Source organism: Microbacterium rhizosphaerae (assembly GCF_034120055.1).
In the GTDB taxonomy this organism is placed as follows: Bacteria; Actinomycetota; Actinomycetes; order Actinomycetales; family Microbacteriaceae; genus Microbacterium; species Microbacterium rhizosphaerae.
Map to the genome: position 1 here is coordinate 1,143,155 of NZ_CP139368.1, position 56,172 is coordinate 1,199,326.

52 protein-coding genes and 1 riboswitch (1 of these 53 running past the window's edge) are annotated in these 56,172 nt (G+C 71.0%); of the genes, 24 read left to right on the forward strand and 28 right to left on the reverse strand.

Translation table 11 applies throughout. The features are described 5' to 3' along the window. The 4 genes in view from SM116_RS05025 to SM116_RS05040 are tightly spaced (at most 43 nt apart) and all read left to right on the forward strand, a layout consistent with a single transcriptional unit that may run on beyond the window. On the forward strand, positions 1–284 hold the final stretch of the coding sequence (locus tag SM116_RS05025; protein ID WP_320943360.1) for a carbohydrate ABC transporter permease. It extends 700 nt beyond the left edge of the window; only the last 284 of its 984 coding nucleotides appear in the window; the start codon falls outside the window, past its left edge; the stop codon is at positions 282–284. Continuing rightward, on the forward strand, positions 281–1,189 hold the full coding sequence (locus SM116_RS05030; protein WP_320943361.1) for a carbohydrate ABC transporter permease: 909 nt from the start codon (positions 281–283) through the stop codon (positions 1,187–1,189). The genes SM116_RS05025 and SM116_RS05030 overlap by 4 nt, the downstream gene beginning before the upstream one ends. 43 nt (positions 1,190–1,232) lie before the next feature. Then, positions 1,233–2,159 carry an ROK family protein gene (locus SM116_RS05035; RefSeq protein WP_320943362.1) on the forward strand — a complete coding sequence of 309 codons (927 nt, stop codon included), beginning with the start codon at positions 1,233–1,235 and terminating at the stop codon, positions 2,157–2,159. After that, complete coding sequence (locus tag SM116_RS05040) at positions 2,152–2,931, forward strand: glucosamine-6-phosphate deaminase (protein ID WP_320943363.1); 780 nt, start codon at positions 2,152–2,154, stop codon at positions 2,929–2,931. The genes SM116_RS05035 and SM116_RS05040 overlap by 8 nt, the downstream gene beginning before the upstream one ends. Before the next feature lie 157 nt (positions 2,932–3,088). Here SM116_RS05040 and SM116_RS05045 read toward each other — a convergent pair whose 3' ends face one another. The 7 genes from SM116_RS05045 to SM116_RS05075 all read right to left on the reverse strand — a co-directional run bounded on the left by SM116_RS05045 (position 3,089) and on the right by SM116_RS05075 (position 9,402). After that, complete coding sequence (locus SM116_RS05045; RefSeq protein ID WP_320943364.1) at positions 3,089–3,502, reverse strand: NUDIX hydrolase; 414 nt, start codon at positions 3,500–3,502, stop codon at positions 3,089–3,091. Next, positions 3,499–4,869: an FAD-binding oxidoreductase gene (locus SM116_RS05050; RefSeq protein WP_320943365.1), complete on the reverse strand. Its 1,371-nt coding sequence runs from the start codon at positions 4,867–4,869 to the stop codon at positions 3,499–3,501. Before SM116_RS05050 ends, SM116_RS05045 begins: the two co-directional genes overlap by 4 nt. A gap of 121 nt (positions 4,870–4,990) precedes the next feature. Continuing rightward, complete coding sequence (locus SM116_RS05055; RefSeq protein ID WP_320943366.1) at positions 4,991–5,779, reverse strand: DeoR/GlpR family DNA-binding transcription regulator; 789 nt, start codon at positions 5,777–5,779, stop codon at positions 4,991–4,993. Beyond that, positions 5,776–6,636 carry a class II fructose-bisphosphate aldolase gene (locus SM116_RS05060; RefSeq protein ID WP_320943367.1) on the reverse strand — a complete coding sequence of 287 codons (861 nt, stop codon included), beginning with the start codon at positions 6,634–6,636 and terminating at the stop codon, positions 5,776–5,778. Before SM116_RS05060 ends, SM116_RS05055 begins: the two co-directional genes overlap by 4 nt. Then, positions 6,633–7,601: a 1-phosphofructokinase family hexose kinase gene (locus SM116_RS05065; RefSeq protein ID WP_320943368.1), complete on the reverse strand. Its 969-nt coding sequence runs from the start codon at positions 7,599–7,601 to the stop codon at positions 6,633–6,635. The genes SM116_RS05060 and SM116_RS05065 overlap by 4 nt, the downstream gene beginning before the upstream one ends. Further along, on the reverse strand, positions 7,598–8,533 hold the full coding sequence (locus tag SM116_RS05070; RefSeq protein WP_320943369.1) for an ROK family protein: 936 nt from the start codon (positions 8,531–8,533) through the stop codon (positions 7,598–7,600). The genes SM116_RS05065 and SM116_RS05070 overlap by 4 nt, the downstream gene beginning before the upstream one ends. Further along, a complete protein-coding gene (locus SM116_RS05075; RefSeq protein ID WP_320944102.1) occupies positions 8,530–9,402 on the reverse strand; it encodes an SIS domain-containing protein in 873 nt (290 codons plus the stop codon). Before SM116_RS05075 ends, SM116_RS05070 begins: the two co-directional genes overlap by 4 nt. Positions 9,403–9,680: 278 nt before the next feature. Between SM116_RS05075 and SM116_RS05080 the strand changes: the two genes are divergently transcribed. Genes SM116_RS05080 through SM116_RS05090 form a run of 3 tightly spaced genes read left to right on the forward strand, consistent with a single transcriptional unit; the run spans position 9,681 to position 12,849 of the window. Beyond that, a complete protein-coding gene (locus SM116_RS05080; RefSeq protein ID WP_320943370.1) occupies positions 9,681–10,925 on the forward strand; it encodes an extracellular solute-binding protein in 1,245 nt (414 codons plus the stop codon). Positions 10,926–10,953: 28 nt separating this feature from the next. Next, positions 10,954–11,940, forward strand: coding sequence for a carbohydrate ABC transporter permease (locus SM116_RS05085; RefSeq protein ID WP_320943371.1), 987 nt, complete (start codon positions 10,954–10,956; stop codon positions 11,938–11,940). 3 nt (positions 11,941–11,943) lie between these two features. Further along, on the forward strand, positions 11,944–12,849 hold the full coding sequence (locus tag SM116_RS05090) for a carbohydrate ABC transporter permease (protein ID WP_320943372.1): 906 nt from the start codon (positions 11,944–11,946) through the stop codon (positions 12,847–12,849). A 64-nt stretch (positions 12,850–12,913) separates the two neighbouring features. Here the strand turns inward: SM116_RS05090 and SM116_RS05095 are convergent, their stop codons facing one another. From SM116_RS05095 to SM116_RS05110, 4 genes are all read right to left on the reverse strand, one after another. After that, on the reverse strand, positions 12,914–13,291 hold the full coding sequence (locus SM116_RS05095; RefSeq protein WP_320943373.1) for a YrdB family protein: 378 nt from the start codon (positions 13,289–13,291) through the stop codon (positions 12,914–12,916). 85 nt (positions 13,292–13,376) lie between these two features. After that, positions 13,377–14,957: a sigma-70 family RNA polymerase sigma factor gene (locus SM116_RS05100; protein ID WP_320943374.1), complete on the reverse strand. Its 1,581-nt coding sequence runs from the start codon at positions 14,955–14,957 to the stop codon at positions 13,377–13,379. Positions 14,958–15,315: 358 nt separating this feature from the next. Next, a complete protein-coding gene (locus tag SM116_RS05105) occupies positions 15,316–16,479 on the reverse strand; it encodes an N-acetylglucosamine-6-phosphate deacetylase (protein ID WP_320943375.1) in 1,164 nt (387 codons plus the stop codon). After that, positions 16,476–18,128 (reverse strand): beta-N-acetylhexosaminidase, encoded by a 1,653-nt coding sequence (locus tag SM116_RS05110; protein ID WP_320943376.1) that lies wholly within the window; start codon positions 18,126–18,128, stop codon positions 16,476–16,478. The genes SM116_RS05105 and SM116_RS05110 overlap by 4 nt, the downstream gene beginning before the upstream one ends. A 55-nt stretch (positions 18,129–18,183) precedes the next feature. Further along, a riboswitch (ZMP/ZTP riboswitch) is annotated at positions 18,184–18,266 on the forward strand. Positions 18,267–18,299: 33 nt separating this feature from the next. On the opposite strand from SM116_RS05110, the gene glyA reads away from it, so the two are divergent. Both glyA and SM116_RS05120 read left to right on the forward strand, forming a co-directional pair. Beyond that, entirely contained in the window at positions 18,300–19,574 is a 1,275-nt protein-coding gene (glyA, locus tag SM116_RS05115) for a serine hydroxymethyltransferase (protein WP_320943377.1), read from the forward strand. Continuing rightward, positions 19,574–20,455, forward strand: a complete 882-nt coding sequence (locus SM116_RS05120) for a bifunctional methylenetetrahydrofolate dehydrogenase/methenyltetrahydrofolate cyclohydrolase (protein WP_320943378.1) — start codon at positions 19,574–19,576, stop codon at positions 20,453–20,455. Before glyA ends, SM116_RS05120 begins: the two co-directional genes overlap by 1 nt. Before the next feature lie 142 nt (positions 20,456–20,597). Here SM116_RS05120 and SM116_RS05125 read toward each other — a convergent pair whose 3' ends face one another. Continuing rightward, positions 20,598–21,146, reverse strand: coding sequence for a TetR/AcrR family transcriptional regulator (locus SM116_RS05125; RefSeq protein WP_320943379.1), 549 nt, complete (start codon positions 21,144–21,146; stop codon positions 20,598–20,600). Between the two features lie 67 nt (positions 21,147–21,213). Here SM116_RS05125 and SM116_RS05130 point away from each other — a divergent pair, with 67 nt between their 5' ends. After that, positions 21,214–21,690 carry a DUF4188 domain-containing protein gene (locus SM116_RS05130; RefSeq protein WP_320943380.1) on the forward strand — a complete coding sequence of 159 codons (477 nt, stop codon included), beginning with the start codon at positions 21,214–21,216 and terminating at the stop codon, positions 21,688–21,690. A 23-nt stretch (positions 21,691–21,713) separates the two neighbouring features. Here SM116_RS05130 and SM116_RS05135 read toward each other — a convergent pair whose 3' ends face one another. The 3 genes from SM116_RS05135 to SM116_RS05145 all read right to left on the reverse strand — a co-directional run bounded on the left by SM116_RS05135 (position 21,714) and on the right by SM116_RS05145 (position 27,151). Then, positions 21,714–22,751, reverse strand: a complete 1,038-nt coding sequence (locus SM116_RS05135) for an RNA polymerase sigma factor (RefSeq protein WP_320943381.1) — start codon at positions 22,749–22,751, stop codon at positions 21,714–21,716. 5 nt (positions 22,752–22,756) lie between these two features. Next, a complete protein-coding gene (locus SM116_RS05140) occupies positions 22,757–23,143 on the reverse strand; it encodes a YciI family protein (RefSeq protein ID WP_320943382.1) in 387 nt (128 codons plus the stop codon). A gap of 153 nt (positions 23,144–23,296) precedes the next feature. Beyond that, positions 23,297–27,151 (reverse strand): S8 family peptidase, encoded by a 3,855-nt coding sequence (locus SM116_RS05145; protein ID WP_320943383.1) that lies wholly within the window; start codon positions 27,149–27,151, stop codon positions 23,297–23,299. Between the two features lie 116 nt (positions 27,152–27,267). Between SM116_RS05145 and SM116_RS05150 the strand changes: the two genes are divergently transcribed. Then, the gene (locus SM116_RS05150) at positions 27,268–28,236 is read left to right on the forward strand and encodes a TrmB family transcriptional regulator (protein WP_320943384.1); all 969 of its coding nucleotides are present in this window, start codon (positions 27,268–27,270) and stop codon (positions 28,234–28,236) included. A gap of 78 nt (positions 28,237–28,314) precedes the next feature. Here SM116_RS05150 and SM116_RS05155 read toward each other — a convergent pair whose 3' ends face one another. The 6 genes from SM116_RS05155 to SM116_RS05180 are packed head-to-tail and all read right to left on the reverse strand — an operon-like array spanning position 28,315 to position 34,765. Beyond that, positions 28,315–29,118: an HpcH/HpaI aldolase family protein gene (locus SM116_RS05155; protein WP_320943385.1), complete on the reverse strand. Its 804-nt coding sequence runs from the start codon at positions 29,116–29,118 to the stop codon at positions 28,315–28,317. Continuing rightward, positions 29,103–29,888 (reverse strand): 2-keto-4-pentenoate hydratase, encoded by a 786-nt coding sequence (locus SM116_RS05160; RefSeq protein WP_320943386.1) that lies wholly within the window; start codon positions 29,886–29,888, stop codon positions 29,103–29,105. Before SM116_RS05160 ends, SM116_RS05155 begins: the two co-directional genes overlap by 16 nt. A gap of 11 nt (positions 29,889–29,899) precedes the next feature. After that, entirely contained in the window at positions 29,900–31,066 is a 1,167-nt protein-coding gene (gene hpaD / locus SM116_RS05165; protein WP_320943387.1) for a 3,4-dihydroxyphenylacetate 2,3-dioxygenase, read from the reverse strand. A 29-nt stretch (positions 31,067–31,095) separates the two neighbouring features. Next, positions 31,096–32,601, reverse strand: a complete 1,506-nt coding sequence (hpaE, locus tag SM116_RS05170) for a 5-carboxymethyl-2-hydroxymuconate semialdehyde dehydrogenase (protein ID WP_320943388.1) — start codon at positions 32,599–32,601, stop codon at positions 31,096–31,098. A gap of 17 nt (positions 32,602–32,618) precedes the next feature. Further along, positions 32,619–33,281, reverse strand: coding sequence for a GntR family transcriptional regulator (locus tag SM116_RS05175; protein ID WP_320943389.1), 663 nt, complete (start codon positions 33,279–33,281; stop codon positions 32,619–32,621). After that, positions 33,278–34,765 (reverse strand): fumarylacetoacetate hydrolase family protein, encoded by a 1,488-nt coding sequence (locus SM116_RS05180; protein ID WP_320943390.1) that lies wholly within the window; start codon positions 34,763–34,765, stop codon positions 33,278–33,280. Before SM116_RS05180 ends, SM116_RS05175 begins: the two co-directional genes overlap by 4 nt. Before the next feature lie 120 nt (positions 34,766–34,885). Between SM116_RS05180 and SM116_RS05185 the strand changes: the two genes are divergently transcribed. Then, positions 34,886–36,271, forward strand: coding sequence for an MFS transporter (locus tag SM116_RS05185; protein WP_320943391.1), 1,386 nt, complete (start codon positions 34,886–34,888; stop codon positions 36,269–36,271). On the opposite strand, the gene SM116_RS05190 is transcribed toward SM116_RS05185, so the two are convergent. Then, a complete protein-coding gene (locus SM116_RS05190; protein WP_425563299.1) occupies positions 36,272–36,967 on the reverse strand; it encodes an IclR family transcriptional regulator in 696 nt (231 codons plus the stop codon). A gap of 167 nt (positions 36,968–37,134) precedes the next feature. Between SM116_RS05190 and SM116_RS05195 the strand changes: the two genes are divergently transcribed. Next, entirely contained in the window at positions 37,135–38,994 is a 1,860-nt protein-coding gene (locus SM116_RS05195; protein ID WP_320943393.1) for an FAD-dependent monooxygenase, read from the forward strand. Positions 38,995–39,157: 163 nt separating this feature from the next. Continuing rightward, the gene (locus SM116_RS05200; protein ID WP_320943394.1) at positions 39,158–40,693 is read left to right on the forward strand and encodes an HNH endonuclease signature motif containing protein; all 1,536 of its coding nucleotides are present in this window, start codon (positions 39,158–39,160) and stop codon (positions 40,691–40,693) included. Positions 40,694–40,723: 30 nt separating this feature from the next. On the opposite strand, the gene SM116_RS05205 is transcribed toward SM116_RS05200, so the two are convergent. The 3 genes from SM116_RS05205 to paaI are packed head-to-tail and all read right to left on the reverse strand — an operon-like array spanning position 40,724 to position 42,913. Beyond that, entirely contained in the window at positions 40,724–41,143 is a 420-nt protein-coding gene (locus tag SM116_RS05205; protein ID WP_320943395.1) for a hypothetical protein, read from the reverse strand. Between the two features lie 34 nt (positions 41,144–41,177). Then, a complete protein-coding gene (paaK, locus tag SM116_RS05210; RefSeq protein WP_320943396.1) occupies positions 41,178–42,467 on the reverse strand; it encodes a phenylacetate--CoA ligase PaaK in 1,290 nt (429 codons plus the stop codon). Continuing rightward, positions 42,464–42,913, reverse strand: coding sequence for a hydroxyphenylacetyl-CoA thioesterase PaaI (gene paaI / locus SM116_RS05215; protein WP_320943397.1), 450 nt, complete (start codon positions 42,911–42,913; stop codon positions 42,464–42,466). The genes paaK and paaI overlap by 4 nt, the downstream gene beginning before the upstream one ends. 83 nt (positions 42,914–42,996) lie before the next feature. Here paaI and SM116_RS05220 point away from each other — a divergent pair, with 83 nt between their 5' ends. Genes SM116_RS05220 through paaZ form a run of 3 tightly spaced genes read left to right on the forward strand, consistent with a single transcriptional unit; the run spans position 42,997 to position 46,627 of the window. Beyond that, positions 42,997–43,734, forward strand: coding sequence for an enoyl-CoA hydratase/isomerase family protein (locus SM116_RS05220; protein WP_320943398.1), 738 nt, complete (start codon positions 42,997–42,999; stop codon positions 43,732–43,734). Continuing rightward, a complete protein-coding gene (locus tag SM116_RS05225; protein ID WP_320943399.1) occupies positions 43,731–44,564 on the forward strand; it encodes a 3-hydroxyacyl-CoA dehydrogenase family protein in 834 nt (277 codons plus the stop codon). Before SM116_RS05220 ends, SM116_RS05225 begins: the two co-directional genes overlap by 4 nt. After that, the gene (gene paaZ, locus SM116_RS05230; protein WP_320943400.1) at positions 44,561–46,627 is read left to right on the forward strand and encodes a phenylacetic acid degradation bifunctional protein PaaZ; all 2,067 of its coding nucleotides are present in this window, start codon (positions 44,561–44,563) and stop codon (positions 46,625–46,627) included. The genes SM116_RS05225 and paaZ overlap by 4 nt, the downstream gene beginning before the upstream one ends. Positions 46,628–46,741: 114 nt before the next feature. Here paaZ and SM116_RS05235 read toward each other — a convergent pair whose 3' ends face one another. Further along, on the reverse strand, positions 46,742–47,383 hold the full coding sequence (locus tag SM116_RS05235; RefSeq protein ID WP_320943401.1) for a TetR/AcrR family transcriptional regulator: 642 nt from the start codon (positions 47,381–47,383) through the stop codon (positions 46,742–46,744). 69 nt (positions 47,384–47,452) lie between these two features. On the opposite strand from SM116_RS05235, the gene paaA reads away from it, so the two are divergent. From paaA to SM116_RS05265, 6 genes are read left to right on the forward strand one after another with little or no spacing between them, the layout of a single operon-like run. Next, positions 47,453–48,424 (forward strand): 1,2-phenylacetyl-CoA epoxidase subunit PaaA, encoded by a 972-nt coding sequence (gene paaA / locus SM116_RS05240; RefSeq protein ID WP_320943402.1) that lies wholly within the window; start codon positions 47,453–47,455, stop codon positions 48,422–48,424. After that, positions 48,424–48,729, forward strand: a complete 306-nt coding sequence (gene paaB / locus SM116_RS05245; RefSeq protein ID WP_320943403.1) for a 1,2-phenylacetyl-CoA epoxidase subunit PaaB — start codon at positions 48,424–48,426, stop codon at positions 48,727–48,729. The genes paaA and paaB overlap by 1 nt, the downstream gene beginning before the upstream one ends. Next, positions 48,726–49,514 (forward strand): 1,2-phenylacetyl-CoA epoxidase subunit PaaC, encoded by a 789-nt coding sequence (gene paaC, locus SM116_RS05250; RefSeq protein WP_320943404.1) that lies wholly within the window; start codon positions 48,726–48,728, stop codon positions 49,512–49,514. The genes paaB and paaC overlap by 4 nt, the downstream gene beginning before the upstream one ends. Further along, the gene (paaD, locus tag SM116_RS05255; protein ID WP_320943405.1) at positions 49,511–49,978 is read left to right on the forward strand and encodes a 1,2-phenylacetyl-CoA epoxidase subunit PaaD; all 468 of its coding nucleotides are present in this window, start codon (positions 49,511–49,513) and stop codon (positions 49,976–49,978) included. The genes paaC and paaD overlap by 4 nt, the downstream gene beginning before the upstream one ends. Further along, complete coding sequence (gene paaE / locus SM116_RS05260) at positions 49,975–51,114, forward strand: 1,2-phenylacetyl-CoA epoxidase subunit PaaE (protein ID WP_425563292.1); 1,140 nt, start codon at positions 49,975–49,977, stop codon at positions 51,112–51,114. The genes paaD and paaE overlap by 4 nt, the downstream gene beginning before the upstream one ends. Beyond that, complete coding sequence (locus SM116_RS05265; RefSeq protein ID WP_320943406.1) at positions 51,111–51,866, forward strand: enoyl-CoA hydratase/isomerase family protein; 756 nt, start codon at positions 51,111–51,113, stop codon at positions 51,864–51,866. The genes paaE and SM116_RS05265 overlap by 4 nt, the downstream gene beginning before the upstream one ends. A gap of 99 nt (positions 51,867–51,965) precedes the next feature. On the opposite strand, the gene SM116_RS05270 is transcribed toward SM116_RS05265, so the two are convergent. Continuing rightward, a complete protein-coding gene (locus SM116_RS05270; RefSeq protein WP_320943407.1) occupies positions 51,966–52,781 on the reverse strand; it encodes an LLM class flavin-dependent oxidoreductase in 816 nt (271 codons plus the stop codon). 315 nt (positions 52,782–53,096) lie between these two features. Here SM116_RS05270 and SM116_RS05275 point away from each other — a divergent pair, with 315 nt between their 5' ends. Next, entirely contained in the window at positions 53,097–54,503 is a 1,407-nt protein-coding gene (locus tag SM116_RS05275; protein ID WP_425563298.1) for a glyceraldehyde-3-phosphate dehydrogenase, read from the forward strand. Here SM116_RS05275 and SM116_RS05280 read toward each other — a convergent pair. Then, the gene (locus tag SM116_RS05280) at positions 54,500–56,152 is read right to left on the reverse strand and encodes a thiamine pyrophosphate-binding protein (protein WP_320943409.1); all 1,653 of its coding nucleotides are present in this window, start codon (positions 56,150–56,152) and stop codon (positions 54,500–54,502) included. The two genes, SM116_RS05275 and SM116_RS05280, sit on opposite strands and share 4 nt — an antisense overlap. Positions 56,153–56,172 lie beyond the last annotated feature (20 nt).

Genomic DNA, 56,172 nt, shown 5'->3' on the forward strand with positions numbered 1-56,172 from the left:
GCATCTACTTCACGCTCGTCCTCAGCTACCTGAAGCCGACGATCCTGCTCGTCACGGTGCTCTCGATCATCTGGGACTTCAACGTCTTCAACCAGATCTGGCTCGTCACCCAGGGCGGGCCCAACAACACGACGGCGACGCTCGGCATCTGGACCTACCTGACCGCCTTCAACACCTTCAAGATCGGAACGGGCGCCGCGATCTCCGTGATCACCACGATCATGCTCATGATCATCAGCGGCTTCTACATCCGCAGCCTGCTTCGCTCGGGGGAGGACTTGTGAGCACCATCACCACCGCGTCGTCGACGTCCACGGCCGCGGCGACGCGCACGGGAGCGCGGCCCACGCGGCCCCGGCGGCGGCGCCGCCAGCGTCACGGCTGGGCGACCGCCATCGCGATCGTCTTCAGCGTCGTCTGGATCTTCCCCGTGTACTGGATGGTCAACACGGCGTTCAAACCGCGGCCCGAGGTCATGACCTCGACACCCCACTTCCTGCCGCTGAACCCGACGCTCGAGAACTTCATCGTCGCGATCACGCAGACGTCGTTCCTGACGAACCTCCAGAACAGCATCATCGTCGTCGTGAGCGCCGTGGTCTTCGCGCTCGCGCTCTCGCTGTTCGCCGCGGCGGCACTCAGCCGGTTCCGCTTCCGCGGGCGCCGCACGATCATGGTGCTGATCCTCGCGGTCCAGATGCTGCCCGGCACGGCGCTGCTCATCCCGCAGTTCCTGATGTTCAACAACCTGGGTCTGCTGAACTCGTTCTTCGGCCTCTCGCTCGCGTACGTCGCGGCTGTGCTGCCGTTCGCGATCTGGACCCTGCGGGGGTTCTTCATCACGATCCCGGTCGAGCTCGAAGAGGCCGCGATGATGGACGGTGCGGGCACATGGCGCATCCTGCGCAGCATCCTGTTCCCGCTCGTCGTCCCGGGTGTGATCTCGACGAGCATCTTCGCCTTCATCTCCGCCTGGAACGAGTACATCCTCGCCTACACCTTCATGAAGGAGCAGGCGATGTACACCCTGCCGATCTGGCTGGTGTCGTTCTCCTCGCCCGTCACGGGCACGGACTATGGCGGGCAGATGGCGGCCTCGGTGCTGTTCGCGCTCCCCGTCGTCGTCTTCTTCCTCATCATCCAGCGCCACCTCGTGGTCGGGATGTCGGCCGGGGCGGTCAAGGGCTGATGCGGGCGCAGGCTGCAGCCGCCTCCCGTCGGGAGAGCGGCTCATGAGAGCGGGCTTGGACATCGGCGGGACCAAGACGGACGCCGTCGCGATCGACGGGGCGGGGACGGTGCGGGCTCGGGTGCGGCTCGCGACGGGATGGGGATCGGATGCGGTCGTCCGCACCGTGGTCGACGCCGTCTCGGCGCTCGCTGCCGAGCTCGGGCTGCCCGTCGCCGCCTTCGCCTCGGTGGGCATCGGCATCCCGGGACGCATCGAGCCGGGCTCCACGCGCGTGCGGCACGCCGTGAACCTCGGCATTGACGAGCTCGACCTCGCCGCCGCCGTCGGTCCCGAGCTCGGGCTGCCCGTGGCCGTGCAGAACGACGTGAAAGCGGCCGCTCTCGGCGCCGCGGCGCTCGTCGGCGCGACGGGAACCCTCGCCTACCTCAACGTCGGCACCGGCGTCGCTGCGGGCATCGTCGTGGACGGGCGGCTGTGGGCCGGAGCATCCGGCACGGCCGGTGAGGTCGGCCACCTGTCGATCGATGCGGACGGGCCACTGTGCACGTGCGGCCAGCACGGCTGCGTCGAGGCGTTCTCGGGCGGCGGCGCGGTCGCGCGCCGCTGGGATCGCCCGGGCGAGCTGCCGATCCGCGACGTCTTCGACGCCGCCGATGCAGGTGACGCGTTCGCGATCGAGCTGCGCGACGGCATCGGCTATGGCGTGAGCGCCGCGATCCGCGCCCTGGTGCTGACGGTGGATGCCGGTACCGTCGTCCTCGGGGGTGGCATAACGATGCTGGGCGATCGGCTGATGGCCGTCGTGGGTGCTGAGCTCGAGCGCAGCGCCGACGCATCCCCGTTCATCCGCTCGCTCCGCCTCGACCAGCGCGTGCGCGTGCTTCCGGCGGGCTCGCCGGTCGCCGCGATCGGTGCGGCGCTCGTCGGCGCCGACCGCGATACCGAGGAGGTCCTTGCCCATGGCTGAAGTGGTCATCGTCGAGAACGCCGCTGCGGCGGGGGCTCTCGTCGCCGACGAGATCGTGCGGCTGATCCGCGCAGACCCGTCCGTCGTGCTGGGACTCGCGACCGGCTCGACGCCGCTGCCCGTCTACGAGGCGCTGCGCTCGCGCGTCGCCGACGTTGACGTGTCGCAGGTGCGCGGCTTCGCCCTCGACGAGTACGTCGGCATCGATCCGGCGCATCCCGAGAGCTACCGCTCCGTCATCACTCGCGAGGTCGTCGAGCCGCTGGGACTCGACCCGGCGCGCATCCGCGTGCCCGACGGGCGCACAGACGGCATCGAGCACGCCGGCGCCGACTACGAGGCCGCGATCGATGCGGCCGGGGGAGTGGCCCTCCAGCTGCTCGGCATCGGCACCGACGGGCACATCGGCTTCAACGAGCCGGGGTCGTCGTTCGCGTCGATCACCCGTGTGAAGACCCTGACCGAGCAGACGCGCGAGGACAACGCGCGCTTCTTCCCGAGCATCGACGACGTGCCGATGCACTGCATCACGCAGGGGCTCGGAACGATCCTTCGCGCGAAGCACCTCGTGCTCCTCGCCTTCGGCGACGGCAAGGCGGAGGCCGTGGCCGGCGCTGTCGAGGGTCCGGTGACGGCGTCGCTGCCCGGCTCCGCGATCCAGCTGCATCCGCACGCGACCGTGGTCGTCGACGAGGCCGCGGCATCGCACCTGCGCTTCGCGGACTACTACCGCTACACGTACGCGAACAAGCCCGCCTGGCAGGGCCTGTAGATCCGTCGCGCGCGCCATTACTCTGACGACATGACGAATGGCTCTGCGCAGGTGCTCACGGAGACCGGGCGCGACGCCCGCCTGACGTGGGCGATCGGCGGCGGACTGCTCGTCGCGTACGCCGTTCGATGACTTCACGAGCTAGCTGTACCGCGTCTCAGCGCCAGGCGAGGGGCAGCAGCTGATTGCGGCTGAGCGGGGCGAGGGGAGTCGCATCCACGTCGCCCTCGCCGATCCAGCGCAGCTCGTCGATCTCCGCACCGGCGAGCGCCTCGGGTCCGGGCAGCGTCAGCGCGAACGCGTCCGCGACGACGGTGTGACCGGGCTCGTCGGCCGCGGCATCCCGGAACATCCCGAGCGGCGTGAACGAGGCGGGATCCGCGACGATCCCCGTCTCTTCGAGCAGTTCACGGACGGCGGCCTCGAGCGCCCCCTCCCCGGGATCGGGCTTGCCGCCGGGCTGCTGGAAGACGGCCGTGCCGTGCTTGCGGACGACGAGCGCGCGCCCGGACGGATCCGTGACCACGACGGCGCTGACCCGGATCACGCGCTCCGCGGGCGCTGCGCTCACGGGAAGACCTTGCCGGGATTGAGGATGCCCTGGGGGTCGAACAGGCGCTTGATGTCGCGCTGCAGGCGCCACTGATCGTCGCCGAGCTCGTCCGCGAGCCATCGCTTCTTCAGCACGCCGATGCCGTGCTCTCCGGTGAGCGTTCCGCCGAGGCGCAGAGCGGCGCGGAAGAGGTCGTCCGCGGCCGCCCAGATCTGATCGGGCACGTCGGTTTCACCGTCGGGGATGATGAAGTTGGGATGCAGGTTGCCGTCGCCGGCGTGCGCGACCGTGGGGATCGCGATCCCGTACTCGCGCTCGACCCGCGCGATCTCATCGAACATCGCCGGCAGGGCGCTGCGGGGCACGCTGACGTCCTCGATGAGGGTGCGGCCGAGCGACTCCATGGCGGGATGCATCGACCGGCGGATCGCGAGCAGCCGCTCGCCCTCGGCGGGATCCTGCGAGACCGCCACCTGACCGCCGGCGTCGCGCAGGACCGCCGCGATCTCGTCCGCTTCGGTCGCCGCGGCCGGGCCGTCCGTCTGGACCGTCAGCTGCGCGGCCCCGACGGGCGGGGCTGCGAGCCCCAGCAGGGCGTGCACAGCCGCGAGGGACTGCGTATCCATCAGTTCCATGATCGCGGGCTGGATGCCGGCCGCCGTCACGGCTGCCGAGGCCTGCGCGGCCGAGCGCACGCCGCGGGGGAAGGTCGCCGCGATCGTCCGCGGCGCGCCCGGGACGAGCCGCGTGAGCTTGAGTGTCGCGCCGACGACGATGCCGAGGATGCCCTCGGACCCGATGAACAGCGACGTGAGATCGAGCCCCGTGACGCCCTTGACCGAGCGATGGCCGACGTGGATCAGCCTGCCGTCGGCGAGCACGACGTCGAGTGCGAGGACGGCGTCGCGCACGACCCCGTACTTCGCGCACAGAAGCCCCCCGGCGCCCGTGGCGATGTTGCCGCCGACCGTCGAGATCGCGCGGCTCGCGGGGTCCGGCGCCCACCACAGTCCGTGCGGCGCGAGCGCCTCGTTGAGGTCGCCGTTGAGGATGCCCGGCTCGACCACGGCGAGCAGATCGTCGGGGCGGACCTCGAGGATGCGCGTCATCGACCGCAGCGACAGCGCGATCTCGCCGCGCCCCGCGTTCGCTCCTCCCGCGAGTCCGGTCCCGGCGCCGCGCGGGACGACCGGTGTTCCCGTCGCCGTCGCGATGCGACACACCGCCTGCACGTCGGCGACGGAGGCCGCGTGGACGACGGCGACGGGCGGGGCGGATGCCGCGTGCCCGGACTTGTCGGCGCGGGCCCCGTCGAGGGCGCCCGGGGTCGTGTCGACGCGCTCGCCGAGCGCGTCGCGGAGCTGGTCGAGGACGTCGGAGGTCACACTCTCAGCCTAGAGATGCGTTTCGGCGAGCCCTCGCTCCATGACCGAACCCACACTCAGATCACGCGAATCGGCTGTGGGCTCGGGAAATGGATGAGGGCTCGCGAGAGGTGCGCACGGGTCACTCCGCGACCCGGACGTCGTAGCCGCGCTCGACGAGCTCCGCGCGCTGTTCCGGGGTGATGCCGGCATCGGTGAGGACGATCGGGAACCGCTCCGGGCCGCCCATCACGGCGAACGCGGTGCGGCCGATCTTGCTCGAATCGGCGACGATGACCGCCTGCCGGGCGCGCGCGGCCATCAGCCTATTGGCCGCGGCCTCGCGCTCGTCGTGCGTGGTGGCGCCGACCTCCGCGTCGATGCCGTTGACGCCGATGAACGCCACGTCGATCGTGAGGCCGCGCAGCACCTGCTCCGCGTATCCGCCGACGAGCTCGTAGGAGCGGGCGTTGAGCACGCCGCCCGTGACCACGATCTTGAGGGAGGGACGGGTCGCCAGCTGCGCGGCGATGTTGACCGAGTTCGTGACGACCGTGAACGCGTGGAGCGCGGCGGCGGGCGCAGCATCCGTCCGCATCGCGAGGGCCGCCGCGATCGCGGTCGTCGTCGTGCCACCGGTGAGTCCGACGACCGACCCGGTCGGGATCATCTGCGCGGCCATGCGGGCGATCCGCTGCTTCTCCGCGGTGCGCTGGTGGTTCTTGTACCGCAGGGGCAGCTCGTAGGCGACGCTCAGCGGCGCAGCACCGCCGCGGGTGCGGGTGAGCAGCCGCTGCTCGGCGAGGGCGTCCAGGTCTCGACGCGCGGTCGCGGCCGAGACGCCCAGGGTGTCGACGAGCTCGTCGACCTCGACGCCGTCCGAGGCGGCCAGCAGCTCGATGATCGCCGCGAGTCGCTCGGCACGCTTCATGAGGCGACCCGCAGCGCGTCGGTCTGGAGCGCGAACAGGCGCAGCATCCGTTCCGCCTCGGCCGCCACGGCGGCCCGCCCGGCGGACACGTACCTGCGCGAGTCGACCATCGTCGGGTCCCCGTCGAGGGAGGACCGGATGGCGCGGGTGAAGAAGCCGTTCAGGTGCGTCGACACATTGATCTTCGTCATGCCGGCGCGGATCGCGGCCGCCAGGACGTCATCGGGGACTCCGGATGAGCCGTGCAGCACGAGCGGGACGTCGAGGGCGGCGCGCAGGCGCGCGATGCGCTCGAGATCGAGGTGGGCGGTGCGGCTCGTCATGGCGTGCGATGATCCCACGGCGACGGCCAGGGCGTCCACTCCCGTCGCAGCCACGAAGTCGCGGGCCTCGTCCGGGTCCGTGCGCACACCGGGCGCATGGGCGCCGTCCTTGCCGCCGATCTCGCCGAGCTCGCCCTCCACCGAGACGCCGGCCGCATGGGCGGCGGCCACGACGCGGGCGGTCGCACGTACGTTCTCCTGATAGGGGAGTGTCGAGGCGTCGAACATGACCGAGCCGAAGCCGAGTGCGATCGCATCGGCGACGAGCTCTTCGCGCTCGGCGTGGTCGAGGTGCACCGCGACCGGGACGGTCGACGCGTCGGCGATCGCGAGGGTCGCCGCACCGATCGGCGCCAGAGCGCCATGGTAGTCCGCGCAGTTCTGCGAGATCTGGAGGATGACGGGCAGGCCCGCCGTCTCCGCACCGCGGACGAGCGCCTCGGCCGTCTCGAGGTGGATCACGTTGAACGCGCCGATCGCGGTACCGCGGTCGGCGGCGTCGGCGACGAGGTCGCGGGCGTGGGCGAGGGTCATCGGGCCTCCGTCATCGGAAATGTCTTCGAGAGTGGGAACACGTCGATGCGCTGGGCGAACTCGACGTGTGCGGGTGAGATCTCGCCGGCGACGGGCTCCAGGACCGCCGCGGCGGACCACGCGACCGCCGCGCGCAGGAGCGACGCCGGGTCGTGGACCCCGCATGCCAGGAGGACGGATGCGGCGGCCACCGCCGCATCCCCCGCTCCCGTCGGGTTGCCCGCGAGCACCTCGGGCAGACGTGCATGCAGCGGTTCGGTGTCCGCCGTCACCGCGAGCATGCCGCCCGCGCCGAGCGAGAGCAGGACGAGTCGAGTGCCGTGTTCGAGCAGCGTGCGGGCGGCGGCGACCGGGTCGTCGATGCCGGTCGCCTCGACCAGCTCGGCACGATTGGGCTTCAGCACGGTGGCACCGGCCCGGGCGGCGGCGAGCAGCGGCGCTCCGGAGGTGTCGACGATCGAGGGGATGCCGCGCGACGCCGCGATGCCGACCAGCTCGGGCACGACCGCGTCGGGAGCGCCCGGCGGCAGGCTGCCGGAGACGACCAGGACGGCTGCGGCGGCAGCCGCATCCGTCGTCGCAGCCACAAGTGCGAGCCACGCGGCGGCGCCCGGATCGGAGCCGCGCTCATTGAGGACGGTCGCGTCGCCGGTCGCCGCATCCACGATCGCGACGCTGCGCCGCGTCGGCGGATCGACCGGGACGAGCACGTGCGGGATGCCGCTCGCCGCGAGCTCGGCGGCGAACTCCGCGCCGGTGGACCCCCCGCACGTCGTGACGGCCACGACATCGGCACCCTGCTGCGCCGCAACCCGGGCGACGTTCAGGCCTTTGCCGCCTGCGCGCACGCGTGCCGGGCCCACCCGGTGACTCTCGCCCACCGAGAGGCCGTCGACGTGCCAGGTCATGTCGAGCGCCGGGTTCGGGGTCACGGCGACGATCCGTCCCGTCTGCGCGCGGCTCATGCGGCGGCATCCGTTCGCTCGCGGGCGATGATCGCGGCTCCCAGGAGCCCGGCGTCCTCGCCGAGCTGGGCCGGCAGCAGCTGCGGTCGGCGGTGGAAGCTCAGGCGCGCGTCCAGGCGCGTGCGCAGCGGCTCGAACAGTGCATCGCCGGCACGCGAGAGGCCGCCGCCGATGACGACGGCCTGCGGCGCGAGCATCGCCGTCAGCTGAGCGAGCGCGAGCACGAGGGCATCGATGGCGGCATCGACGACGGCGGTCGCGACGGTGTCTCCGGCCGCGGCGCGGGCGAAGACCGCGCGGGCGCCGTCGGTGGTGTGACCGGAGAGCTCGGTGTAGCGGCGGGCGATGGCGCCGGCCGAGGCGACGGTCTCCAGGCACCCGTAGGCCCCGCACGGGCACTCCGATCCGCCGGCGACGGGGGAGTGGCCGATCTCACCCGCGTAGCCACCGGCGGGATGCAGCCGGCCGTCCACGATGAGCGAGCCCGCGATGCCCGTCCCGATCACCATGACGAAGACGTCGTCGAACGCGCGGGCTCCGCCCATGAGGTGCTCGGCCCATGCGGCAGCCCGCACATCGTGGTCGAATGCGACCGGCATGCCGAGCGCGTCCGCGGCGAGCTCGCGGATCGGCGCGTCGTGCCATCCCAGATTGCTCGCGTAGACCCCGATGCCGCGCGTCGAATCCACGATGCCCGGCACGATGACGCCCGCCGCGGTCGGGGTCGTGCGGGGAAAGCGCGATGTGAGCTCGGCGGCGAGCTCGGCGAGGCGCGCGGTCAGCGCGACAGGGGTCTCGGAGCCGGCGAGGGGAGTCGGTGTGCGCTCGACGCCGAGAGCGTGGCCGCCGGCGTCGAACAGGGCGGACTTGATGTCGGTCCCGCCGACGTCGAACGCGAGGATCGGCCGGCCGTCGCCGAGCGAGAGAGTCATGGTTCGAGAATGACAGAACGGGTGAGCGAGCGGGGCTCGTCGGGGTTCAGGCCCTTGGCGCGGGCGCGCTCGAGTGCGACGCGCTGTGCACGCACGAGTTCGGCGAGCGGATGCAGCGACCCCTGCTCGAATCGTGCCCCGGTCGCCGCGACCTGCTGTGCGAGGCCCTCGGGCGCGTCGCCGAACTGCCAGGTGACGCGGCCGGGCGCGGCGATCGAGATGGGCCCGTGGCGGTACTCCATCGCGGGGTACGACTCGGTCCAGGACTGGGATGCCTCGCGCATCTTCAGCGCCGCTTCGTGGGCGAGGCCCACCGTCCAGCCCTGCCCGAGGAACGTGTACTGCTCGGCGCCGACGAGCTCCGGGTCGAGCTCCTCGGCGATGGCTCGCTCGGCATCCGCGATCGCGGGCGCGAGGTCGACGCCGAGCGAGGAGAGCATCAGGGCGAGGGCCGTGGTCGCGAAGCGCGTCTGCACCACCGACTGCTCGTCGGCGAAGGGCAGGAGGAGCGGCCTGTCGACGGCGGAGACCAGTGGGGACGAGGCATCCCCCACGATGCCGATGGTCGACACGCGGCCGGTGAGGCGATCGGCGAGCTCGAGGATCTCGGTCGTCGTGCCCGAGCGCGACAGCAGCACGACGTCGTCGTAATGCCGGTCGACGACGAAGGCCTCGGATGCGGCGAACGCGTCGGTCTCGCCGAGGCCGAGGGACTCGCGGGCCGCGGCGTAGGACTGGCCCATGAACCACGAGGTGCCGCATCCGACGATCGCGACCCGGCGGCCGGCGGCCGGCATGCCGGCGCGCACGGCGTCGAGGCCGGCGACCCGCGCCCACGTCTCGGGCTGCGAGGCGAGCTCTCGCGCCATGTGCTCGGCGATACGGCCGGTGGGGTCCTGTTCGATCACGGCTGCTCCTGTTTGCTCGTAGTTTGCAGGAATGAGCATAGCGCATGATCTAAAGTGCTTGTAACGCCGATTTTCAATCAGTATCCTGATCGAAATATGCGCCGGCCATGAGAGCTTGGCAATATGCTCAGAGTCCTAACAAAAGGGACTATAGGCGACGAAGCCGAGGAACTGCACCCGCAGCCCGAGCGATGCCGCCCGAGCACCACCCTTTGCACGAGACAGTGAGGATGCAGCACATGAAGAAGACCCACCTGCTGGGAGGCGCCGCGATCGCGGCGACTGCAGCGCTCGCGCTCACCGGGTGCGGGTACGGCGGCGGATCGTCCGGCAATGCGTCCGGCGGCGCCACCACGCTCAACATGCTCGTCCCGAGCTACTCGGACAAGACGCAGCAGAACTGGCAGACCGTGATCAAGGGCTTCGAGAAGAAGTACCCCGACATCACCGTCAAGCTCCAGGTCGAGTCGTGGGACAACCTGCAGACGGTGATCACCACCAAGATCCAGGGCGGCCAGACGCCGGACATCTACAACGGCGGTCCCTTCGTGGGCTTCGCCTCCGACGACCTGCTGTACAAGGCGAGCGACGTCGTCTCGAACGGCACGATGTCGGACTTCCAGGATGCCTTCGTCAAGAACGAGGAGTACAAGGGCACCGCCTACGCGCTGCCGTTCATCGCCTCCGCCCGTGCGCTGTTCGTCAACAACGACCTGCTGAAGCAGGCCGGCGTCTCGACGCCGCCCAAGACGTGGGACGAGGAGCTGGACGCCGCGGTCAAGATCTCGAAGCTCGGCAACGGAGTCGCCGGCTACGGCATGCCCCTGGGCTCGGAGGAGGCTCAGGCGGAGGCGGCCGTGTGGCTGTGGGGCGGCGGCGGCACGTTCGGCAACGCCGACAAGATCACGGTCAGCGACCCGTCCAACCTGCCCGGCGGCGACCAGATCAAGAAGATGATCGACGCCGGCGCGACGGAGAAGGACCCCGGCTCGACGAACCGCACCCCGCTGCTCGACATCTTCATCCAGGGCAAGATCGGGATGCAGGTGGGCCTGCCGCCGACCGTCGGCCAGATCAAGGAGAAGAACCCCTCCCTGAACTACTCGATCGTCCCGATCCCCACGAAGGACGGCAGTGCCATGACGCTCGGCGTCGAAGACCAGCTGATGGCCTTCAAGACGAAGACGGACAAGAAGGCCGCCATCCAGAAGTTCTTCGACTACTTCTACTCCAAGGACGTCTACGTGCCGTGGGTGAAGTCGGAGGGCTTCCTGCCGGTCACCAAGTCCGGAGCGACGGCGCTCGACAACGAGCCCGACCTGAAGCCGTTCCTCGAGGTGCTGCCGAGCGCGAAGTTCTACCCGTCGACGAACCCCAAGTGGGACGCCACGGATGCCGCGTTCAAGTCCCTGTTCGGCCAGATTCAGACCAAGCCGGCCACGGACGTCCTGGACGAGATCCAGGCCGCGGCGGACAAGGGCTGACACCCCGGAAAGGTTCGGTGACACGCGCATGAGCACCTCCACCGAGACGTCGCCGAACCAGGCGGGGGCGGCCACCGGCCGCCCCCGCTCCGGCAAGGCCGCTGCATCCGACTCCGTCGGCCGCGTCCGCAAGCCGGGCGGGCGCGACCTCGTCGCGGCCCTGCCGTGGCTCGCCCCGGCCCTGATCCTCATCTTCGGCGTCGTGTTCTTCCCCGCCGGGGTCATGTTCTTCAACTCCACGCGGCGCATCGACATCGCCGGCATCGACAAGGGCTCCGTGGGCTTCGACAACTACGTCGAGGTCTTCACGTTCCCCTCCTTCTGGCCGATCTTCCTGCGCACCATCGTGTGGGTCGTGGTCGTCGTGGGTGTCACGGTCGTGCTCTCGCTGGGACTCGCGCAGATCCTCAACAAGGCGTTCCCCGGCCGTCGCTTCGTCCGGATGATCGTCATCATCCCGTGGGCCGCATCCGTCGTCATGACGACGATGGTCGTGTTCTACGGCCTCGAGCCGTACTTCGGGATCATCAACAAGCTCCTCTACGACATCGGGCTCATCGCAGACCCGGAGGGCTTCGGCTGGACGAGGAACGCGACGACGGCCTTCGCGTGGTCGATCGTGGTCGCCGTCTTCGTGTCGCTGCCGTTCACGACGTACACGATCCTGGCGGGGCTCGCGACGGTGCCGACGGAGACGCTCGAGGCCGCCAGGGTGGACGGTGCGAGCCCGGCGCGCACGTACTTCACGGTCGTGCTGCCGCAGCTGCGGGCGGCGCTGGCGGTCGCCATCCTGATCAACATCATCAACGTCTTCAACTCGCTGCCGATCCTGCGGGTGATGACCGGCTCGATACCGGGATACGACGCCGACACGTTCATGACCCTCATCTTCAAGTACATCCAGAATCAGCATCGCGTCGATGTGGCGAGCGCCCTGTCGGTCGTCGCCTTCCTGATCGTGATCGGCATCGTCGCGCTGTACGTGAAGATCGTCAAGCCGATGCAGGAGGCCTGAGCGATGACCGCCACCACTCTTCCCGCCCCGGCGGCGGGCGTACCCGTGAAGCCCCGCAAGAAGCGGTACACGAGCGATCAGATCACCCTGTCGCGGATGCTCTGGCGGATGCTCGCCGGGCTCGTCGTCGCGCTGTTCTTCATCCTCCCGTACCTGATCATGTTCTTCGGGTCGGTGAAGACGCAGGCGCAGATCCGCTCGGTCACTCCCACGTACTTCCCCACGGAGTGGCACTGGGAGAACTACCTCACGATGTGGTCGACGCCCGAGACACCGCTCTTCCACAACCTCGTCTCGACCATCGTGATCTCGGTGTGCGCGACGATCCTCGTGCTGTTCGTCTCACTGCCGGCTGCCTACTACACGGCGCGCTACCGGTTCCCGGGGCGGCTGGTGTTCCTGTTCCTCGTGATCGTGACGCAGATGCTGCAGCCGGCCGTGCTCACGTCGGGTCTGTTCCGCCAGTTCTTCGCGATGGGCCTGATCGACACGTGGACCGCGATGATCCTCATCAACGCCGCGTTCAACCTCGCGTTCGCCGTGTGGATCATGCACGCCTTCTTCGCCGGTGTCCCCCGGGAGGTCGACGAGGCGGCGCAGATCGACGGCGCCGGGCGATTCACCGTGCTCTTCCGGATCAACCTGCCCCTGGTCTGGCCGGGCATCGTGACGGCTGTCGTCTTCACGTTCGTCGCCTGCTGGAACGAGTTCGCCGCATCCCTCGTCATCCTGCAGACGGCCGACAACCAGCCTCTCTCGGTCGCGCTGACGAAGTTCGTCGGCCAGTATGCGACGTCGTGGCAGTACGTGTTCGCCGTGTCCGTCGTCGCCGTCGTGCCGGTCGTCGTGCTGTTCATGCTCATCGAGAAGCGACTCGTGGGCGGACTCACCGCGGGCAGCGTGAAGTAGAGACGCGGATGCCGGAAGCCCCCGGTTCTGCGCATAACCGGGGGCTTCGAGCGCGAAGCGGGGATCAGTCGAAGCGGCGACGCCCGGCGATCACGCCGACGGTGATCGCGATCACCGCGAAGACGAGGCCCACCCAGGCGAGGCCCATTCCCCACCACGCGAGCGTGGCGGCCAGGTAGACCAGCAGCTCGACGACCCCCCGGACGAACGGATGCACGGCGAGCACGGCGCGCGGCGACACGAACAGCGCCCACACGAGGATGGCGAGCACCGGCGCGCCGATGCCGACGATGACGTTCCACGGGAGCGCGAACGCCGCGAAGCCCCAGAACGCGAGTGTGCCGAAGGCGAAGAGCTCGCAGAAGAATGCGATGACGTCCACGGCTGACAGCGGCGGGCGCGTGCCGGCGGGCAGGGCGCTCTGGGGCGGGTTCTCGGGCATCGTTCGATTCTACGGCGGACCGCTGGGAGCGCCGATCGGGTGCGGTGCTTCGTCGGCCGCACCGGTCGGCTGCACCCCTGGCGGCTCAGGCCCGGCTGAGCAGATCGCCCATGGCGATCTGCAGCGTCGTCGCACCCGGCACGAGGAACGACACGGACGCGTTCTGCACGACGTCCGACACCTTCGGTGTGATCACGATCGTCGCGATGCCGTCGGCCCCGGCGACCGCGGTGCCGCGCACGAAGCCGCGGGCCGTCGCCGTGATCGTCGCGCCGGGACTCGTCCGGACGGTCGCGGTGATCGTGACCGTGTTGCCGCCGCTGCGCGTGACCTGCACGCCGATCAGTGACGGGGCCACGACAGCGGGAGGTGCGACCGGCGGCGGCGGTGTCGTCGGAGGAGCGGTGATCGCCGGGGCGGTCGTGGACACCGACGCGGGAGCGGGAGCGGGAGCGGGCGCGGGCGCGGGCGCCGGGGCCGACGCGACGGGCGCCGTCGCCCTCGGCGCGACCGGTGCGGGTGCGGGCGGCGGAGAGACCGTGGCGGGCGCGACCGGAGCGGGATCGGTGCCGGAGGCAGCGGAGTCCGTCGTCTGAGGCGGTGCGGCGGCGGGAGCCGCGGCCTGCGCGCGATCGGCGGGAGCGGGGTGCGGCTGGTTCGCCAGCACGAACCCGAGCGCGACGGCGCCGGCTATCGCGATCCCGGCCGCCACGGCGCCGACGGTCATGGACGACGTGCCCGCTCCGGCAGTGGCGCCGCCGGCGCCGCCGGCGCCTCCTGCCCCCGCGTTGCCGGCCACGACGGCACCCGGGATGACGGATGACGGCATCCCCGCCACCGCGACGACCGCCGCCCCGCCGCCCTGCAGCGATGCGAGGTAGGCCGTGGCTCCGCCCACCCCGATGACGAGTGGCAGCAGCACGAGGGCGAGCCGGCGCGAGACCTCCTTGGCCTCCGACGCGACGATCGCGCAGCGCGCGCACTCGGCGAGGTGGGCCTCCACACGGTTCTTCGCGCGGATGCCGAGGTTTCCGCGCGCGTACGTGCCGAGCTTCTCGATCGTGAACTGGCACTCGGAGCCGTCCTCGATGGACCGCAGATGCGCCTGGATCCACGCCTCTCGCAGGCCCTCCCGTGCGCGCACGGCGAGCTGGGCGACGGCGTTCGCGCTCATGCCGAGCAGGGGCGCCGCCTCGGCGGGCTTCATCTGCTCGATCTCGGTGTACCAGAGCACCTCCTGCCACCGCGTGGGCAGGCTCCGGAACGCCTGGTTCGTGAGGCTGCGGTCGAGAGCCTCGTCGGTGGCGTGCGCACTCGCCTCGGGATCCTCGACGGCGTCGAGCTCGTCGATCGCCGTCTCCCTGTGGGAGCGTCCCCATCCGGCGGCCGTGTTGCGGATGCTCGTGAAGAGATAGGCGCGGAAGGCCCCCGTGGGCCCGCCCCCGCGCGTGATGGCCTGGAAGATGCGTGCGTACGCCTCCTGGACCAGGTCGTCGGCGTCGATGCTCGACGTGATGGAACGCGCCACGACGATGCCCGACCGGTAGTGCCTGCGCCAGAGCTCGCCGTACGCGGAGGCGTCTCCAGAGCGCGAGCGCAGCACGAGATCGCCGTCGCTCAACTCGGTGAGATGAGCCGCGGCGGGGGGCGCGTCATCCGGTGACATGGTCCTTCTGCGGGCCGCGCTGTTCGGGTGACGCGACCCCTCGATTCTGCCGTCGGACGGATGCCACGGCAAACCCGGATCCGTGTCTTCACGGGCGTTTCGGGGCTCCAGGAACTTTTTCCGACTTTTTTCGGGAAGTCGCGTCATGGATCGCGGCATCCCCCGTCTCATGGGTGGAGACCGCACCCCGGAACGGGGGGATTCGTGAGGGGGCGGAGTGCGGAGCGGCGACGTCACATGACACGTCCGCGGGGGCCCGGCCGGCCTCGGGGGAGAGCCGGCCGGCCCCGACTCCGTCGCCGGTGACCCGGCTGAGGGCCCGGCGCATCCCCAGTTAGCGCAAACCCTGTGAGGGCCGTCAGGCCGGGTCGCCGGCGACCCACACCGCTCTGACCGCGACCTCGTCGTCGAGCAGGACGGCGTCGGCGAGGAATCCGGGATGCAGCGACCCGAGGTCGTGGCCGCGGCCGACGGCACGGGCGGGCACGCGCGTGGCGGCCTCGACCGCGTCGATCACCGGCACACCGACCTCCTGCACGGCACGGCGGACGGCCGCATCCTGCGTCAGCGTCGATCCCGCGATCGAGCCGCCGCCCTCCAGCCGGGCGACACCGTCGACGACGTCGACCGCGAGCCCGCCGAGGTCGTAGCGGCCGTCGCCCGCGCCCGCGGCGGCCATCGCATCGGTGATGAGCGCGATGCGACCACGCCCGTCGGCGGTGCGCGCGCTCGCGAAGGCGAGGCGCATGACGGCCGGGTGCACATGGATGCCGTCGGCGATGAGCTCGAGCGTGACCCGGTCGTCGGCGAGCGCCGCGGCGACCGGTCCGGGGGCACGGTGATGTATGCCGTCCATCCCGTTGAACGCGTGGGTCAGGATCGTCGCTCCGGCGTCGAAGGCGCGCTGCGCGGTCTCGAAGTCCGCGCCGGTGTGGCCGACGGCGACGGCGACGCCCGCATCCACGAACCGACGCACGGCGTCGAGGCCGCCGTCCAGCTCGGGGGCGACGGTGACCTGGCGGATGGTGCCGCGGCCCGCGGCGAGCAGCAGGTCGATGTCCTCCGCCGTCGGTGCGCGGAGCAGGGACGCGGTGTGAGCGCCCTTGTGCCCCGGATCGAGGAACGGTCCCTCGAGATGGGAGCCGAGGATCGTGGCATCCGTCTCGGCGAGGTCGGCGACCATCGCGGCCCGCGCCGCCAGCGCGGGGATCGTCGCCGTGACGAGCGAGAGCACGGCCCGGGTGGTGCCGTGCGACCGGTGGAGCGCGCGCGCGGCGGCCACGGCAGCGGGTCCGTCGTCGAACGCGACGCGTGCGCCGCCGTGGCCGTGGATGTCCACGAATCCCGGGGCGAGCAGCAAGCCCGCACCGTCGAACGCGGCGCGCGGCGCGAGGTCGCGCCATCCGTCTCCCGCCCCGGTCTCCACCACCCGCCCGGCGTCGAACGCCACCCAGCCATCGGCCCCACGGCCGTGCGCCTCCTCCGCGAGACGGACGGAGTGGATGACGCGGTCGACCGTCACCTCGCGGCCCAATCGATCTCGGGAGAGGCGAAGAAGTGGATGCCCTCGCGCGTCCACAGCGGGCCGAGCTGCCCGACGCGCGCGCGGAAGCCGCTCCACGTGCGCTCTGCGTCGGGGGCGGACTCCGCCGACGAGTGGGCCGCAGGCGCCGGCGACCACGCGATCTCGGCCGCCGACGCCAGGCGGGGGAAGGCCATCTCGTCGATGTCGTCCGCCGTGCGCAGGGTCTCCGACCACAGCGGCGCCTCGACCCCGAGGATGCTCTGCTCGCCGATGCCGTCGACGATCTTCGTCGGCTCCCACGAATAGGACCTCTCGACGCTCGTCGGGCCGTTCGCCCATGTGAGACCCAGGGCCGTGGAGGCGTCGTACTTCATGTCGAGGTAGGCCGCGTCAGCCGGCGACATGACGACCTTCGCGCCGTTCTCGACGAACGTGCGTGCCTGATCGTCCATGCCGTCGGTCGGCGTCCGGAAGCCCCAGTACTGTCCGACGGTGCTCGGGGCGATGCCGGTGGACGCCCCCGCCTCGTGCCAGGCGACCGGCGTCTTGCCCGCATCGGCGACGATCTTCGTCACGCGATCGACGAACAGGCGGTAGTCCGCGGGCGCGATGCTGTGCGGCTCGTCGCCGCCGATGTGGATGTAGGGACCCGGCGTCATCACGGCGAGCTCCCGGACGACGTCCTCGACGAACGTGTAGGTCGCCTCATCGTGGATCTTCAGCGACGAGAACCCGACGGCGTCGCCGGTGTAGGGCTCTCCGGCGACGGGGATCTGCTGGTTGAACTTCTTCATCTCGTCGGTGATGACGGGCGCCTCGGCGAGCTCCGGGTAGGCGAGGCCGACGGCATGCGTGTGGCCGGGCAGGTCGATCTCCGGGACCACCGTCATGTGCCGAGAGGCGGCGTAGGCCACGATGTCGGCGAAGTCGGCCTTCGTGTAGAAGCCGCCCGGGTCGCCGCTCATCGAGGTCGTCGAGGCGCGCTCGGTGAGCTTCGGACGGGAGTCGATCCGGATGCGCCATCCCTGGTCGTCGGTGAGGTGGAGGTGCAGGACGTTGAGCTTCAGCGACGAGGCGTCGTCGATGTAGTGCTTGACCACGTCGACGGGGAAGAAGTGGCGGGCGACGTCGAGCATCGCTCCGCGGTAGGCGAACCGCGGATGATCGGAGATCTCCGTCGCCTCGGCCTGCCACGTGCCGTCGCGCTCTCGCAGCAGCTGCGTGAGCGTCTGCACGCCGTAGAAGAGGCCGGCCTCGTCGGCGCCGGTGATGGTGACCCCGGCGGCGCTCGCCTGCAGCGTGTAGGACTCGGGCGACGCGCCCGCCGCGATGCGCAACACGACGTCGTGCGCCGATCCGGCGCCCGACGCCGTCTGCAGCCGCAGTCCGGTGGCCGCGCCGAGCAGCTGGACCGCGAGCCGAGCCGTGGCCTCGGCATCCGTCGCCTCCGTACGGACCGTCGACGACGTGCCGAGCGTGAAGGGCTTCGCGGACGCATCCGCCTTCTGCGATGCCGGGAGAGGGACGACTGCGGTCACGGATGATCCTTCTTCGGAGGGGGCGTGGGATGCGGCGGAGCCGGGTGTGCAGGCCGCCAGCGCCACCGCGGCCAGCACGACGATACCGACCGCCGCGGTGCGCTTCATGTAAGGAAACCTAACAAATAGGCGACGGGACGGACAAGTGGCCTTTCGACTATGCTCGGCTTGTCGCGACTGGCGTATGAGGTGGTCACCACCGGGGAGCGACTTCACGGCATTCGACCGCGCGCCTGGGCCGATGTGTTCTTTTACCGATCGCAGCCGTGAAGGGAAGCCATGACCGACCAGTTCTTCAACGCCCCGCTCGCCGAGGTCGATCCCGAGATCGCCCAGGTGCTCGAGCGGGAGCTCGAGCGTCAGCGCGGCTACCTCGAGATGATCGCCTCCGAGAACTTCGTGCCCGTGTCGATCCTGCAGTCGCAGGGCTCCGTGCTGACGAACAAGTACGCCGAGGGCTACCCGGGCCGCCGTTACTACGGCGGCTGCGAGGAGGTCGACGTCGCGGAGGAGCTCGCCATCCAGCGCGCCAAGGAGCTGTTCGGCGCCGCCTTCGCCAACGTGCAGCCGCACTCCGGCGCCACGGCCAACGCCGCGGTGCTGCATGCGATCGCGCGGCCCGGCGACACGCTGCTCGGTCTCTCGCTCGACCAGGGCGGCCACCTTACCCACGGCATGAAGATCAACTTCTCGGGCCGGCTCTACAACATCGTCGCCTACGGCGTCGACCCCGAGACCTCCGTCATCGACATGGACGAGGTCGCCCGCCTCGCCCGCGAGCACCAGCCCAAGGTGATCATCGCCGGCTGGTCGGCGTACCCGCGTCAGCTCGACTTCGCGCGCTTCCGCGAGATCGCCGACGAGGTCGGCGCGCTGCTGTGGGTCGACATGGCGCACTTCGCCGGCCTGGTCGCCGCCGGCCTGCACCCGAACCCGGTGCCGCACGCGCACGTCGTCTCCTCGACGGTGCACAAGACGATCGGCGGACCCCGCTCGGGCTTCATCCTCACCAACGAGGAGGACATCGCCAAGAAGATCAACTCGGCCGTCTTCCCGGGGCAGCAGGGCGGTCCGCTCATGCACGTCATCGCCGCCAAGGCGACGGCGTTCAAGCTCGCGGGCACGCCCGAGTTCACCGAGCGCCAGGAGCGGGTCCTGCGAGGTGCGCACATCATCGCCGAGCGGCTCTCGCAGCAGGACGTGAAGGATGCCGGCATCGCAGTGCGGTCGGGTGGCACCGACGTGCACCTCGTGCTCGTCGACCTGCGCGACGCGGCGATCGACGGCAAGCAGGCCGAGGACCTCCTGCACGAGATCCACATCACCGTCAACCGCAACGCCGTGCCGAACGACCCGCGTCCGCCGATGGTGACGTCGGGGCTGCGCATCGGCACGCCCGCGCTGGCGACCCGCGGCTTCGGCGACGCCGAGTTCACCGAGGTGGCCGACGTCATCGCGCTCGCGCTGCAGCCGGGGGCGGATGTCGAGGCGCTGCGTGCGCGTGTGGCCGCCCTGACCGCGGCCTTCCCGCTGTACCCGGGCCTGCAGCAGTAATGCCGGCGCAGATCCTCGACGGCCGCGCGGCCGCCGCGCAGATCAAGGCCGAGCTCACGGAGCGCGTCGCCGCGCTCCGTGAGCGCGGCGTCGTTCCGGGCATCGCGACGGTGCTCGTCGGCGCGGACCCCGCCTCGCAGCTGTACGTCGCGATGAAGCACCGGCAGTCCGTCGAGGTCGGGATGAACTCGATCCAGCGCGAGCTGCCCGCGGACGCCGCACAGGCCGATGTCGAGGCGCTCATCGACGAGCTCAACGCCGATCCGGCGTGCCACGGCTACATCGTGCAGCTGCCGCTGCCGAAGCACCTCGACACGGACGCGATCCTCGAGCGCATCGATCCCGCCAAGGATGCCGACGGGCTCCACCCGACCAACCTCGGGCGGCTCGTCCTCAACGTCAACGGGCCGATCCACACCCCGCTGCCGTGCACGCCGCGGGGTGTCATCGAGCTGCTGCTGCGCAACGATTACGACCTGAAGGGCAAGCATGTCGTCGTCGTCGGCCGCGGTGTCACGATCGGTCGGTCGATCGGCCTGCTGCTGACCCGCCGGGTGCTGAACGCCACCGTGACCCTCACGCACACGGGGACCGTGGATCTGCCGTTCTACCTGCGGCAGGCGGATGTCATCGTCGCGGCGGCGGGGGTCAAGCACCTTGTTCGCGCGGAGGACGTGAAGCCCGGCGCTGCAGTCCTCGACGTCGGCGTCACGCGCGAGATCGACCCGGAGACGGGCAAGGCCCGCGTCTACGGCGACGTCGAGCCCGGCGTCGCCGACGTCGCGGGCTGGATCTCGCCGAACCCCGGCGGCGTCGGCCCGATGACGGTGGCCCTCCTGATGACGAACGTCGTCGAGGCCGCCGAGCGCACCCTGGCCTGAGCGGCGCTCGCATCCCCGGGTGACGCCGTCGCCGGTTTGTCGGCAATCCGGCGAAAATCGGGCGGCCTGGCGCGCGGGACCCGATTTTCGCCGGATCACCGTGGATTCGAAGGATGCCGAGGAACGCGACGCCGGTCCGACCTCACACGGGCCGCGGCCAGAGCCGCTCGACCGCGTCGAGGACGCCCTCGTACACGGTGTCCGGGTCCACAGGCGGCGGGCAGACGCCCGCGAACTCGAGGCTGACGGCTCCGTGCACATGCGCCCACACCGTGAGGGCGGCGGCGAGAGGATCCGCAGCCCCGCGCGCGGCGAGCGAGCGGATGAGGGGGTCGAGCGCGTCCTCCGTGCCCTCGCCCTCGTAGGAGGCCAGGGCTCCGCCGAACATCAGGCGATAGAGCGACGGATGCTCGTGCGCCCACGTGCGATAGGCGACGCCGAGGGCGCGCAGGCCGTCGGGCTCGGCATCCCGCTGTGACGCCGCGAACGACGCGAAGCCGTCGGCGATGACCGCGACGAGCAGCTCGTCCTTGCCGCCGAAGAGCGTGTACACGGCGGAGGTCGACGTGCCTGCCGCGCGTGCGACCTCACGCAGCGAGACGCGGTCGGGCCCGGCCGCCGCGACCGCGTCGGCGGTTGCGGCGAGCAGATCGGCGCGGAGCGCGTCGTCATACGTGGAAGGTCTGGCCATCGCATCCATTGTATGTGTAACATCGTTACGTAACGATGTTATGGATCGAATCCGCAAGGGGTGTGTCATGAGTCGAGAGGTGCTTCCGGGCCGATACACGGCCGACATCGACGGCGAGACCGTCACCGTCTTCCTCATCGGGATGCGGGCGAACCGCTGGTGGCGGCTCGGGCGGGTGATGCGCATCGCGAGCCGGATGCCGCCCATGCTGCGGCACCTCATGACGCATCCGGATGCGGGGCTGCTGGGATTCGAGCAGTGGTTCGGGCGGACCACGATCCTGCTGTCGTACTGGCGCAGCTCGGAGCATCTCCAGCGCTTCGCCGCGGACCGGGACGCTCCGCACCTCGAGCCGTGGCGCGAGTTCCAGCGGACGTTCGCCGGCAGCGGCGATGTGGGCGTGTGGCACGAGACCTACGAAGTCCCCGCCGGCCACAGCGAGACGGTCTACAGCGACATGCCGCTGTTCGGGCTCGCGCGGGCCACCGCGCACGTGCCGGTTGCGGCCGGCCGCAACACGGCCCGTCAGCGCATGGGCCGCTGATCGCCCGGTTCCCGCGGGCGTCGTCAGTCCTGAGACTCGACGGCGGCGAGAGCCTCCAAGGCGCCGCGCGTGGGTGCGACCTGGACGAGCCCGCGGTACAGGGTGCGCAGTGCGGCCCGGTCGACGACTCCCGTGCGGGCGCGGTCGCAGTGCACCGACTGGATCGCGGCCTCGAGCTGGAAGCGGCCGGGGACATCGTCGCCCTTCACGCGGGCAGCCGTGCGCAGGAGCGCCTCGCCCTCCGAGATGAGCTCGCGATCCCACAGCGCAGTGTCCTGCCGGTCGAGGGGAGGCCACGGGTCGCCCACGCGCGCGGGTGCCCGCGACTGCGCGAGAGTCAGGAGCGCCGCGAGGCCCCAGGCCTCGGCATCCGTCTGCAGAAGGGTCGCCGTGAGCACGGCGAGCCAGCGCGCCTCATCGGCGAGCGAGGTGCGGACGTCCTGCTGGTCGAGCCAGTCCAGCGAGTACGCCCCGTAGATCGCCTCGAGGACGGCGGCCGTGCGAGCGGGCATGTCGGCGCGCGTGGGCACGACGAAGGGGATGCCGGCATCCCGGATCTTCCGCTTCGCCCGCACGAGCCGCTGCGCCATCGCGGCGGGCTCGACGTCGAAGGCCGCAGCGATCTGCGCGGCGTCGAATCCGAGCACCGCCTGCAGCATCAGGGGCGTCCGGATGGCGGGATCGATCGCCGGGTGCGCGCACGCGAACATCAGCTCGAGCCGCCGGTCGGGGATGGCGTCGCCCCGCTCGAGCAATGCGGCGATGTCCTCGTCGCCGGCCATCGCCTCCGCACTGTCGAGCGATGAGCTCGTGCGGCGCGCGGCGGAGCCGAGCACGTCGCGGAGTCGGTTGCGGGCCACGGTGAGCAGCCATCCTTCCGGGTTGTCCGGTACGCCGGTCTCGGGCCAGAGCCGCAGCGCGCGCTCGAGCGCGTCGGCGAGGCAGTCCTCGGCGAGGGCGAGGTCGCCGGTGCCGGCGGCGAGGAGGGCGACGAGCCGGCCGTACGACGTGCGAACCGCGCGCTCCGCGGCGCCCGCCGCCTCCAGGTCTGCCGTCGCCACGGCGGTTACCGGACGGGCGCCGCGCCCTGCCAGGCGCCGTCGGCGAAACGCGTCGCAACGGGGCGCACCTCGACGGCGCCCCAGGCGACAGACGGTGCCTTCGAGGCCCACTCGATCGCGGCATCCAGGTCATCCACCTCGATCACGAACGAACCGCCGAGCTGCTCCTTCGTGTCGGCGTACGGGCCGTCCTGCACGACGAGCTGGCCGTCACGCATGCGCACGGTGGTGGAGACGGCAGAGGGCTGCAGCACCTCGGCGCTGCGCAGCACGCCTGCGGCGTCGAGGGCCTTCGCGTACGTGTCGAACGCACGCATGCCCTCGGCCAGGGTCTCGGGGTCGAGTTCGTCCGCCGTCATCTCGGCATACTGCAGGAGAAGCGTGTATCGCATGATCCGTCCTTCCGTGGGGATGCTGGCGTGATGATGACGATCCGGCAGACCTCTGATCGACACGAGCCTCTCACAAGAGAGCGGGCCGGCCGAAGGGGGGAATCCGGCCGACCCGCTGCGACGGCGACTCCGGGGGGAGAGTCGCCGCCACCTTCAGCCGCGAGAGCCTTGGCCCTGCGCGGGGGACACCTCGATGGCCCGCTCGATCTCCTGCCTGAAGCTGTTGCCCGCCGTGTCGGACGCGGTGACGCGGAGGTCGATCCATCCGCCGGCATCCGGCACGGGAAGGGCTGCCGAGTAGGCGGCGACATACGCGCGCCCCTCGGCGAAGATGTCCGTCGGCGGCTCGCCGGGCCCGGACGTGTCGCGGGAGACGAGCGTGAGCGGCACAGGGGCCCACGTGCCTCCCGCGACGCGCATCTCGACGGTCGTCGTGGTGATCGCGCCGCTGCCGGCAGCACCGGCGAGGTGTCCGAGCTCGAGGCGCAGCGGCAGGGCGGCGCCCTTCTTCCGGTTCGCGCCCGCGGTGCCGGATGCATCCAGGTCGACCCCGTAGTACGCCTGGATGAGCGGCTGCAGGACGTTCGACCAGTCGTCGGACGTGCCGGTGGAGGTGAAGTCCCACTCCGTCACGGTCTTGGTGGACGACGGCATGAGCGTGCCGTCCTGCGTCGTGGTCACCACCGCGCGCACCGTGCTGGACCCGTCCGGCATCTCCCAGTAGTTCGTGTCCGGCCACGACGACTGCTTCACGAGCTCGCCGTTGACGTAGAGGTCGGTGCTGATCGTGCCCGACGGCACGGGCTCGGACATCTCGAGCGATCCGGTGTGCAGGGCGTCGCCGCCGTCGCTCCAGCCGGGGATGTTGAGCGAGAGGCCGGGGCCGACGCGCGCCGGCGCCCAATACCCCTGCCCGACGTACGGTCGGATGACGGGTCCGTAAAAGGCGGCGGCCGTTCGATCGCCCGCCGTGTAATGCCGCAGCACGTCGCGGATCACCCAGCCCCCGACCATGGTCGACGTGCTCTGCGACCACCCGACGGAGGGATCGACCCAGTCGGTGCGGACGACTCCGCGCTCCATCGGCATGGGCAGGCCGAAGCCGTACACACCGGTCGGCTCGATGTCCCACCGGAACTCGCTGATCGGGTCGCCCTTCTTCCCGTAGAACGTCGTGTCGACGCGCGCGAGCTTGCCGGGGCGGTAGGTGAGGTCGCTCGGAATGCCGCCGTCGCTGTAGCGGACCAGATCCCATACCTCGCTCGAGTACGGCTCGCCCGTGGCGTCGACCGACCGACGCGGATGCTTCGCGAGATCGGCGAGCAGGGCGCGGCCCTGGACCCCGCTGATTCCCACGACGGGGATGCCGACGGTCGCGCCGTCCTCGGTGCCGACGTACTCGCTGAACTCCCCGTCGGCGTCGTTCGCGATGACGAGGAGCTTCACACCGGCCGCGGCCGCGTTCGCCGCCTGCTGCATCGGCGTGGCGCTCGACGAGCGGGTGACGACGGCCACCTGCCCGCCGGCGTGTGCGGCCACGAGAGCAGCGGGGCTGCCGTCGCCGGCGGCGACGGCGGTCGACTGCAGGCGACCCTCGAGGGGCGTGGAGCCGTACTGCGGGATCACGTCCAGTGCCGTGCCGCCGATGGCCAGATCCAGCCGGGCGTGGGTGAGGCGCCAGCGCGTCGTGAAGTCGACGTGCTTCGCGCTCGGCGCATCCATCGGCTGCGCCCACATCTCGTCGATCCACACCGGCTCGAGTGCACCGTTGGAGAAGCCGTCGACCGAGATGTCCATACGGCGGACCAGCTGCTCGAGCCCCTTCTTCCCGACGTCGACGGTGACCTGCGTGGCCCTGCGGGCATCGAGCGCGACAGTCCTGTCTGCCTTGAGGGTGAACGAGGGGTCGCCCACGAACACGTTGGCCAACGTGTCGGGTGTGCGGTTCGCGTCCATGAACGCGGTGACGGAGTAGCGGCCCGCCGGCAGGCGCAGGGTCATCGTGCCGGACACCTCGGGGAAGTAGTAGTCGCCCGTGTCGAAGTTGTAGAGGGTCGGGAAGGCGTCCAGCGCCTCGCCGGCGAAGCCGGTCGCCGTCAGCGTGAGGTCGTAGCGTTCTGATTCCGTGACGAGGCCGAGGGCGGTGCGCGCGACCGGCGCCCCGTCGACGGAGGCGATGAGCATCCCCGAGTGCTGCGTGCCCGCCTTCACCGCACCGGGATCGGCGGTGATCGAGACGGAGCGCGTCTGGCCGGCCGGGATGTCGAGCGTCTTCGCGTCGAGGGTCAGCGCACGGGAGTCGTCGGACCCGCCGGCTCCCGGCGTGCTGTCGAGGAAGGATGCCGAGAGAGCCACCCTCACCGGCTGCGCCGTGCGGTTCGCGTACTCGACCTTGCGCGTGACGGGAGTCGGGGTGGCGCCGAACGAGAGCATGCCGAAGTCGCCGGATCCCGAGGCGATGACGGGGGTGTCGACGGCGGTGGCGACGTCGAGGGCGCCCGTGCCGGCCTGGTACGAGCTGAGCCCGACGTCCTTGGCGCTGCTCACGACCGCGGCGCGCAGCTGTGCGCCGGTGTACTCGGGATGCTGCTGCTTGACGAGTGCGGCCGCACCGGCGACGTGGGGGGTCGCCATCGACGTGCCGCTCATCGTGACGTAGGAGCCCTCGCCGGGAGAGTCGGCCGAGCGCGCGGCGGTGATGTCGTTGCCGGGGGCGGCGATGTCGGGCTTGAGCGCAGCGGAGCGTGCGAGCGGGCCCGTGTTCGAGAACCAGGACAGCGCACCGCTCGGGTCGTCCACAGAGCCCACGGTGAGGGCGTCGGCGGCCGAGCCGGGCGAGCCCATGTGCTCGGCTGCGCCGTCGTTGCCGGCGGCGACGACGAACAGGGCGCCGGTGGACGCGGAGAGGTCGTTCAGAGCCTGATCCATGAGGTCCGAGCCATCCGACGGGACAGAGGAGGTGAGGCTCATCGACACGATGGACGCGTGGGCTGCGGCCCACTCCATGCCGGCGAGGACCCAGGAGTCCTGGCCGGAGCCGTCCGCGCCGAGGACCTTGCCGACGAGGAGGTCGGCGCCGTCTGCGACGCCGCGATGCGTGCCGCCGTCGGCGGCACCGGTGCCCGCGATCGTCGACGCCACATGGGTGCCGTGTCCGTTCGGGTCGGACGCGACCTCCTCGCCGGGAACGAAGCTGGTCGAGGTGCTGAGCACGCGACCAGCGAGATCGGGGTGGGTGTCGTCGTAGCCCGTGTCGAGGACGGCGACCGTGACGCCTGAGCCGGTCAGGCCCTCCGCCCACGCATGCGGGGCGCCGATCCACGGCACGCTCGAATCGAGGGTGGCCCTGACCTTGCCGTCGAGGTGGATCGACGTGATGCCGCCGCTCAGCGTGGGCTTGTCGCTGAACGTGGAGGGTCCCGTCGTCAGGGCCGTCCAGGTCGCAGCGGCGTCGGCGTGGGCCGCCGTCGCGGCTGCGCCGTCGATGCTGTGGAGGGGCACGCCCAAGTCGATGCCGGGCACCGCGGCGCCCGCGTCGAAGAGCTGCGGGCCCGTGCCGAGCTGAAGGATGACCGGGGTGGCCTTCACGTGCGCGTCGTCGTACCCGTCGGCGATGAGCCGGGTGACGTTGAACAGATCGCGGTCGAGGACGCCCGCGGCGAGGTAGCGCTGGGCGACGTCGGGGATCACGAGCAGGTCGCCCTTGACGACGACGGTGCGGTACCCGGCGCCCGGGGTGACGGTGTCGACGTCCACCGTCTGCTTCCCGCCGGCCAGCCCGTGCACGTGGACGCGATCGCCGGTGATCAGCGTGACCGTGTGATCGGCGGGCCTGCTCGCGGCCGCGGCGCTCTTCGCGGGTGAGGTGCCGCCGCCCGAGGGCCCCTTCCCGGTCGCGGCAGTGGCAGAAGAGGACAGGCCGATGCCGGTGACGGCGATGGCGGTGGCGCAGACCAGCGCAGTGATGGCGCGCGGTCCGCGCAGGCGGGATCGGGATGCTGCGGGCATGGGGATCGGGAACACCTCTCGTAGGGGTGAATCCACCGTCACACGGCCGTGGCATAAAGTGCTGGCGGGGATGTGCCCAGGCGGTTAACCGCCAATCGACCCTGTGGGGAGCGGACATGCTGGAGGCCATCGGGCTGGCGGACGAGCACACGGCGGTGTACCGCGTCGTGCTCGGCATGCCGTCGGCGGATGTGGAGCAGATCGCTCAGGCGGCATCCATCTCGGTGCGGCAGGCCCGCCGCATCCTGGACGACCTCGAGGAGCTCGGTCTCATCGCGCGCCAGGCTTCTTCACCGGGACGGCTGGTCGCCTCGCCACCCGCTGTCGCCCTGCTGCCGATCCTGCGGGAGCGGGAGCGCCGCCTCGCCGCCTCGCACGAGGCGCTCGTCCAGCTCAGCGACCTCTACCGGCAGGGGGCGGCGCAGCGCGAGGTGGCCGACGTCGTCGACGTCGTGCTCGGGCCCGAGGCCGTCGTCCAGCGTCTCGCGCAGCTGCAGGCGTCCGCCGAGGAGCAGGTGTGCGTCTTCGTCCTGGAGGACGTCGCGCTCGTGTCCGGGCCGGACAACGTCGAGGAGGACCTCGCGCTCGCGCGTGGCGTCCGCTACCGCGTCGTCGCGGAGCGCGCGGTGCTGGAGCGGCCGGGCTTCGTCGAGACCGTCCGCGAGCTCGAGCCGTTCGGCGAGGAGGTGCGGGTCGTCCCGCATCTGCCGACGCGGCTGTTCATCGCGGACGACACGATGGCGCTGCTGCCGATGTACTCGCGGGGCGAGCGCAAGATCTCGGGCGGTCTGCTCGTGCACCCGAGCGGGCTGCTCGACCTCGTCATCGAGACGTTCGAGCAGACCTGGCGGTCGGCGCCGGTGCTCGCGGCATCCGAGGGCGTCGTCCGCGACCGGACGATCACGCCGCTCGACAGCGAGCTGCTGACGCTCCTGCTGCTCGGGCTCACGGATGCGGCCGCGGGCGCGCAGCTGGGCGTCTCGCTGCGCACGGTGCAGCGGCGGGTCGCCGAGCTCATGGACGAGGTCGGCGTGACGACGCGCATTCAGCTCGGTGCCGAAGCGGTCAGGCGAGGCTGGGCGTGAGTCAGACGACCTCGAACACGCAGGGCGATGCGAACCGCACGACCCGGTTCCTCGTGCGTCGAGCCTGCCCCACGGCGGTCAGTACGAGGCGCGCTCGCTCTCGCCCGGCGCAGGGATGAATCGGGAGGCGAGCGCCTCGGAGCCGCGCGCGAGCATCGACACGTCGGCGGCCACGGCGACGAAGGCCGCCCCGCCGGCGATGTAGGCGTCGGCCGCGACCGGGTCGAACGCGTTCACGCCGACGGGCTTCCCCGCGCCCGTGACGGCCTCGAACGTGCGCTGCACGGCGGCGAGGACCTCGGGATGCGTCTGCTGCCCGAGCACCCCGAGTGAGGCGGCGAGGTCGGCCGGGCCGACGAAGACCGCATCGACGCCGTCGACGGCGGCGATCTCCGCCGCGTTCTCCACCGCCTCGGCCGACTCGACCTGGACGATGAGCGAGACGTGGTCGTCGGCATCCTGGAGGTATCCCTCCACGCGGTTCCAGCGCGCCGAGCGCGACAGCGACGAGCCGACGCCGCGCCGCCCCCGCGGCGGGTAGCGCACGGCGGCCACGAGCTCGCGGGCCTGCTCGGCGGTCGACACCATCGGCACGATGACGTTCTGCGCGCCGATGTCGAGCACCTGCTTCAGGATCACGTCGTCGCCGTGCGGCACGCGCACGACCGGAGCCACCGGGTAGGCGCCGACCGCCTGCAGCTGCGCGAGGACGGACTCGAGCGTGTTCGCGGAGTGCTCCATGTCGATGAGCAGCCAGTCGACGCCCGATCCCGCGAGGATCTCGGCGACCAGGGGCGAGCCCGAGCACGCCCACAGGCCGATGAGCGTGCGGTCGGATGCGGCGAGCCGCTCGCGGATGGTGGTGCTCAGGTGAACTGGCATGTGATGGTCCCCAATGGTCCGTAGTCGCACACCACGGTATCGCCGCGGGACACCCACATCGGCCGCGTGAACGAACCGGCCAGGATGATCTCGCCGGCCTCCAGTCTGGCCCCGTGCTGGTGGAACTTGTTCGCGAGCCACGCCACGCCGACCGCGGGATTTCCGAGGACGCCCGCCGCGACGCCGGTCTCCTCGATCTGCCCGTTGCGCGAGAGCACCCCGGGCACCCACGGCAGGTCGACCTCGTCGAGCCGCTTGCGGGTGTCGCCGAGCACCATCGCGCCGTAGGCGGCGTTGTCGCTGATCGTGTCGACGATCGTGCGGCCCTCCAGCTCGATGTGCGAGTTCAGCACCTCGAGGGCCGGCACGACGTGCGCGGTCGCGCGCAGGACGTCCTCGAGGGTGCAGTCGGGGCCCTCGAGCGGCTCCGCGAGGACGAAGGCGAGCTCGACCTCGATGCGCACGTTCGAGAAGTCGTCGAACGGGATGCTCGACCCGCTGGCGTACACCGTGTCGTCGAACATCACCCCGTAGTCGGGCTCGGTGATGCCCGTCGCCTGCTGCATGGCCTTCGAGGTGAGGCCGATCTTGCGCCCGACGATCCGGTGGCCGTCGGCGAGACGCTTGTCGCGCCACACGCCCTGGATCGCGTACGAGTCCTCGATCGTCGCATCCGGATACCGCGCGGTGATGCGCGGGATCACCGTGCGCGTGCGGCCCGCCTCGGCGAGCTCCTCGGCGATCTGCGCGATGACATCGGGTGACAGCATCCCGTTTCCTCCTAGAGCTGGTGGCCGAGCTTGTACTCGCCCTGCTTCCACTCGGGCATGGATGCGTCGCCCTCGTCCGGTCGGGTGTAGCTGAACCCGTCGGCGCCGATCGTGACCGCCATCTCGGACGTGTCGGTGCGGGCGACGACCGGCTGCGGATTGCCGTCGAGGTCGAGCACGAGCGACGCCTCGGTGTACCAGGACGGGACGACCGGGTTGCCCCACCAGTCGCGGCGCTGGTTGTCGTGCACGTCCCACGTGACGACCGGGTTGTCGGGATCGCCGGTGTAGTAGTCCTGCGTGTAGATCTCGACGCGGTGGCCGTCGGGGTCGCGCAGGTACAGGTAGAACGCGTTCGAGACGCCGTGGCGGCCGGGGCCGCGCTCGATGGCGTCCGAGCGGCGCAGGGCGCCGAGCTTGTCGCAGATCGCGAGGATGTTGTGCTTCTCGTGCGTGGCGAAGGCGACGTGGTGCATGCGCGGGCCGTCGCCGCCGGTCATGGCCGTGTCGTGCACGGTGGGCTTGCGGCGCATCCATGCCGCGTAGACGGTGCCCTCGTCGTCCTGGATGTCCTCCGTGACGCGGAAGCCGAGGTCCTGCATGTAGCCGACCGCGCGCGGGACGTCGGGCGTGACCTGGTTGAAGTGGTCGAGCCGCACGAGCTCGCCCGGGGTGTGCAGGTCGTACCGCCAGGAGAGGCGCTCGACATGCTCGGTCTGGTGGAAGAACTCGTAGGGGAAGCCGAGCGGGTCGACGACCCGCACCGAGTCGCCGATGCCCTTCGTCCAGCCCTGCGGGTTGCGGCGCACGTCGCAGCCGAGCTCGGTGTAGAACGCGACGGCCTTGTCGAGGTCTTCGGGAGTGCGCACGCGGTACGAGAACGCGGCGACCGCGGCCACCGGCCCCTGCCGCAGGACCAGGTTGTGGTGGATGAACTCCTCCGTCGAGCGGAGGTGGATCGTGGTGTCGTCCTCTTCCGTGACGTACAGCCCGAGCACATCGACGTAGAACTCGCGGGAGGCGAGGAGGTCGGTGACCACGAGCTCCATGTACGCGCAGCGCAGCACGTCCGGCGGGGCGGCCGCGGGGGTCGGCACCGGGTTCTCGGAGTGGATGGGCGCCTCCTGGCTCACGTAGAAGCCCGAGGAGGTGAGGGTCATGTCTTTGCGGTCGGTCATGTCAGCGTCCTTGCTTTGAGATCCGGCGGTCAGTTCTTGCCGAAGGTGGGGTTGTGGACCTTGCCGAGCGTGATGTGCACGGCCTGCTGGTCGGTGTAGAAGTCGATCGAGCGGTAGCCGCCCTCGTGGCCGAGGCCCGAGGCCTTCACACCGCCGAACGGAGTGCGCAGGTCGCGCACGTTGTTCGAGTTCAGCCACACCATCCCGGCCTCGACGGCCTGGGCGAAGTTGTGGGCGCGCTTGAGGTCGTTCGTCCAGATGTACGCGGCGAGGCCGTACTTCGTGTTGTTCGCGAGGGCCAGAGCCTCTTCGTCCGTGTCGAACGGGGTGATCGCGACGACCGGTCCGAAGATCTCCTCCTGGAAGATCCGCGCGTCCGGGCTGACGTCGGCGAACACGGTCGGTGCGACGAAGTTGCCGACCTCGAACCCCTCGGGACGGCCGCCGCCGGCGACGAGGCGACCCTCTCCTTTGCCGATCTCGACGTAGCTCATGACCTTCTCGTAGTGCTCCGGGTGCACGAGCGCGCCGACCTCGGTCGCCGGGTCGTGCGGGTAGCCGACCGTGACGCGCTTCGCCTGGGCCGCGTACTTCTCGACGAACTCGTCGTACACCTCGCGCTGCACGAGGATGCGGCTGCCCGCGGTGCAGCGTTCGCCGTTGAGTGAGAACACGCCGAAGATCGTGGCGTCGATCGCCGCGTCGAGGTCGGCGTCGGCGAAGACGACGGCGGGCGACTTGCCGCCGAGCTCCATCGACAGGCCCTTGAGGAACGGCGCCGCGTTGCCGAAGATGATCTGCCCTGTGCGGCTCTCGCCGGTGAAGGAGATGAGCGGCACGTCGGGGTGCTTCACGAGGGCGTCGCCCGCATCCTCGCCCAGTCCGTTGACGAGGTTGAAGACGCCCTGGGGAAGGCCCGCCTCCTCGAAGATGCCGGCCCACAGGGATGCCGACAGCGGCGTGAACTCGGCGGGCTTCAGGACGACCGTGTTGCCGGTGGCGAGGGCCGGTCCGAGCTTCCACGACTCGAGCATGAACGGGGTGTTCCACGGCGTGATGAGGCCGGCGACGCCGATCGGCTTGCGGTTCACGTAGTTGATCTGTCGCCCCGGCACCTTGAACGTGTCGTCGGCCTGGGCGACGATGAGGTCCGCGAAGAAGCGGAAGTTCTCCGCGGCGCGACGGGCCTGACCGAGGGCCTGCGTGATCGGCAGACCCGAGTCGTACGACTCGAGCTCGGCGAGCCGGGCGTCGCGGGACTCGACGATGTCGGCGATGCGGTGCAGCACGCGCGAGCGCTCGCGGGGCAGCATCCGCGGCCAGGGGCCATCGGCGAAGGCGCGCGCGGCGGCGGCGACGGCCTTGTCGATGTCGGCCTTCTTGCCGGCGGCCGCCTGCACGTACACCTCGTTGGTCACCGGGTCGAGCACGTCGAAGGTGTCGCCGTCGACGGAGTCGACGAACCGGCCGTCGATGTAGTGCTGGATGCGGTCGGGCAGGTCGGCGGGGACGTGCGCGTGGGCGTTGTCGGTCATCGGTGCTCCTGTCGGATTCAGTGGTCGTGGCGCGCGGCGAGGAAGGCGTCGAGCGTGCGCCAGCGGTGGTTGCGCGCGGCCAGCTCGATCTCGAGCGGGTCGGCGCCGGTGCGGATGAGGTCGAGGATCTCGGTGTGCTCCTCGACCGAGTGGTGTGCACGCCCGGGCACGAAGGCGAACGTCGAATCCCGCAGGTTCGACAGGCGCCCCCAGCCGCGGTGGACGAGGTCGAGGATGTGCGGGTTCGGGCACGGCTCGTACAGCACGGAGTGGAACTGCTGGTTCAGCTGCGTGAACACGTGCGCGTCGAAGTGCTCGAGGAGGCGCTGCATCCGGTCGTTGACCTCCGCCGCGCGGTCGAGATCCTCGGGCATGAGCAGGGGAGCGGACATCGAGGTCGCGGCTCCCTCGACGAGCCCGAGGGTCTGCATCGTGAAGGCGTACTCGCTCTCGTCCACCACGGTCACGCGTGCGCCCACGTTGCGCTCGAAGGTGACGAGACCCTCGGCCTCCAGGCGGCGGATCGCCTCGCGCACCGGAACGACGCTCATGTCGAGGGCCTCGGCGATGGGGGCGAGGACGAGCCGGTACCCGGCACTGAACTCGTTGCGTGCGATGCGCTCGCGGATCCACACGTAGGCGCGCTCGGACTTGCTGGCGGTGTCGGTCGTCGTACTCATGACTCCCGCTCCGCGTCATAGCGTGCGCGCCACTCGGCGTTCATGGGGAAGAGCCCGTCGACCTTGTGGCCTTCGCGGATGCGATCGGCGATCCAGGCATCCACCTCCTCCTGCGCGAGGGCCGCGTCGGCGACCTCCTCGGCGATGCCGGGCGGGATGACGATGACACCGTCGTCGTCGCCGACGATGATGTCGCCGGGCTCGATCGTGGTGCCGCCGCATCCGATCGCCACATCGACGTCCCACGGGACGTGCTTGCGCCCGAGGACGGCGGGATGCGCGCCGCGGGAGTAGACCGGGATGCCGACCGCGGCCACGGCCTCGTAGTCGCGGACGCCTCCGTCGGTGACGATGCCGGCGGCCCCGCGCGCGTGGGCGCGCAGGGCGAGGATGTCGCCGAGGGTGCCGGATCCGCTCTCGCCGCGGGCCTCGATGACGATGACCTCGCCCTCGCCGACGGCGTCGAACGCGCGCTTCTGCGCGTTGTAGCCGCCGCCGTGGCTCTGGAAGAGGTCCTCGCGGCCGGGGACGAAGCGAAGGGTGCGTGCGGTGCCCACGAGTTTGACACCGGGATGCATCGGCCGCACGCCGTCGACCGTGACGTTGTCCAGGCCGCGCTTGCGCAGCTGCCCCGACAGGCCCGCGACCGGGACGGCCTCGAGCTTCGCGCGAAGTTCGGGGGTGAGCGCGGGCGCGGGCTCCGGCAGACCGGCGGCCTCGCGCGAGCCCCAGGCCTCGGCGCGCTGCGTGTCGTCGACGTGGGGGAGTGAGCCGACCTCGGCGTCGAAGCCGCCCGAGCCCTGCACGACGTGGGTCACCAGGCTGCCGGTCGACAGTCCCGCCGATGGCGCGTCGACCTCGACCTCGACGACGTCGCCCGGCTGCACGACGGACGAGCCGGCGGGGGTGCCGGTCAGGATGACGTCGCCGGTCTCGAGCGTGAAGTGCTGCGAGAGGTCGGCGACGAGCTGCGTGAGAGGGAAGATGAGGCCGGCCGACGTGTCGTCCTGCACGAGGGCGCCGTTCACCCACGTGCGCAGGCGCAGGCCGGCGGGGTCGACGGCGCGGGCGTCGATGAGGGCCGGACCGAGGGGCGTGTAGCCGTCGCCGCCCTTGGAGCGCACGTTCGACCCCTTGTCGTTCGCACGCAGGTCGTACAGGCCGAAGTCGTTGGCGGCGGTGACCCAGCCGACATGGCTCCAGGCGTCGGCCGGCGGGATGCGACGCCCCGGCGTGCCGATGACGAGCGCGATCTCGCCCTCGAAGGCCAGAAGCTCGGTGCCCTCGGGTCGTTCGATCGTCGAACCGGTCCCGGCGACCGAGCTCGACGGCTTGAAGAAGTAGCTCGGGGCGGCGGGGCGCCGACCGCGCTGGTCGGCCCGGGAGGCGTAGCTCAGGTGGATCGCGATGATCTTCCCCGGGCGGGTGGGAAGCGCGGCGAATCGGGGATCCGACGTGTCCCTGGAACGGCTGTCCGTGCTCATGAGCTCCCTTACCCTTGGCGTTGTATCTGAAATCGTATATTATCCGTCTCATCGCAACAAGCACGACTTTCGCGGCGGGTCCTCCGCCGTGCAGAGGCAGACGAGACGAAGGAGTCGCCAATGAGCAGCGGGCCGCAGCATCCGGGATTCACCCCCACGGGGACGATCCAGAGCACCCCCGATCGCCGACGGGTCGTGGTCGCGACCGTCGTCGGCACCACGGTGGAGTGGTACGACTTCTTCATCTACGCGTTCGCAGCCGGTGTCGTGTTCGCTGATCTGTTCTTCGCTCCCGCCGGTCCCCAGTTCGCGCAGATCCTCTCCTTCATCACGGTGGGCATCAGCTTCCTCTTCCGCCCGCTCGGCGCGTTCCTCGCCGGGCACTTCGGCGACAAGCTCGGCCGCCGGCCCGTCCTCGTCATCACGCTGATCATGATGGGCACGGCCACGACCCTCGTCGGCCTGCTGCCCACGTACGCCGTCATCGGGGTGTGGGCGCCGGTCCTGCTGATCCTGCTGCGCATCGTGCAGGGGATCTCGGCGGGCGGCGAGTGGGGCGGCGCCGTCCTGATGGCCGTGGAGCACGCGCCCAAGGCGAAGCGCGGGCTGTTCGGCGCGTCGCCGCAGATCGGCGTGCCGATCGGCCTGCTCCTCGCATCCCTCGTCCTGGCGCTCATGGCGCAGATCGCGCCCGGCGCGGCGTTCGCGGCGTGGGGCTGGCGCGTGCCCTTCCTGCTGTCGTTCGTGCTGATCCTCGTCGGCTACTGGGTGCGCCGCCGGGTGGAGGAGAGCCCGGTGTTCAACGAGATCGCCGAGCGCAAGGAGCAGAGCCGGATGCCCATCGTGCAGCTGTTCCGTCGGCACACGCTGCTGGTGATCATCGCGGCGCTCGTCTTCGCGGGCAACAACGCGGTCGGCTACATGACGACCGGCGGCTATGTGCAGCACTACGCGACCGACCCGGCCGGGCCCATCAAGCTGAACCCCGGCCCGGTCTTCTGGGTCGTCGCGGTGTCCGGCGTGACGTGGCTCATCTCGACGTGGTTCGCGGGATGGTTCTCCGACAAGATCGGCCGCCGCAACACCTACATCGTCGGGTGGATCGTGCAGCTCGTCGGCGTCTTCCTCCTCTTCCCGCTGACGAACACGGGCTCGCTCCTCTCGCTGATGGTCGCGCTCATCGTGCTGACGATCGGCCTCGGCCTGACCTATGGACCGCAGGCGGCGCTGTACTCCGAGCTGTTCCCGGCATCCATCCGCTTCTCGGGCGTCTCGATCTCGTACGCCATCGGCGCCATCATCGGCGGCGCGTTCGCTCCCACGATCGCGCAGGCCATCTTCCAGGCGACCGGGTCGACGAACGGCATCACGTGGTACCTCGCCGGGATGACGCTGCTCGGACTCGTCGCGACGCTGCTGCTGCGCGACCGCACGGGCATCCCGCTCGGCCCGGATCACGAGGCCGAGCAGGAGGTCAGCCCGATCCGCGGCTTCGCCAAGGTCTGATCAGGAGCCGAGCGCCTCGCGGATGCCGTTCGCGGCCTGCGTGAGGCGCTCGGCGAGCTCCTCCGGCGCATGCGCGCTCGCGAGGTAGACGACCGCCAGGGCGACCGGCGGGCGCCCGCGGAGCGCGAGCGGCACCGCCACGGAGCGGAGCGAGGGGATGACCTCGTCGTGGCTCTGCGCGTATCCACAGGCCGCCGCATCCGCGATCTGCGCGGCGTCGGCGCCCTCGGGCCACTGCCCGGGCGGCAGCTGTGCGAGGATCGCGCGGCCGGGTGCGCCGACGGCGACGGGATGCCGGGAGCCCGGGCGCTGCGCGACGGAGGCGACGGCGTGCCGCGGCTCGACGCTCATGAGCGTGACGCTCTCGTCGCGATCGAGCACCGTCAGGAAGCACGTCATCGCGAGGTCGTTCGCAGCCGCGGTGAGCTCCGGGAGCGCCTCGGCCTGCAGGTCGTGGGCGACTCCCGCGGCCAGCGCCGCGAGGCGGGACCCGAGCTCCACGCGGCCGGAGCCGTCGCGGGCGACGAGACCATGGTCCTCGAGCGTGCGCAGCAGGCGATAGGCGACGGAGCGGTGCACGTCGAGGCGCCGTGCGACCTCGTCGATCATGAGCGGCTCGCGCGCGTCGGCGAGGATCTCGAGGATCCGGATGCCGCGGCTCAAGGTCTGCGATGCGGGGGCGTCGGCCATCGGCATCCCTCCGTCGGGTCTTGTCCTCAGTCGCATCCGTCGTATACGATCTGTTCAATAGTAGAGCAGTGAGTTCGATTATAGAACACTTGCTTCGAAGGGCAAGGGCCGCCGGAGGCAGGCGCTGCCCCCACGGCACGACCCTCGCGAAAGCGGGCGCAAGGAGGCTCCCCATGCAGTTCCACCACCACGGCTATGTGTCGGGCGACCCGCGCGTGCTGCCCGCCGCGGGCACCGGCATCGACCGGCCCGCCGAGCTGCCCGACGAGATGGACGTGCTCATCGTCGGGTCGGGTCCGGCGGGAATGCTGCTCGCCGCGCAGCTCTCGCGGTACCCCGACGTGACGACCCGCATCATCGAGCGCCGCGACGGCCGGCTCGTGCTGGGGCAGGCCGACGGCATCCAGCCGCGCAGCGTGGAGACCTTCGACGCCTTCGGCTTCGCCGAGCGCATCGTCGCGGAGGCGTACAACATCGGCTGGATGAACTTCTGGGGGCCCGACCCGGAGAACGTCGACAACATCATCCGCACCGTGCGCACCGAGGACTACGCGTTCCAGATCAGCGAGTACCCGCACCTCATCGTCAACCAGGCGCGCGTGCTCGACTACTTCGCCGAGGCGGCGGCCCACGGTCCGGCCCGGATCGTGCCGGACTACGGCGTCGAATTCGTCGGCCTGACCGTGCGGGACGACCACGTCGAGGTGCGCGTGCGCTACACCGCCGGCCCCCGGGTAGGGGAGGAGCGGACGGTCCGCGCCACATACGTGGCGGGCTGCGACGGTGCCCGCAGCGGCGTGCGCGAGGCCATCGGCCGCAAGCACATCGGCGGCATCTCGGCCCACGCGTGGGGCGTCATGGATGTGCTCGTCAACACCGACTTCCCGGACTGGCGCACGAAGTGCGCCATCAACGCCGAGGCGGGCAACATCCTGCTGATCCCCCGCGAGGGCGGCTACCTCTGCCGCGTCTATGTCGACCTCGGCGCGGTCGCGGAGGACGACGACCATCAGGTGCGCTCGACGCCGATCGAGGCCATCATCGCGAAGGCGAACGACATCCTGCACCCGTACTCGCTGGATGTGAAGCAGGTCGCCTGGTACAGCGTCTACGAGGTCGGGCACCGGGTCACGGACAAGTTCGACGACGTGGATGTGGATGCGGATCACGCGCCTCGGGTCTTCCTCACCGGCGATGCGTGCCACACCCACTCCGCGAAGGCGGGGCAGGGCATGAACGTGTCGATGCAGGACGGCTTCAACCTCGGGTGGAAGCTCGGTTCGGTGCTCACCGGCCGCAGCCCCGAGTCGCTGCTTCGCACGTACTCGGCCGAGCGCCAGCCGGTCGCGCAGCAGCTCATCGACTTCGACCGCGAGTGGTCGTCGCTCATGGCGCGCAAGCCGGAGGAGATCGACGACCCGAAGGAGCTCGCCACCTTCTACCTCGGCACCGCGGAGTTCCCGTCCGGGTTCATGACCCAGTACGGCCCGTCGATGATCGAGGGCTCCTCGGGCCACCAGGATTTGGCGACCGGATTCCCGCTGGGGATGCGGTTCAAGTCCGCCGAGGTCGTGCGGGTCGGCGACGGCAACGTCATCCATCTCGGTCACCACGCCAAGGCGGACGGCCGCTGGCGGATCTATGCGTTCGCGGACGAATCCCGTTCCTCGCTGAATCAGTGGGCCGCGTGGGTGCCGTCGCTGATCTCGCGCTACACGCCGGCCGAGGGGGATGTGGATGCGGTGTTCGACGTGAAGGTCGTCTACCAGGACCCATTCGAGGACGTCGACCTCGGAGAGGTCCCGGCGGTGTTCCTGCCGAAGACCGGGCCGCTCGGGCTCACCGACTGGGAGAAGGTGTACGCCTCGACGCAGTCGACCCGAGCCACCCCGTCGATCTTCGACGAGCGCGGGCTGTCGCGCGACGGGGTCGTGGTGGTGGTGCGGCCGGATCAGTACGTGGCCGCGGTGCTGCCGCTGACCGCCCGCGGGGAGCTCGCCGAGTTCTTCGCGGGATGCCTGCTGCCCGTGTGAGCCGCGCTTTCGACAGCCGGGTCCGCGCCGGGGCTTGTGTATCGTCTATATGTTCGATAGCGTTTCTTCACAGGGAGATGGGTGGCCGCTTCGTCGGCTGCTGATGCGGGTGAGATGAGCGAGTGGTGAGGATGCTGTCGCTCGATCCGTATGGACTCGCCCCATGTCGGCACTGCCGCTCGACCCTTCCGCGCGTTCCGCACCGCGGGAGCCGAGTCCGGCGCTGCGCGTGCTCGATGGACTGGTCGATCGCCTTGTCGCCAACCAGAGGGCGATGGCCGAGCTGGAGGCCGAGCGGGCCGAGCTGTTCGCGGCAGCAGCCGACGTGATCCCGGCTCGCGCCGAGGAGCTGCGAGACGGGCGCCGGCGGATGGCGGCCGATCTCCCGGCGCGGGAGGTCGTGGCGGAACTTGCGACCGCACTGCGGATCGGCGAGCGCGCCGTGCAGGCGCATCTGACCGACGCATCGTTGCTCGTCGGCTCCTTTCCCGGCACCCTCACCGCCCTCCGCGACGGGCACATCGACGCCCGGCACGTTGCGGCGATCCTGGATGCGGGGGCCGCCCTCGGTCGTCCCGATCTGAGGGCGCGGTTCGAAGACATCGTGCTGCCGATCGCGGGGCGCGAGACCGCGGCCCGCCTGCGCAGCCATGCACGCGAGTTGGCCGCGAGAGTCGACCCCCAGGCCGTCGACCGGCGTGCCGCGGCTGCCGACGCCCGGCGGACGGTGCGGATCTACGACCTCGACGACGATCTGTCCCGGCTGACCCTCGACCAGCCGGCGACGCTGATCCACGCGATCTACGACCGCCTCACCCAGCAGGCGAAGGCGCTCCGAACCGGTGACGCGGCCGCGCCGGCGGATTCGCGGAGCGATGAGCGGATGAACGACCTCGGAAATGAGGAGCGGGACGATCGCGTCGTCGTCGTCACGGGTCCGGGCGGCCGAGGAGTCGCGGGCAGCGCCGTCGAGCACGGGTCGGGGGATGCTGCAACCGCCGATCCTCGGACGATGGACCAGCTGCGGGCGGACATCCTCGCCGACATGCTCCTGACCGGTAAGCCGTCCGCTCACGGCAACGGGCTGGACGCGATCCGAGCGGTGGTGCAGGTCACCGTTCCGCTGGCCGCACTCGTCCCGGACGACGCCGTGCCGGGCGACGCGGTCCCGGACGACGCCGTGCCGGACGACGCCGTGCCGGAAGATGCGGACCCGGGGAGGACGGCGGGCGTCGCAGTCTTGCCGACATTCGGCCCGATCCCCATCGGCACGGCACGAACGCTGGCCGGTCACGCGCCCGGATGGGAACGGGTGTGCCTTGATCCGACCTCGGGGCTGCCCGTCGCCGTCGACCGCTACAAGCCGACCGCCAGGCAGCGGGCGTACCTCGCTGCGCGTGACGAGCGGTGCCGCTTCCCCGGATGCCGCCGTCCCGCGCACCGCTGCGACATCGACCACACGCGCGATGCTGCGCTCGGCGGGGCAACGTGCATCTGCAATCTCGCGCACTTCTGCCGCGGTCACCACACCATCAAGCACCACACGGCGTGGACGGTGCGGCAGGTCGGGGGTGGCATCCTCGAGTGGACCTCTCCGACGGGCCGCCACTACGAGGACCGCCCGGCGACCACGGTCAGATTCGTCCCGGGAGCGCGCGGGAGCGCCTCAGAACTGGACACCGACCCGCCACCGTTCTAGGAGTACTGGCTTGATTGTCGGCGTGAGCGCCTACAACTCCTGCGGCGCGGTGTCGCCTTCCTCGGGCGGTCGAAGAGACAGGCGGATCGACGAGTGAACGTAGGCCGCCACCGCCATCGCGTACACGCCGATGTAGAGGGCTTCGATCGCGGGTGCGGCGAACGGCGCCACGAGGTAGCCCAGCCCGGCGAGAAAGAAGTAGATGGCCACGAGGTAGCCCGCGACGGGGCGCTCGGTCATCCGCCACCACGCGCGAGGCGGCGCCACCGCCTCGCTGGCCCCACGGAAGGAACGCACACCGAGAACCAACAGCGCCACGCCGACCGCCAGGGCGACGAGCTGCGCCGCGACCTGCGACACCGCGAAGGAGAGAGCGATTCCGATCAGCAGGATCACGATGATCGACACGACGATGTACCCGACTTTCGCCGGGCCCGACCTGATGCGCAACCTCACCATCGTCCCCCCACGGGAGACCCTAGCCTCAGCGGAGGTCGACGAGCCTCTTCAGCTTCCCCTCGCTGCGGGGCAGCGACCCGACCGAGGCCGTGACCACGGTCACCGTCGAGCCGATCCGCGCCTTGATCTCGCGCTGCAGCAGCACGCAGGCCTCGACGACCGCAGAGTGCGACGCGGCGGGATCGGGCTCGACGCGGACCGTGAGCCGGTCGAGGTGCCCCTCGTGGGTCAGCTCCAGCAGGAAATGCGGCGACAGGTCCGGGATGGCGAGGGCGATCTCCTCGATCTGCGTCGGGAAGAGGTTCACCCCGCGCAGGATGATCATGTCGTCGTTCCGACCGGTGATCTTCGCCATGCGCCGCATCGCAGGCCTGGACGTGCCGGGCAGGAGCGTCGAGAGGTCGTGAGTCCGATAGCGGATGACGGGCATCGCCTGCTTCGTGAGCGTCGTGAACACCAGCTCGCCCTGCGTGCCGTCGGGAAGCGGCATCCCGCTCTCCGAATCGACGATCTCGGGCAGGAAGTGGTCCTCCCAGACGGTCGGGCCGTCCTTCGACTCCACGCACTCGCTCGCGACACCGGGGCCGATGATCTCGGAGAGCCCGTAGATGTCGCACGCATCCAGATCGAGCGACTCCTCGATCGTGAGGCGCATCTGGTCGGTCCATGGCTCCGCGCCGAGGATCGCCACCCGCAGCGACGTCGAGCGCGGGTCGATGCCGGCATCCCGCATCGCATCCACGATCGTCAGCAGGTAGGTCGGCGTGCACATGATCGCGTCGGGCTGGAAGTCGCGGATCAGCTGCACCTGCCGCACGGTGTTGCCGCCCGACATCGGCACGACCGTCGCGCCGAGCGCCTCGATGCCGGCGTGCGCGCCGAGCCCGCCGGTGAACAGCCCGTACCCGTACGCGTTGTGCACCATGTCGCCGGGCCTGACGCCGGCGGCGCGGATCGACCGCGCCATGAGCGTGCTCCAGGTGTCGAGATCCTGGCGCGTGTAGCCGACGACGGTCGGGCGGCCCGTGGTGCCGCTGGAGGCATGGATGCGCAGCACCTGCGCCCGCGGCACGGCGAACATGCCGAACGGGTACTCGGCCCGCAGGTCGTCCTTCGTCGTGAACGGCAGCATGGCGACATCATCGAGCGCGCGGATGTCGTCCGGATGGACGCCCGCCGCATCGAATGACCGCGTGTAGAACGGCACGTTCTCGTAGGCGTGCCGCACGGTCCATTGCAGGCGACGCAGCTGCACGGCCCGCAGCTCGTCGAGCGACATGCGCTCCGCATCATCGAGAACAGCGGTGTAGGTCATGGCATGTCCTTCTCCGGGATCGACCGGTCGGGCACCGGCCTGCGCGTGGTGAGGCTGCGGCCTCGGAACTCTGCGACCATCCGGCCGTCGTCGGCCTGCACGCGCACGTCGTAGACGCCGGCTCGACCCACGAGGGACCGTCGCTGCGCGGTCGCGGTGAGGACCTCGCCCTCGTGGGCCGAGGTCAGGAAGACGATGTCGGCGCCCGCGGCGAGGGTCACGGCATCCGTCTCGTTGCAGGCCAGCGCGAACGCGGTGTCGGCGACCGCGAAGACGAGCCCGCCGTGGATGACGTGGAAGCCGTTGAGCATGTCCGCCCGCACCCGCATCCGGACGATCGCCTCGCCGGGGGAGGCGCTCGTCACCTCGATGCCGAGCATCGCCGACGCCTGGTCGGCTGCGATCATGTCGCGCGCGTGCGCGGTGGCGAAGACGTCATCGTCCATGGCTGCTGTCACCTTCTTCGAGCGACCCGATCTGTGTCATCATGGTGACGAACGAACGTTCAGTAAGTCAAGGATGACGACCCATGCCGACCATACTGCGCGACGACGATCGGCCGGACCGCCTGCGCATCCGACTGCACCGACCCGAGGTGCGCAATGCCATCGACCTCGAGACCGTCAAGGCGCTCCACGCGGTGTGCGACGAGCTCGAGCGGAAGCCGCGCATCCTGATCCTGTGCGGCTCGGACGGTGTCTTCGCCTCCGGCGCCGACATCGCAGAGCTCCTGCAGCGCAGCCGCGACGAAGCGCTCCAGGGAATCAACTCGCGCCTGTTCGACCGCCTCGCCCACCTGCCGATGCCCGTCATCGCCGCCGTCGACGGCTGGGCGCTCGGGGGAGGCGCCGAGCTCGCGTACGCGGCCGACATCCGCATCGCGAGCGAGCGCGCCCGCTTCGGAAACCCCGAGCCGTCGCTCGGCATCGTCGCCGCGGCGGGTGCGACGTGGCGCCTGCCCCGGCTCGTCGGCGAGCCGCTCGCCAAGGAGATGCTGCTCGTCGGCCGGATCATCGACGCCCAGGAGGCGCTCGCGGCGGGTCTGGTGTCCGCGGTGCATGCGCCGGAGATGCTGGATGCCGCGGCCGACGCCGTCGCCGATCGGATCGCCTCCCAGGACCCCCTCGCCATCCGCCACACCAAGCGGCTCATGGGCCTCCCGCTCGATGCCCACCCGCGTGCCGACGACGACGCGCAGGCGGAGTGCTTCGTCTCGCCGGCGAAGCGCGAGCGCATGACGGCCTTCCTCGAGAGGCGCAAGGCATGAGCCTCCCGGCCGTCGTCGGCATCGTCGGCGCCGGCCGCATGGGCGTGGGCATCGCGCACGTCTTCGCCGTGGCCGGCTCCGAGGTGCGCATCCTCGACTCGGATCCCGCTGCCGTTGCGCGGGCCGCCGCCACGATGGAGCGCTACGCGATCCGGGCCAACGGGGATGCGGGCGATGCGACGACCGTCGCATTCGTCGGCGACGTCGAGGGTCTGGCGGGCGCCGACCTCGTGATCGAGGCCGTGCCGGAGGACGCGGGCCTCAAGCGCGCGGTGCTGGCCCAGGTCGAGGCGGCCGTCGGCCCGAACGTGTGGCTGGCATCCAACACGTCGTCGCTCTCGATCGACGCGCTCGCCGCATCCCTGCGCCGACCCGAGCGGGTCTGCGGCCTGCACTTCTTCAATCCCGTGCCCTCGTCCGCGCTGGTCGAGATCGTGAGGGGAACCATGACCCATCACGACCTCGTCGTCGCCGCGCGCGACTGGGTCGCCTCGCTCGGCAAGACGGCGATCGTCGTCCGTGACTCGCCCGGTTTCGCGAGCTCGCGGCTGGGCCTCGCGCTCGGGCTCGAGGCGATCCGGATGGTGGAGGAGGACGTCGCCTCGCCCGCCGACATCGACGAGGCGATGGTGCTGGGATACCGGCATCCCATGGGCCCGCTGCGCCTGACCGACCTCGTCGGACTCGACGTGCGCCTCGGCATCGCCGAGCACCTGCACCGCGAACTGGGCGAGCGGTTCGCCCCGCCCGAACTTCTGCGGCGCATGGTCGCCGAGGGCCGACTCGGCCGCAAGACCGGCCGCGGATTCTACGAATGGAGTGAGGAATGACCACGACGACGACTGCACCGCCCGTCTCGAGCTGGATCGCCGGCCAGTGGGCCGCCGCACCCGTCGACGACGAGGTCGAGTTGAGGGATGCCGCGACCGGCATCCTCGTGGCGACCGCCGGGGGAGCGCCCGACCTCGCCGCGGCTGTCGACTACGCCCGCACGGTCGGGCAGGCCTCGCTCGGCGAGCTGCCGTTCCACCGTCGGGCACTCATCCTGAAGGCGCTCGCGCAGGCGCTCACCGCCGCGAAGGACGAGCTGTACGCCGTGAGCGCCCGGACCGGCGCGACACCGCGCGACAGCATGATCGACATCGACGGCGGCATCGGTGTGCTGTTCACCTATGCGTCGAAGGGTCGCCGCGAGCTGCCCAACGCCACGACCATCGTCGACGGCGCGCCCGAATCGCTCTCGCGCGACGGCAGCTTCGGGGGCCAGCACCTGTGGTCGCGGCTGCCGGGCGTCGCGTTCCAGGTCAACGCGTTCAACTTCCCGGTGTGGGGCATGCTCGAGAAGTTCGCGCCCGCCTTCCTCGCCGGTGTCCCCTCGATCGTCAAGCCGGCGACGCCGACGTCGTACCTCACCGAGGCCGCCGTGCGGGTCATGGCCGACTCCAGGCTTCTTCCCGAGGGCTCGCTGCAGCTCGTCGTCGGGCAGGCGCACGGCTTCCTCGACCTGCTCGACGCGAGGGATGCCGTCGGCTTCACCGGCTCGGCATCCACCGGTCGCATCCTCCGCCGCGACGACGCCGTCACGATGCGCGGCGTGACCCTCACGACCGAGGCGGACTCGCTGAACGCCGCGATCCTCGGTCCCGATGTCGAGCCCGGGTCGCCGGACTTCGAGGCCTTCGTCGCCTCGGTCGTCACCGAGATGACGGCGAAGGCCGGCCAGAAGTGCACGGCGATCCGGCGCGTGATCGTGCCGGACGACCGGGTCGACGCGGTGATCGACGCCGTGCGCGCACGGCTCGAGGCCAAGGTCGTCCTCGGCGACCCGCGGGCGGAGGGCGTGACGATGGGTCCGCTCGCGTCGCTCGAGCAGCGGCGCGAGGTGCGCGAGCGCGTCGCCGAGCTCCTCGCCGGCGGCGGCGAGATGGTCGTCGGGTCGCTCGAGTCCCCGGAGGTCCGGCGCGCGGACGGCACGACAGGCCCCGAGGACGCCGGCGCGTTCCTGCGGCCCATCCTGCTGCGATTCGCGGATGCCGACGCCCCCGTGGTGCACGCCCTCGAGGCATTCGGGCCCGTCGCATCCGTCATCGGCTACTCCGACCTCGTGGATGCCGTGCGGCTCGCGAACCGCGGCGACGGCTCGCTCGTGGCCACCGTGTGCTCGACGGACCCCGACACGGTCGCGGCGCTCGTCGCCGGGATCTCGCCGTTCCACGGCCGCGTGCTCGTGCTCGACGCATCCGTCGCCCGCACGTCGACCGGGCATGGCTCGCCCGTTCCGCACCTCGTGCACGGCGGACCGGGTCGCGCCGGCGGCGGCACGGAGCTCGGCGGCATCCGCTCGGTGCTGCACTACATGCGCCGCACGGCGCTGCAGGGCTCGCCCGAGGTGCTCACCCGGCTCACCGGCCAGTGGCGGGCCGGCGCCGCGGCGGACACCGGCATCCACCCGTTCCGCAAGTCCCTCGCGACGCTGCGGGTCGGCGACCAGCTCGCGTCTGACCTGCGCGAGGTGACCCTCGACGACATCGAGCACTTCGCCGAGTTCACGGGCGACACGTTCTACGCGCACATGGACGAGGAGGCGGCGGCGGCGAACCCGTTCTTCCCCGGGCGCGTCGCACACGGCTACCTCCTCCTGTCGTTCGCGGCGGGCCTCTTCGTGGACCCCGCGCCGGGTCCGGTGCTCGCGAACTACGGACTCGAGAACCTGCGGTTCGTCACCCCGGTCTCGCCCGGCGATCGCGTGCGCGTGACGCTCACGGCGAAGCAGATCAGCCCGCGTGAGAGCGAGGACTACGGCGAGGTGCGGTGGGATGCCGTCATCCGGAACCAGGACGACGAGATCGTCGCGACGTACGACGTCCTGACACTGGTGGCGAAGGAGGGATAGTCGTTCTGCAGCGTGCACAACGGCGGGTGCGGGACGGCGACACACCGGGACGGATGCCGCCACACGGCGTGTCGCTCGATCGGCCCGCGGTTGTGCACGGGCCGGCGTGAGGAGTCAGGCGCGCAGGCCGTCCATCGCGACGGAGACCAGGGTGTCGGCCAGCCCCTGCGCGGAGAGCGGACCGTCCGGGTGGTACCACTCCACGAGCGAGTTGATCATGCCGAACAGGAGCCGCGACGTCGTGCCCGAGTCGAGGTCGGCCCGCAGGGATCCCTCCACGTGCGCCGCATCCACCAGCGCGGAGAGCCGGTGGTCGACGGACCGGCGCCGGCGCAGCGCCTCGCGCTCGACCTCCGTGTTGCCGCGGACCCGGAGCAGGAGCGTGACGGCGGGAAGCTCCGCGACGAGTGCGCGCACGGCTCCGCGGAGCGCCGCCTCGAGGCGCTCGGCGGCCGAGCCCGGCAGGGCTTCGGCATCCGCGATCTCGCCCTCGAGCGCATCGAGCGCGCGGGACAGGGCGCGATCGAGCAGCTCCTCCTTGCCGCTGACGTGGTAGTACAGCGCGGACTTGCTCGTGCCGAGCCGCTCGGCCAGCACGCTGATCGACGTCGCCTCGTAGCCGCGCTCGTTGAAGGTCGCGACGGCGACGTCGAGCACGGCGTCGAGGTCATAGGGCGGCCTGTCGGTGCGTCCGTTGCCGCGGCGAAAGGCGCCCGCCGTCTCATCCAGAGCCCGGCCCGCCGTGTTGTTCGCCATGGCACAAGAGAGTACCATTACTGAACGACCGGTAAGTAATAGGACTTCCGGCGGGATCGAGGAGGATCGATGGATGGCGTGCTCACCCGCGAGACCGACGACAGCGCCGTGGATGCTGCGGGCCAGGCCCGCTTCGACGAGCTGATCGCCGCAGATTCCCGCGTCGAGCCCGCCGACTGGATGCCGGAGGCGTATCGCAGGACGCTGATCCGGCAGATCTCGCAGCACGCGCACTCGGAGATCATCGGGATGCAGCCGGAGGGCAACTGGATCACGCGCGCCCCGAGCCTCAAGCGCAAGGCGATCCTGATGGCGAAGGTCCAGGACGAGGCCGGCCACGGGCTCTACCTCTACGCGGCCGCGCAGACCCTCGGAATCACGCGCGACCGGATGACCCAGCAGCTGATCGACGGCAGCGCGAAGTACTCGTCGATCTTCAACTACCTCACGCCGACCTGGGCCGACATGGGCTCGATCGGCTGGCTCGTCGACGGCGCCGCGATCTGCAACCAGGTGCCGCTGTGCCGCGCGTCGTACGGCCCCTACGCGCGGGCGATGATCCGCATCTGCAAGGAGGAGTCGTTCCACCAGCGGCAGGGCTTCGAGATCCTCCTCGCCCTGTCGCGCGGCACGGCGGAGCAGAAGGCGATGGCGCAGGAATCGGTGAACCGCTGGTACGCGCCCGCGCTCATGATGTTCGGGCCGCCGGATGACGCGTCCCCCAACTCCGCGCAGTCGATGGCCTGGAACATCAAGCGCTTCTCGAACGACGACCTGCGCCAGCGCTTCGTCGACATGATCGTGCCGCAGGCCGAGATCCTCGGGCTCACGCTGCCCGACCCCGACCTGCGCTGGGACGAGGAGACCGGGCACTGGAACTACGGCGACCTCGACTGGGACGAGTTCCGGGAGGTGCTGCGCGGCAACGGGCAGGCGAACGCCCTGCGCGTCGCGACCCGGCGAGCCGCTCACGAAGAGGGTGCGTGGGTGCGTGAGGCCGCCGCGGCGTATGCGGACAAGCGGAAGCGGAAGGTGGCGTGATGGGCACCAATCCGGCCGAGGGGCCAGAGGTCTGGCCCCTGTGGGAGGTCTTCATCCGGTCGTCGCGGGGCCTCAGCCACGTGCACGCCGGCTCGCTGCACGCGCCCGACGAGACCATGGCGGTCCGCAACGCCCGCGACCTCTACACCCGTCGGGGCGAGGGCGTCTCGATCTGGGTGGTGCCGTCATCCGCGATCACGACCTCCGACCCCGATGCCCGCGGCGAGTTCTTCGAGTCGCCGGCCGGCAAGGACTACCGGCACGCCACGTACTACACCGCGTCCGAGGGGGTGCCGCACCTGTGAGCCGCGCCATACTTCCCAGGACCACTGCCGTCGGCGAGATCGCCGACGAACGGACGGCCGCATACGCCATGGGCCTCGGCGACGACTCGCTCATCCTCGCGCAGCGCCTCGGCGAGTGGATCGCCCACGCTCCCGAGCTCGAGGAGGACGTCGCCCTCGGCAACATCGGTCTCGACCTGCTCGGGCACGCGCGCGGCTTCCTCACCTACGTGGGCTCCGCCTGGGGGAAGGACGAAGACGACCTCGCGTACTTCCGCGACGAGCAGGAGTTCCGCTCGCGGTGGCTCTTCGAGCAGCCCAACGGCGACTTCGCGCACACCATCGCCCGGCAGCTGCTGGTCTCGGCGTACCTCGTCGCCCTGTACGACGAGCTCCAGACATCCGCCGACCCCACGCTCGCCGCGATCGCGGCGAAGGCGGCGAAGGAGGTCGCCTACCACCTCGACCACGCGACGCAGTGGACGCTGCGCCTGGGCGACGGCACCGACGAGTCGCACCGGCGGATGCAGGCCGGACTCGTCGCGATGTGGCCGTATGTCGACGAGCTCTTCTCCGACGATCCCGCGGCGGATGCGGCCCCCGACGGCGTGGCCGTTGATCCCGCGTCGCTGCGCGCGGCGTTCGACGCGGCCGTGCTGCCGGTGATCGCGGAGGCGACGCTCGAGGTGCCGGCCGTGCCGGCTGCCCGCGGCCGGGGGCGGCTCGGCATCCACTCGCCGCACCTGGGACACCTGCTCGCCGAGATGCAGGTGCTCGCCCGACGCCACCCGGGAGCGGCCTGGTGAACGTTCGCGAGCTGGTCTCCACCATCCCCGACCCCGAGCTGCCCATGGTGTCGATCGCCGACCTCGGCATCCTCCGCGACGTCCGGCTGGACGACGACGGACAGACGATCGTCGAGATCACGCCGACCTATTCGGGATGCCCGGCCGTCGACGCCATCCGCGACGACATCGTGCGCGCGCTCGAGGGGGAGGGGATCCCCGGACGGGTGGACGTCGTGCTGAGCCCCGCGTGGACGACCGACTGGATCACCGACACCGGTCGCCGCGCCCTCGCCGACGCCGGCATCGCCCCGCCGGCGCCGCGTGTCGGCACACGCGTGAGCCTCGGACTCGGCATCCGCTGCCCGCGCTGCGGGTCGCTGCACACGCGCGAACTGTCGCACTTCGGATCCACGGCCTGCAAGGCGCTGTGGGTCTGTGAGCGGTGCCACGAGCCGTTCGACCGGTTCAAGGAGCTGCGTTGAGCCTGCCGGGTGACACCGCGACGCGTCGACGCGCCACTTTTCACGCCCTCGAGGTGTCGGAGGTGCGCCCGCTCACCGACGACGCGATCGAGGTCGCCTTCGCGGTGCCGCCGCAGCTCGCGGATGCCTACTCCTACGCGCCCGGCCAGTACGTCGCCCTGCGCACGACGCTCGACGGGGATCAGCTGCGCCGCAGCTACTCCATCTGCCAGGCGCCCCAGCCGGTGGCGCATGAGAAGGGACAGCCGGGGGTTCTGAAGGTCGCGATCAAACGCGAGCTCGGAGGTGTCTTCTCGACGTGGGCCCTGGCCGAGCTCGCCCCGGGCATGACGCTCGACGTCATGAGCCCGGAGGGCCGGTTCACCCCGCACGTCAGGACCGACCGCCCCGCGCGTTACGTCGGCGTCGCCGCCGGCAGCGGCATCACTCCGATGATGGCGGTCATCGCGCACACCCTGAGCGAGCGGCCCGACGACACGTTCGATCTCGTCTACTCCAACCGCACCGCGATGGATGCGATGTTCGTCGACGAGCTCGCCGACCTCAAGGACCGCTGGACCGCGAGGCTCGGCATCCATCACGTGCTCACACGGGAGCGACGCAGCGCCGACCTCATGTCGGGGCGATTGGATGCCGACCGCCTCCGCCGCATCTTCGAGGACGTCATCGGAGTGGACGGTGTGGATGAATGGTTCCTGTGCGGCCCGTTCGAGCTCGTGCAGACGTGTCGCGACCTGCTCTCGTCGCTCGGCGTCGATCCGCACGCGGTGCGGTACGAGCTGTTCACGACGGATCGCCCCGAGCGCCCCGCGGGACAGCACGGTGCCGCCGTGCCGGTCGTGGCCGCAGACGAGGTGCACCGCATCCAGTTCCGCCTCGACGGCATCACGAGCACGGTGACCTCGCCCGTGCACTCGCGCGAGACCGTGCTCAATGCGGCGCTCCGGGTCCGCGGCGACGTACCGTTCGCGTGCGCGGGCGGCGTGTGCGGCACGTGCCGCGCCAGACTCGTGCGCGGCGAGGTCGACATGGAGGAGAATTACGCGCTCGAGCCCGACGAGATCGCGGCCGGGTTCGTGCTCACGTGCCAGTCCGTGCCGATGACCCCCGAAGTGGAAGTGGACTACGACACATGATCGAGCTCACGCGAGACGGCGATGTCGCCGAGATCGTCCTGAACGCCCCCGAGAAGCTGAACTCGCTCGACCTCGCGGGCATCGAGGAGCTGGATGCTGCGTTCCGTGAGGCGACCGGCGCCCGCGCGGTCGTCCTGCGCGGCGAGGGCCGCGCCTTCTGCGCGGGGCGCGACATCGCGGGCGTGGATCCCGCGACCGACGACGTGCCCGGATACCTCGGCGCGACCGAGGCGCTCATGCGGCGCATCGCGGGTTTCCCGGCGCCGACGTTCGCCGCCGTTCAGGGGGCGTGCCTCGGCGTCGGGCTCGGCCTCGCGATCGCGACCGATGTCGTCTACGTCGCCGACGACGCCAAGCTCGGCTCGCCCTTCGCGAACCTCGGCGCCCTGCTCGACTCCGGCGGGCACGCGCTGCTGTTCGAGCGGCTCGGCGCGCATCGCGCGTTCGACCTCATCTACACCGGCGAGCTGATCTCCGGGAAGGATGCCGTGTCCGCCGGGCTCTTCTCGCGGTCGATGCCCGCGGGCGAGGTGCTCGATGTCACGCGCGAGCGGGCGCGGCGGGCGGCGACGGGGCCCACACAGGCGTTCCTGGCCTCCAAGCGCGTCATCGCGCGTCTGCGCGACGCGCGGCTGTGGGATGCCGTGCACGCCGAGACGCACGAGCAGGAGGGCCTGCGGCACACGCACGACTACGCGGAGGGCTTCGCGTCATTCCGCGAGAAGCGGAAGCCCGAGTTCACGGGGGAGTGAGAACCCGGTCCCCGAGCTTGTCGAGGGGTGGCACCGGCGATCGCGGTGGGGGCAACGCCTCGACAGGCTCGGCGACAGACTCGGCGACCGGCTCCATTCCTAGGCGCCCGACAGCACGCCGACAAGAGGCGCGAGCCGCGCGGAGAACTCGTCGGAGACCGTGAGGAACGACACCCCCGTCGCCTCGCGCAGGGCGAACAGGGCGTCCGCGTCGCGGACCGCATCGCCCGACAGCAGGCCGACCGCACCCGACGCGCGCAGCGACTCGGGGGTGACCCCGGCGTTCTGGCGCATCCACTCGGGCACGTCGTCGCCCACGCCGACGATCTGGAGGGCCAGCTCGAGCGGCGGCCGGTCGGCCGGCGTCACCGCGCGCACCCGGGCCACCGCCTCGGCGACGGCGGCCGTGTCCGCGGTCGGGGCCAGCGGCAGCGCCAGGGTCTGCGCGTGCCGCCCGGCGATCCGCAGCATCCGGTCGCCCGCGGCGGCCATCGTGAGATGCAGGCCGTCGCCGAGCGAGCCGCGCAGGGCGGCGATGGTCGCCTCGACGTGATCGACCCGCTGGCCCGGCGTCCCCCACGGCACGCCGAGGGCCTCGGCATCCCGCTCTCCGCCCGGACGGCCCGCGCCGATGCCGAGCTCGAGGCGGCCGTCGGCGAGCTCGGCCAGCGTGCGCGTCTCGCGCACCGTCGCCGCGGCCGAGCGCAGGGGCGCCGCGAGCACCCACGTGCCGACATGCAGGGTCGTCGTCGCGGCTGCGGCGGCGGCGAGGGCGGGGAAGGGCGACGGCGTCCACAGCGTGTCGGGGGTCAGCAGCACGGAGTATCCGGCGCTCTCGAGGCGCAGAGCGGTGTCCCGCCACGCGCGCGCCGGGCCGCGGACGGCGGCCACGGCGCCGAATCGGAAGGGTGTCATGACCTCAGCCTGGACCGGGCGGGGGCGCGTGCGCATCCTCCCGGGGGAGACACCGGGTGGCATCCCGACGGAGGACCGTTCTACCGATTCGTCAAGAACATCGATTCTTGACGGCTGAGCGGGTGTAAAGCCGGCTGGTCTACCGATGTGGCCCACTACTCTGGACCGTTGGTGCCCGCGAACCGGCGGAGAGCACCGCATCCCCTCCACGAATCTGCACACCCGCACGAAAGGGACGACGTGGTCGACACAGAGCTGGCCGAGGACACAGGGCGCACCCACGACTGGTCAGCGCGCGAGGAACTCGCCGAGCAGATGATCCCCGTCATCGGGCGTCTGTATCGCAACCGCGGGGTCGTGACGTCGCTGCACGGCCACCGCATCATCAACCTCTCCGCCATCGGACTGCTGGAGGTGCACGAGCGCGTGAGTCAGCTCGGGCACGACGAGCTCGATCCCGCCGAGACGCTCGCGGTCCTCGCGGCGCTCGAGGACCTCGCACCGGGCGCGGCGTCGATCGACGTGGGCCGGCTCTGCGCGGAGGTCCGCGCGAGCGATGACGCGGCGATCGACGTCCTGTCCGCGCAGCTGGCGGACATCCTCCCCGACGGGGAGGATGACGCGGATGCGGCCCCCGCCGGCGCCGATGTCGTCCTCTACGGCTTCGGGCGCATCGGGCGCCTGCTCGCCCGCATCCTGATCTCCCACACCGGCGGCGGCAGCGGCCTGCGCCTGCGCGCGATCGTCGTGCGCAAGGGCGGGCTGAACGACCTGCAGAAGCGCGCCAGCCTGCTGCTGCGCGACTCGGTGCACGGGCGCTTCCAGGGCACGGTGTCGATCGACGAGGATGCGCAGCAGATCATCGCGAACGGCACGCGCATCCAGGTGATCTACGCCGACGACCCGGCATCCGTCGACTACACCGCCTACGGCATCCGCGACGCGATCGTCGTCGACAACACCGGCCGCTGGCGTGACGAGGAGGGGCTCTCGCAGCACCTCCGGGCATCCGGCGTCGCGCGGGTGCTCCTCACGGCACCCGGCAAGAGCCCGCTGAAGAACATCGTGCACGGCATCAACGACGACACGATCGCGCCGGCGGACCGCATCCTCTCCGCCGCCTCGTGCACCACCAACGCGATCACGCCCGTGCTCGCCGCGATCGACGAGGCGTACGGAGTGGTCAAGGGGCACGTCGAGACGGTGCACTCGTTCACGAACGACCAGAACCTCATCGACAACTTCCACAAGGGCGACCGCCGCGGCCGTTCGGCCGTGCTGAACATGGTCATCACCGAGACCGGCGCCGCCAAGGCCGTGGCCAAGGCGCTGCCGCAGCTGGAGGGCAGGCTCACCGGCAGCTCGATCCGCGTGCCCACCCCGGACGTGTCGCTCGCGGTGCTCCACCTGACGATCGAGCGACCGGCGACGAAGGAGCAGGTCAACGACTACCTGCGCCGCATCTCGCTGCACTCCCGCCTGCGCCAGCAGATCGACTACGTGGAGTCGCCCGACGTGGTCTCGACCGACTTCGTCGGCTCGCACCGCGCAGGCATCGTCGACGGTCTCGCCACGATCGCCGACGAGGACACCCTCATCCTCTACGTCTGGTACGACAACGAGTTCGGCTACTCGTGCCAGGTGATCCGCGTACTGGAGAAGATGGCCGGCACGCACCCGGTCGTGCGGCCGGCTCGGCGCGAGGTCACGCTCGCGCGCTAGGAGTTCACGCGGATGATCTCCTGCTGGTAGGGCGCGATGACGTCGCCCGAGATCCGGCAGTCCAGGAGCAGGTAGGGGCGCTGGTCGGCCGGCGTCGCGGCCCAGGATGCGAGTCGGTCCAGGTCGGCGAGCTCCCGCACGACCACGCCCTCCGCGCCGACGGCGGCGGCGAGGCCCGCGAAGTCGACCTGCGGGATGCGCATCGGGTCGTCGGCGAGGCCCTTCAGCCCGTACAGGTTGACCTCGGCGCTGTAGGCGGCGTCGTTCCAGACGACCGCGATGCCGCGACCGCGCGCGACGCGGACCGCGGACTCGAGGTCGGCGAGCGCCATGAGCCCGCCGCCGTCGCCGGTCGTGAGCACGACCGTCGCCTCCGGCTGCGCGAGCGCTGCCCCGGGAACGGACGGCCAGCCGAGACCGATCGACTGATACGCCGTGCCGACCATGATCATGCGGTCGGGGGATGCGACGGGCCAGTACATGTTCGCCCAGCCGATGAAGTGGCCGCCGTCGGAGACCACCACGCGGTCCTCGGGGAGGAGCTCGCCGATGCGGTGGGCGACCGAGCGCGGGTCGAGTCGGCCGTCGGCGGCGATGCCGTCACCCGGCTCGCGCTCGCGCAGGGGCGCGAGGTCGACCGACTCCCGCCACCCGCTCGGCATCGCGCCCAGCATGTCGAGCTCCGCCACGAGGGCCGAGGCGACGACGGCGGCGTCGCCGCGCACGAATCCGCCGACATGGGGATGCGTCGCGGTCGGCGCGACGTCGACCTGGACGACCCGCGTGCCGGGGGAGAACAGGTCGCCGAAGCGCATCGTGAACTGGTTGAGGGATGCGCCGAAGACCACGGCGACGTCGGCCTCGCGCACGAGCGCCATCGCGCCGTCCGCGCCGAAGCCGCCGGTCACGCCCAGATCGAATTCCGCCGCCGGGAAGACACCGCGGCCGAGGGCGGTCGATGCCGTGATGGCGCCGGTCGCATCGGCGAGGGCGCCGAGGGCCTCGCCGGCATCGGCGAGCCACGCGCCACGGCCGGCGAGGAGGAAGGGGCGCTGCGCGCCGGCGAGGTCGCGCGCGAGGGACGCGATGGATGCGACGGCGAACGCGCCGGCCGGGGTGAGCGGGGCGGGGATGCGGGGCTCGGGCGCCTCCGGGACGGGACCGGCGTCGAGCCGGGCGACGTCGTATGGGATCGCGAGCACCGTCGGCACCCGGTAGGTGAGGGCGTGCTCGATCGCGATGACGGTGGTGGCCGCGGCATCCGCCCGACCGACCGTGTACGTGCGCGCGCCGACGGCCGACGCCATCGCGATCTGGTCGACGTCCCACGGGCGCGGGCCCGACGTGGGCTCGTCGCCGACGACCAGCACGAGCGGGACGTGGGCCTGCACCGCCTCGGCGAGCGCCGTGAGGGTGTTGGTGAAGCCGGCGCCGTAGGTCGCGGTCGCGGCGGCGATGCGGTTCGACGCGCGGAAGAAGGCGTCGGCCGCGACGACAGCGCCGGCCTCGTGGCGCACCGGCGTGTAGCGGGTGGGGGTCTGGCGCTCGAGCGCGTCGAGGAAGTACGCGTTGCCGTTGCCCATCACCCCGAAGACGTGGTCGATGTGGCGGGCGAGGGTGACGGCGACGTGGGCGGAGACAGTGGGCATGGCGAAGCCTCTCGAGACAG

Bases quoted from the DNA above. Each gene is read 5' to 3' on its own strand.
- paaZ (WP_320943400.1), top strand. From the start codon at position 44,561: ATGACCACGACGACGACTGCACCGCCCGTCTCGAGCTGGATCGCCGGC.
- SM116_RS05090 (WP_320943372.1), top strand. From the start codon at position 11,944: ATGACCGCCACCACTCTTCCCGCCCCGGCGGCGGGCGTACCCGTGAAG.
- SM116_RS05120 (WP_320943378.1), top strand. From the start codon at position 19,574: ATGCCGGCGCAGATCCTCGACGGCCGCGCGGCCGCCGCGCAGATCAAG.
- SM116_RS05060 (WP_320943367.1), bottom strand. From the start codon at position 6,636: ATGACCCTCGCCCACGCCCGCGACCTCGTCGCCGACGCCGCCGACCGC.
- SM116_RS05195 (WP_320943393.1), top strand. From the start codon at position 37,135: ATGCAGTTCCACCACCACGGCTATGTGTCGGGCGACCCGCGCGTGCTG.
- SM116_RS05155 (WP_320943385.1), bottom strand. From the start codon at position 29,118: ATGCCAGTTCACCTGAGCACCACCATCCGCGAGCGGCTCGCCGCATCC.
- SM116_RS05160 (WP_320943386.1), bottom strand. From the start codon at position 29,888: ATGCTGTCACCCGATGTCATCGCGCAGATCGCCGAGGAGCTCGCCGAG.
- SM116_RS05180 (WP_320943390.1), bottom strand. From the start codon at position 34,765: ATGAGCACGGACAGCCGTTCCAGGGACACGTCGGATCCCCGATTCGCC.
- SM116_RS05200 (WP_320943394.1), top strand. From the start codon at position 39,158: ATGTCGGCACTGCCGCTCGACCCTTCCGCGCGTTCCGCACCGCGGGAG.
- SM116_RS05270 (WP_320943407.1), bottom strand. From the start codon at position 52,781: ATGACACCCTTCCGATTCGGCGCCGTGGCCGCCGTCCGCGGCCCGGCG.
- SM116_RS05220 (WP_320943398.1), top strand. From the start codon at position 42,997: ATGCCGACCATACTGCGCGACGACGATCGGCCGGACCGCCTGCGCATC.
- SM116_RS05065 (WP_320943368.1), bottom strand. From the start codon at position 7,601: ATGAGCCGCGCGCAGACGGGACGGATCGTCGCCGTGACCCCGAACCCG.
- SM116_RS05085 (WP_320943371.1), top strand. From the start codon at position 10,954: ATGAGCACCTCCACCGAGACGTCGCCGAACCAGGCGGGGGCGGCCACC.
- SM116_RS05070 (WP_320943369.1), bottom strand. From the start codon at position 8,533: ATGACTCTCTCGCTCGGCGACGGCCGGCCGATCCTCGCGTTCGACGTC.
- SM116_RS05095 (WP_320943373.1), bottom strand. From the start codon at position 13,291: ATGCCCGAGAACCCGCCCCAGAGCGCCCTGCCCGCCGGCACGCGCCCG.
- paaK (WP_320943396.1), bottom strand. From the start codon at position 42,467: ATGACCTACACCGCTGTTCTCGATGATGCGGAGCGCATGTCGCTCGAC.
- SM116_RS05125 (WP_320943379.1), bottom strand. From the start codon at position 21,146: ATGGCCAGACCTTCCACGTATGACGACGCGCTCCGCGCCGATCTGCTC.
- SM116_RS05130 (WP_320943380.1), top strand. From the start codon at position 21,214: ATGAGTCGAGAGGTGCTTCCGGGCCGATACACGGCCGACATCGACGGC.
- SM116_RS05080 (WP_320943370.1), top strand. From the start codon at position 9,681: ATGAAGAAGACCCACCTGCTGGGAGGCGCCGCGATCGCGGCGACTGCA.
- SM116_RS05235 (WP_320943401.1), bottom strand. From the start codon at position 47,383: ATGGCGAACAACACGGCGGGCCGGGCTCTGGATGAGACGGCGGGCGCC.
- hpaE (WP_320943388.1), bottom strand. From the start codon at position 32,601: ATGACCGACAACGCCCACGCGCACGTCCCCGCCGACCTGCCCGACCGC.
- hpaD (WP_320943387.1), bottom strand. From the start codon at position 31,066: ATGACCGACCGCAAAGACATGACCCTCACCTCCTCGGGCTTCTACGTG.
- paaI (WP_320943397.1), bottom strand. From the start codon at position 42,913: ATGGACGATGACGTCTTCGCCACCGCGCACGCGCGCGACATGATCGCA.
- SM116_RS05075 (WP_320944102.1), bottom strand. From the start codon at position 9,402: ATGGCGCGAGAGCTCGCCTCGCAGCCCGAGACGTGGGCGCGGGTCGCC.
- SM116_RS05190 (WP_425563299.1), bottom strand. From the start codon at position 36,967: ATGCCGATGGCCGACGCCCCCGCATCGCAGACCTTGAGCCGCGGCATC.
- glyA (WP_320943377.1), top strand. From the start codon at position 18,300: ATGACCGACCAGTTCTTCAACGCCCCGCTCGCCGAGGTCGATCCCGAG.
- paaB (WP_320943403.1), top strand. From the start codon at position 48,424: ATGGGCACCAATCCGGCCGAGGGGCCAGAGGTCTGGCCCCTGTGGGAG.
- SM116_RS05055 (WP_320943366.1), bottom strand. From the start codon at position 5,779: ATGAAGCGTGCCGAGCGACTCGCGGCGATCATCGAGCTGCTGGCCGCC.
- SM116_RS05040 (WP_320943363.1), top strand. From the start codon at position 2,152: ATGGCTGAAGTGGTCATCGTCGAGAACGCCGCTGCGGCGGGGGCTCTC.
- SM116_RS05225 (WP_320943399.1), top strand. From the start codon at position 43,731: ATGAGCCTCCCGGCCGTCGTCGGCATCGTCGGCGCCGGCCGCATGGGC.
- SM116_RS05145 (WP_320943383.1), bottom strand. From the start codon at position 27,151: ATGCCCGCAGCATCCCGATCCCGCCTGCGCGGACCGCGCGCCATCACT.
- paaA (WP_320943402.1), top strand. From the start codon at position 47,453: ATGGATGGCGTGCTCACCCGCGAGACCGACGACAGCGCCGTGGATGCT.
- SM116_RS05150 (WP_320943384.1), top strand. From the start codon at position 27,268: ATGCTGGAGGCCATCGGGCTGGCGGACGAGCACACGGCGGTGTACCGC.
- SM116_RS05175 (WP_320943389.1), bottom strand. From the start codon at position 33,281: ATGAGTACGACGACCGACACCGCCAGCAAGTCCGAGCGCGCCTACGTG.
- SM116_RS05275 (WP_425563298.1), top strand. From the start codon at position 53,097: ATGATCCCCGTCATCGGGCGTCTGTATCGCAACCGCGGGGTCGTGACG.
- SM116_RS05110 (WP_320943376.1), bottom strand. From the start codon at position 18,128: ATGAAGCGCACCGCGGCGGTCGGTATCGTCGTGCTGGCCGCGGTGGCG.
- SM116_RS05035 (WP_320943362.1), top strand. From the start codon at position 1,233: ATGAGAGCGGGCTTGGACATCGGCGGGACCAAGACGGACGCCGTCGCG.
- SM116_RS05265 (WP_320943406.1), top strand. From the start codon at position 51,111: ATGATCGAGCTCACGCGAGACGGCGATGTCGCCGAGATCGTCCTGAAC.
- SM116_RS05100 (WP_320943374.1), bottom strand. From the start codon at position 14,957: ATGTCACCGGATGACGCGCCCCCCGCCGCGGCTCATCTCACCGAGTTG.
- SM116_RS05185 (WP_320943391.1), top strand. From the start codon at position 34,886: ATGAGCAGCGGGCCGCAGCATCCGGGATTCACCCCCACGGGGACGATC.
- SM116_RS05280 (WP_320943409.1), bottom strand. From the start codon at position 56,152: ATGCCCACTGTCTCCGCCCACGTCGCCGTCACCCTCGCCCGCCACATC.
- SM116_RS05140 (WP_320943382.1), bottom strand. From the start codon at position 23,143: ATGCGATACACGCTTCTCCTGCAGTATGCCGAGATGACGGCGGACGAA.